Raw genomic sequence first — 57,483 nt, forward strand, 5'->3', positions numbered from 1 at the left:
TGCCTATGTAAACGTCACCACATGTTCAAAACCGAAGGCTACTGGCACTACACCCAACCCGAACCCGGGACCATCATCGCGATCTCCCCCGCCGGGGAAACCTACCTCACCCAACCAGACCCACCACCCACACCACCGACACCACCGGAAACCCCACCACCCTTCTAAGGTGAAGTCGGTTCTGAACAGTGCCGTTCTGAACAGTGCCGTCCGAGCTCACACCAGCATGGTCGGGCGTGAGGTGGGATCCATCCACCTCACGGCCGGACTTTATTTACCGAGGACCTCCGCCGCGGTGAGCCACTGGAGCTCTAGGTCTTGTTGTTCTGCCTGGACTGTCTGCAGTTTCTTGTTCAAGGTCGCCATTTTCTCAAAGTCAACCTCCCCCGCAGCACCGTCATTCATTTGGTGCTGAATCCGCTCGACCTGCGCTGAAGCCTTACCGAGCTGCCGTTCAATACGGGTGAGATCCTTCTTCGCCTGGCGGGTTTCCTCAGAGCTGTACCCCGGTGACGACCCTGCACTGCCCTGCCCATCATCGGAATTCAGTGGGGAGGCACCAGCCCCGGTCCCCGCGGCATGGCGCAATTCAAGATACTGGTCGACGCCACGGGGAAGGTCACGTAATTTCCCGTCACCCAGGAGCGCCATTTGTGAGTCAGTCACACGCTCCAGCAGGTACCTGTCATGCGAGACAACCACCAGCGTGCCCGGCCAGCCGTCCAAAACGTCCTCAATCGCTGCAAGGGTATCGGTGTCAAGGTCGTTGGTCGGTTCGTCGAGCATCAACACATTCGGCTCACCCACCAGCAGTCGCAGCAGTTGCAACCGGCGCCTCTCCCCACCAGACAGATCCTTCACCATGGTCCACTGCCGCTGGTTGGTGAAACCGAGTTGCTCCACCAATTGACTTGCGGAAACCTCACGTCCTCCAACACTGAAGACACGCTTCTCCTGCTCGATCACTTCGGTGACCCGGAGGTGTTCCAGCTCATTAAGCTCCTTGACCTCCTGGGAAAGCACTGCCGTCTGAACCGTCTTACCCTTCTTCAATCGGCCAGCATCAGGGGTAACATCGCCGTTCAACATCCGCAACAGCGTGGTCTTGCCCGACCCGTTGACACCAACCAGCCCTAGCCGCTGACCAGGAGCGAGCCGCAGGGTAATTCCGTCGAAGAGGTTCTTGTCTCCCAATGACAAGGACACGTCCTCAAGATCCAGAACATCCTTGCCCTGGCGTGCCATCGCCATCTTGCTCAGGGCAAGGGAATCGCGCGGTTCGGGGACATCGGCGATCAGTGCGTTCGCCGCCTCAATGCGGAATTTCGGTTTTGCCGTCCGCGCTGGGGCGCCCCGGCGGAGCCACGCCAGTTCCTTCTTGACTAGTTGCTGCCGCTTTCCCTCAACAACCGAATCCATCCGGTCGCGCTCGGCACGGGCTAGCACGTAGGCGGCATAACCGCCGTCGAACCCGTCGACGACACCGTCATGCACTTCCCAGGTGCGCGTGCAGATTTCATCGAGGAACCAGCGATCGTGAGTGACCACCAGCAGGCCGCCGTCGGTGGGACGCCACCGCTCCGCGAGGTGGCGGGCAAGCCAGGCAACACCCTCGACATCAAGGTGGTTGGTGGGCTCATCGAGCATGATGACGTCGTCGTCGCCAATCAGGAGCTTGGCCAGCGCAACCCGGCGTTTCTGTCCACCCGAGAGCGATGACACCTTCGCGTGCCAATCGACCTCGGCGACGAGGCCACCCATCACATCGCGAATTTTTGGGTTGGAGGCCCACTCGTGATCTGCCTGATCGCCGACGATCGCCTCACCCACGCCGAGATCTCCGTCGAGAACGTCGGTTTGATCCAGGTATCCGACGTGCACGTCCCGACGCCGGGTGACCCGTCCCTCGTCGGGAGTAGCTCGTTGAGCGAGGAGTCGCATCAGGGTTGACTTGCCGTCGCCGTTGCGCCCCACCATACCGATGCGGTCGCCGTCCTCGATGCCGAGGGAAACGCCGTCGAGAACGGTGCGGGTGGCAAACGTGACGCTGACGCTTTCAGCGCCCAGAAGATGTGCCAAAGGTGTACTGCTTCCTGATTGGTAAGGTAGAAATGGCTTGAACTGGCCCAGCTTCGGTGGCAGGTCAGGCGATGTGGTCGGTAACAATTCTCGCACCGTGGACCGGACCATGCACGGCGGCGGCGGCCAGACCATCAGAGGTGAGCTGCGCCGCTAGTTCAGCGGCATGGTCTTCGTTCGCCGCGAGGAACGCGACAGTTGGTCCTGATCCTGACACCAGGCCAGCCAACGCCCCGGCTTCCACGCCGGCCTTCAGGATGTCGAGAAGCTCCGGTGCCAGCTCTAGTGCGGCGGCCTGCAGGTCGTTATGCAAGAGTTCAGCCAGTGCCCGGGCATCCCCGGAACGCATCGCAGTGAGTATTCGAGCGTCAATCTCGGGCGGCACAGCAGGTTCGGTACCATCGCGCAGCCGGAGCTCGTCCAGCGTCCGATAGACCTCGGGTGTCGAGAGTCCATAGGCCGATGTTACAAGCACCCAGTAGAGCGGTGTCTTGGAGATAGCCGGGGTCAGCTGCTCCCCTACCCCTACTCCGACCGCTGTACCACCTACCAACGCAAACGGTACATCCGCTCCGAGCTCCGCCGCGATCTTCGCCAACTCGTCACGGGAGAATCCGCTGTTCCATAGTGCATCACACGCCAGCAGGGTGGCTGCGGCATCCGCGGAGCCTCCGCCCATTCCGCCGGCCACCGGTACGCGCTTGGTAATGTCCAGCAGCACGCCTGTCGGGTCCTCACTCAGCTCAGCAAGCACCGCCGCGGCGCGAGCGGCAAGATTAGTGGCATCCAGAGGAATACTCTCAACCGGCAGGTTGAGGGAGCCCTGACCGTTGACTGTGACCACCGTGCCGGGCTCGCGACTATGCGTCGCGGTCACCTCTTCATAGAGGGAGACTGCCAGGTAGACGCTCGCCACACTGTGATAGCCGTCTTCCCGCAACGGGCCGACACGAAGCGAGACGTTGATCTTTCCTGGCGCGCGGACGCGAACGCTGGCCGGTGCGCCACCGAACAATCCTGCCGTTTTACCTGCCTCCATAGTCTCCAACCTAGGCTAAAGGGCGCTGAACCGGGAAACCCTGGCCCGCCTGACTAAGGAAAGGAAGCGTGCACCTTCAGCATTGCGAAATAGTAGTAAGCGTGCTTATCTTGTACTACGTAAGCAGGATTACTATCCGAAGGAAATACTATGACTACCCAGAATTGGTCAGAGGATCCATTGACGGTAACGCCGTCAGGAGAGCGTGTTCAGTCCGCCTCGTCGATCTCCACTGTATCCACCGAAGACCGCAGTGGTGCTGCCGGGGTGAAAGACAAGGCAAAGGACCAGGCGAAAGAGGTGGGCCAGGAAGGTTTGGGGGCCGCTCAGGGCGTCGCCAAGACAGCTGGCACCGAGGCGAAGAATGTCGCCAAGGAAGCTAGCACTCAGGCGAAGAACCTGCTGGGCGAGTTGGGATCCGACATTAAGGATCAGGCGGGTAATAGCCAGCAGAAGGCAGCCGAGGGGCTGCGCTCCATCAGTGATGAACTCGCCTCGATGGCCGATAACGGGGATCAGTCCGGACCCGCGAATAGCCTGGTCCGCCAGGCTGCTCAGCGCTCGGGCGACGTCGCAGGCTGGCTCGAAGGCCGGGATCCGGGGTCACTTATTGAAGAAGTCAAGGGCTTCGCTCGCCGTCGTCCGGGAGCGTTCCTCATGGTTGCCGCCGGTGCCGGCCTCCTTGCCGGGCGTTTGACCCGTGGCCTGACCGGGGCAGGATCGGACGCTCAGAGCGCGTCGCCTGCCAACCCCGCCCCGGAATACCCACCAACCGTGCCAGCACAGCCCAGTGCGGGCATTGTCGCCGGTACCGACTATTCGACGCCGGGTTATGTGTCCGATCCGTTGGCTTCAGAGCCAATTATCGAACCGGGCCGACGCACCCAGGACAGCCCATTCAATGGGGATCTGCGCTGATGAGTGGAGCACACATCGGAGGGTCCCAGGCCTACGAACCGCCACGCACCGAAGCCGAGGATCGGTCGGCTAACGAATCGTTAGGCTCGCTTTTGACCGATGTGAGCCGCGACCTGTCCACCCTGATGCGCCAGGAGCTTGAACTGGCGAAGGCCGAATTACGCGAAAGCGGAACCAAGGCCGGTAAGGGTGCGGGGATGCTCGCGGGCGCCGGCGTCGCCGGACACTTCGTCTTACTGTTCCTCTCCCTCGCTCTGATGTGGGCGTTGGCAGAACTGGTTCACCTCGGTTGGGCTGCGCTGATCGTCGCAGTCATCTGGGGCATCATTGCCGCCGTGCTCGCGCTGACCGGCAAAAAGGAACTGAAAAGCGTACGCGGCTTGCCCGACACTGCCGCAACCATCAAAGAAATTCCCCCCACTCTGAAACCAGGTGAGCACACCCCATGAACCAGACACCAGAACAGATCCGCGCCGACATCGAACGGACCCGTCTAGAGCTTGGAACCGGCGTCGATGCAATTGCGGACAAAGTCAGCCCGTCTAACATCGCCCAACGCCAGACCGATAAGGTACGGAACGCTGTGGGCGGCCTGAAGGATTCCGTGGTGGGGTCAGTCATGGGATCGGCTGACAGCGCATCGCGCGGTACCAAGGATGCGCTCCACGACGCCAGCGGCGCGGTGCAGGACGCTCCTCACCAGCTGAGTACTAAAACCCGGGGCAACCCCCTGGCGGCGGGACTCATCGCCTTCGGGGCTGGGCTACTGATCTCTTCGCTCATCCCGGCGAGCGAGAAGGAGAAAGAGGCTGCCACGGCGCTGAAGGAAAAGGCTGAGCCCCTCACCACCGGCATCACCGACGCCGCTAAGCAGGTGGCCGAGGACATTAAGGAACCGGCCCAGCAGGCAATGGACTCGGTGAAAGAAACAGCAACCGAGTCAGCCAAAACCGTCAAGGACGAGGGCACATCAGCTGCCGCCGACGTCAAGGACAAGGCTAAAGACGCCCAGGACACCGTTCAAAACGAGGCTAGCCGGTCCTAGCGGGACCTAGCTGAACGAACCACGACAGTCAGGCGGTGGCATGCGGAAGTCTCCCGTAGGCCACCGCCTGACTGCGTCGGGTTATCAGAAATAACCGGAACTCGTCGCAAAATCGGTCATAGGTGTTGTCTTGATTGTTGGGGTGGTCGGCTCGACGGCCGTTAGCTGGTGATCGATGCTGACCGGTCGGGTTTGGCCTCGGCGATGCGGGCAAACGCAGCGATATCCAGCATCTCCCCGCGAAGGCTCGAGTCGACCCCGGCTGTGGCCAGCGCCTCCCCCGCCAGCACCGGGCTACCCGCCCATCCAGCGAGGGCTGCACGCAATGTCTTCCGCCGCTGAGCGAAAGCGGCATCGATGACGGCGAAGACTTCACGCCGGCTGGCCGAGGTTTCCGGCGGATCATGCCGGACGAACCCCACCAATCCCGAAGCGATCTTGGGCGCCGGCCAGAACACGTTCATCCCGATCACACCTGACTTACGCATCGTTGCATACCAAGCGGCCTTGACCGAAGGCACCCCATAGGTCTTCGAGCCGGGACCAGCGGCCATCCGGTCAGCCACCTCATCCTGCACCATAACCAGGCCGTGACGCAGGGAGGGAAAGTTTTCCAGCAGATTCAGGACCACCGGTACCGCCACGTTGTAGGGCAGGTTCGCTACCAAGGCGGTCGGCGGATGCGGTAGAGCGGTGACCCGCATCGCGTCCTCGAGAACTACATCAAGGTTCGCAGCGGTGTCCGGCCGCCAGCGAGCAACGGTGTGAGGCAACCGGTCGGCCAGCAGCGGGTCGATCTCCACCGCCACCACCCGTCGCGCTGCGTCAAGCAGGCCCAGCGTCAGCGAGCCGAGACCTGGACCGACCTCAAGGACCGTCTCCTCGGGACCGAGCTGGGCGGCAGCAACAATCCGCCGAATGGTGTTGCCATCGATTACGAAGTTCTGGCCGAGGGTTTTAGTGGGCCGCAGGTCCAGCTCGGCTGCCAACCGGCGGACATCGCTGGCGCCGAGTAGTGGCCGGATCGGCTGGGGGTTAGGAGGCTGAGTCACCTAAGCCATGGTAGTCGTGCACCAGGGCTATCCCAGCCCAAGCTTCGCGGAGCACGATGGCCAGTGACCCCAGCCACCGCCCTGTTTGAGGACCTCGGCGGTGGCGATCTGCTCCGCTGGAGACGCCAGATGAGGCAGCGGAGCGTACTTGCCGCCGCCGGCTCCTAGCCAGCTCGGCGCGCTGAACTGCAGGCCGCCGTAGTAGCCGTTGCCCGTATTGATGGACCAGTTGCCCCCGGATTCGCATTGCGCGAGTGCCTGCCACGCGCCGTCAGCCGGCGCGGGGCCGTTCGATCCTGCGGGTCTGGGTGTGAACGATTCCACCGGTTCGGGCTGGGGTTCCGGCTTGGGCTGGGGTTCCGGCCTGACTTCCCGTGTGCCAATAGCCACCAGTTCGGTGACCGGCTCCTGCGTCACTTTGTCGCTGACAAGGGTGCGGTTCTCCTCGCGACCGTCAACCAGCACAGAGGTGTAGACCCTTGTTCGTTCGCCGTCGACGCCGGCCTGGAGGACGCGCTGCTCGCCTACAGCGAGGGTGTCGTCGTCGACTTCGTCGGTGGTGAAGCTGATGGTGTCGGTGATGGTTTCCCGGTGGTCGCTATCCACCCGGGTGACCTTCACCCCGAGACCATCGACCAGTGTGGCCGTGAGCGGGACGCTCACCCGATCCTCGTCGCCGAGGGTGATCTTCGCTTCGTCGAGGAGGTCCTGGACCGACTTCTCGGTGGTGGTATGGGTATCTTCCGACCCATCCGCCATCACCGTGATGTTTTTGGGTGTCGAGATCTCGAGCCCGGAGCTGAGGGTGGTCAGACGCGTTTCCAGTTCGGCCGAGATTGCCGAGGATTTCTCGATACCGAGTTCGTCCACCACATCCCCCACCGTGGAGCCGGTGGTGTGAACTATCGTGTCCGCGCCGTCGTGATCTGGATGGCTGAGCCATCTTCTATTGCCGCAGAAAGGTCTGGGCTGACCTGATCGTTTGCGGTGACCACCACGTTGGAGTTGGCGAGGACCTCCCCCACCGTGCCGCCGAAGGTCTGGACGGTACTCGTCCGGCCATCGATCAGCAGGTCGATTGACTTGTTGTTGCCCACAAACGCGACGAGCCCCAGCACCAGGCACATCATTACTATGCCCTGGCCAATCGTCCTGATCCACCGGAATCTGCTCGCCACAAAGTCCCTTACGGTCGGCTTCATCCGGGCACGGGGGAACGCGACAGTCAACCGGCACACGGGTATTCCCGGTGCGGCACCGCCGCGAAGGCAGGAACTAGTCAGGCATGCTTGGTCGCCAGAACGGCGGCGCTAAAACACCGAGGTGCAAAGTGCTGTATTAGACGGAAAGCCTTCCCCGACCCCGGCTAATAAATGCTCACCTTAACCGAAATGTGATACGCCGACAAGTCGGTTGACGACAACGCCGCCCGGGTTAGTCCCACTCCCCGTATACCCTGCGCGTGTTCTCGGCGATCGCCTGGCACAGGGTGGCAAGGTCGGCGCCGAGTACCTCAGCCATGCTCCTGACCGTATACGGAACCAGATAGGGAGCGTTGGGGCGCCCTCGGAACGGGTGCGGAGTCAGGAATGGAGCATCGGTTTCGGTCAGCACCAACGCCGGATCCGCAAGGCGCAAGGCTTCCCTAAGATTGTCGGCATTCTTGAACGTCACTGTTCCGGCAAACGACATATACCACCCCGCGTCATTGCAGATCCGTGCCAGTGCAGCGTCGCCGGAGAAACAGTGAAACACCACCCGCTCCGGCGCACCTTCGCTGCGGAGGGTCGAGACGACGTCGTCGTGGGCGTCCCGGTCATGGATCTGCAGGGCAAGCTCCAGCCGTTTGGCGATATCGAGGTGCCGCCGGAAGGAATAGTGCTGGCTGTCGATCCCCTCGGCCGGAGTCCGATAGTAGTCCAGCCCGGTTTCGCCGATGGCCCGCACCCGCGGATGAGCCGCCAGCCGTTCAATTTCCGCGAGCGCGGCCTCAAGGACCCCCTGTTCGGCCAGCCGTGGGGCATCATTGGGGTGGATCGCCACCGCCCCGAGCAGGCGGGGCTCCTGGGTGACAGCCTGAACGGTGAACCGCGACGACTCAAGGTCACACCCCACCTGGACCGCGCCGCAGACGCCCACCGCCTCGGCCGCGTCGAGGGCTGCGGCCACGCTCACCGGGGGCAAGCCGCTCCGGAAGTCGAGGTGGGTGTGGTTATCCATCACCGGAACGGGCAGCGGCTCGGGGGCAGGAGGGTAGTGCCGCTTATCCTGGCGTTCTCCGGCGGGCTGGGTGTCGCCGTCGGGAACGGTATTGGACGGGGCAGGACGGTACGCCGCGGGGGTAGCTGTTTCAGGCATGACTCAACCCTAACCACCTGCACATCCGCTACGGAACTTATCCCCGCGACAGCAAGTTGTCCTAGTAATCTGTAGGAAAGCAGTTGCTGCGTGCCCCACGGACAAGATAGCCGTGGACGTATCCGACCAGGGCTGACCGACTAACTGCACACCGGCGTGCAGTGTTCGCGGAAGGTTCGCATGGACTCCACCAACCAGTACGCCTCGCCCAACGGCAGGACCGAACCCGAGCACTCCCCCGCTACGGGTGGAATGTCAGCGCTGTCCGGTGAGCGTTTTGATGAGACCGCCCGACGAATCCTGGGATCAATCAACACCGTCATCGACGGCAAACCTGAAGCCGCCCGTCTGGCCCTGACTGTGCTCCTGGCCCAGGGCCACCTGCTGCTGGAGGATGTGCCGGGGGTGGGGAAGACCCTGCTTGCGAAGACCCTCGCCCGCACCATCGACTGCACGGTGAATCGCATCCAGTTCACCCCCGATCTACTACCCTCCGACGTGTCGGGGGTGTCGATCTACAACCAGGACACCCACCGGTTCGAGTTCCGGCGCGGTCCCGTCTTCGCCAACATCGTGATTGGTGATGAAATTAACCGCGCCTCTGCGAAGACCCAATCCGCGCTCCTGGAATGCATGGAGGAGCACCAGGTCACTGTCGACGGCGGTACCTACCGGCTGGCCGAACCGTTCATGGTAGTGGCTACCCAGAACCCCATTGAGATGGAGGGAACCTACCCGCTGCCCGAGGCGCAACGAGACCGGTTCATGGCCCGGATCTCCATGGGATATCCGGACCGCAACGCCGAACTGGACATGCTGCAAACCCACCAGTCAGTGTCGCCGCTGGACGCGGTCCGCCCGGTGGCGACCGTCGCTGACGTCGCCGTGATGATGGACCAGGTGAGGCGGGTCTATGTGTCGCCGGCGGTGCGCGAATACACGGTGGCCATCGGCCACGCCACCCGCGGGCACCACCAGCTGCGGCTCGGGGCCAGCCCCCGCGCGTTACTGCAACTGCTGCGGGCGGCAAAGGCCGGGGCCGCGTTGGAGAGCAGGGATTTCGTCCTGCCCGACGACGTCGCTTCCGTTGCCGAAGCGGTCCTGTCGCACCGGCTGATCCTGGACCGCAAAGCCCAAAGTTCAGGGGAAACACCCCAGTCGGTGGTGGCGGCAATCCTGTCGAAGGTTCCAGTGGAACGCGCCGCAGCTAACTCCTCCCGGCGCACCTAGGCCCACCCGATGCGACTGCTGGCCAGGTTGCCGTCCCGGATTCTCACCCCACGCGGGTGGGGACTGGTGATCACCGGCGTCGTGGCACTGTTGTTTGCCCAGTTCCTCGGCCGCCGCGATCTGCTCTACGTCGGAGTGCTCCTGGTGTGCCTGCCGCTGCTGTCGGTGCTGATGCTGCGACTGATCAAGCCGCGCTTCACCGTGGGGCGAGAATTTGCGCCCCACACCATGGAGACCGGCTTCACTTCCACTGTCACCCTGTCGGTCGCCTCCAGCGGACCTGTAAGCGGGAGCGTGGTGATGCACGAACTGCTTCCCTCCCGGTTCGGGGATTCGCCCGAGTTTCACTTCCCGTCCAGGCATCCCACCCGCGGCGCCAGCTACTACGAGTACCGGCTGCGGTCCTCAAGCCGTGGTGTGTACGACGTCGGCCCAGTCACCGCGGCCTTCACCGACCCCTTCGGGCTGGGCACCTCCCGGCACACCCTCGGTGGCACCAACCGGCTGGTGGTCACCCCCGCCTCCCTTGACCTGCCGCATTCGCTTCTGACCGGTGCCCGTGGCGCGGACGGATTCGCGGTCACCCGACGCAATGCCAACCCGAGCGACGACGATGTGATGACCCGCGAGTACCGGGCGGGTGATCCGATGCGGAGGGTGCACTGGGCTGCCACAGCCCGGCATAACGAGCTGATGGTCCGCCAGGAAGAGTCAGTGACCACCCCCGAGGCGACCCTGATCCTCGACCGACGGCAGACCAGGTACAACTCAGGATTTTCCGGAGCTTTTGGGGCAGACCGGGGCGAGGAAGGAACGTCGCTGCTGTCCGCCCCCGGGTTTGAGTGGGCGGTGATCGCCGCCATGTCCATTACGGCTCACTTGCTGGAGCGGAACTATGCCCTGCGGTTTGTGGATGAGACCGGCGCGCCAGCGCTCAGGTCCTCCGTATCCGCCCCGTGGCCGGAGGAGGAGGAACATGCGGGGATGACCGGGATCCACAATGTTGCCGAAGGGTTAGCCGCCCTGGAACTTCTTCCGGATCCCTCGAAACGGACGACGCCCAGGCGTCAGCCGCGCCCAGGGAAGACTGCTGAGGCCGCGGCCACACGCAACGCCCCCTTCGGGGATCCGATGATAGACAAACTCGCCACCTACAAATTCCGTGGCCCACTCGTCGCTGTTCTGGGAGCCATCACCGCGGGTGAGGCCAGGGACCTTGCCGGTGCCGCCGAGTACGGGTCCGCCTCGTTTGCGATCCTCATCGCCGACCGGCCGCGGGACCTTCAACCGGTAATGGACATCCTGCGCGGCGTCGGCTGGCATGCGGTGGCGGTCTCCCCCACCGCTGACCTGAGGGCAGCGTGGACCTACTTCGATTCCCGCAGCGGCGCCAGCACGTCGACGGTCAAAACCACTGTCACGTCGCCGACGGCCGCCCCTGGAGGACGGTTGTGACCTCCACCCTGCCCCGTCCCAGTGCGCCGCCGACGCAACGGCTTGAGCCGCCACCTCGCAAACGGCTGCGCTCAGATCAGCGGCACTGGGTGCCGACGGCGGCGGTGTTCGCGGCGGTGATGTTGACATCGTTGAACCTGAACTCGGTGGTGCTGGGCTGGACCTGGCTAAACCCGGTGGCGTTCACGGTTGGCTGCGTGTTGTTGGTGATGGGTGCCGCGCGCAGTGTTCGTCTTCCCGGCCTGCTGGTTCCGGCGGCCGGGTTGGTCGCTTTGGTGGGGTCGCTGGTGTGGCAGTTCTTCCCGGCTCACAGCGTATTCGGGGTATTCCCCGGCGAGGGATCGGCTGGGCGGCTGACCATCCTGTTGGACCACGCTGAGAACACCGTGGTGTCACAGGTGGCCCCGGTGCTGCCGGGGACCGGTATCTTCATGGCGGTCTGCGCCGGAATGGGCTTGATCGCCATCCTTGCCGATACCCTTGCCACTACCCTTCGGATGCCCGCGACCAGCGGTCTGGCGCTGTTTGCCCTGCTGGTAATTCCCGCCGTCGTGCTCCCGCAAAGTGTTGGTGTTCCCGGTTTTGTCGCGGCGGTGATGGGATACCTCCTGATCCTCGGGTGCTCCCAGTGGCGGGACAGCCAGGCGGCCGGCGGGGCTCGGGACGCCTCGGGTGGCAGGCTGGTCCGCGGCTTATCGATCGGCGCTGCGGCACTGGTGGTGACCGTGGTGGTTCCCCTGGCCGTGCCCGGATTCAATGTCGGCGCCTTCCCGCAAGGGGCCAGGGTGAACCTGTGGGGCACCGCCACCGGATTGAACCCGGTGGTGACCCTGGGAAATGATCTCCGGAACCCCAACGGTTTCGGACGGATCACCTATGCCACAGACTCTCCCGAGCCGCTGTATCTGCGGGCGGTGACCCTCGAGGACTTCGGCGGGCAGCGGTGGGAACCGGACCAGCGGTACAGTCTCAGGGAGCCTGGAGTGGAGGAAATGGGGACCGGGGAAGTGCGCGCCTCGATCGATTCCGGCGTGGTCACGACCACCAGGGTCACTACCGACTCGTTCACCAGCCCCTGGCTGCTGGCACCCTATGCCCCGGTCGGTTTCTCCAACCTATCGGGTCGCTGGGCCTGGGATCCGCTGAATCACAGCATCATTGCCACTGATAACGGGTCAACCGCCCAACAACAGTACGATGTGCTCAGCGCTGGCCCGGAACTCACCCGTGAGCGCCTTCAGGCTATTGGGCCGGTTCCCGACGGCGCCGTCGACGCCCAGTTCCTGGCCCTCCCGGACACCACCCCCGGAATTATCAGGGAGACTGCCGAGTCGCTGACGGCCAATATTTCCAATCCCTACGAGCAGGCCCTGGCGATCCAGAATTTTCTTCGGGGACAGGACTTCATCTACTCGGTGGATGCCCCGGTAGAGGGCGGGTATGACGGCAGCAGCCTCGACGTCATCGCCCGCTTCCTTGAATCACGGTCCGGGTACTGCGTCCACTACGCCGGCGCCATGGCCGTGATGGCACGCCTGGCAAATATCCCCAGCAGGGTGGCGGTTGGCTACGCGCCCGGCGATCCGACAGGTGAATCGGAAGAAGGCCCCGATGGTCAGGAACTCACCGAGTTTTCGGTCACGTCCCGGGACGCCCATGCCTGGCCCGAACTTTATTTTGACGGCGTTGGCTGGGTGAAGTTCGAACCCACCCCCTCTCGCGGCGTGGTACCCGACTATGCTCAAACCGAGTTTGTCCCGGGTGCGCAGGAACCGAATCCTGACGACCTGACGCCCGGTGGCAACCCAGTTGCCGAACCTGGCGCACCGATTCCCGGAACCGGTGACGGGGAAACGCCGGGCGGGGCTGGGCCTGATCAGGCCCGGGAAACCTCGGCCCTGATCACTGCGGTGCTGGTCGGAGCCGTGCTTCTGCTCTTCGTGCCGCTACTGCTGCGCACGCTGCGACGCCGGAATCGCCGTCGCAGGTTCGCTGCGTCACAGGGGAGCCCGGGTGCTGCCACCATCGCCTGGTCGGAAGCCACTGATCTTGCCGCCGACTACGACCAGCCGGCCCTACCCACAGATACGCCACGGACCTTCGTCTCCCGTCTTGCTGCGGCGATTGAGCTCGATACGGCGATTGAGCTCGATGCGGCACCGGCCGCGGCCCTGGGCCGGCTCCGCACCGCCTATGAGGCGGAAAAGTACTCGGACCCCGAACTGTTCGTGCCGGCCGGTGCGGGCGGGCGGGCTGCAGGCCACTGGGACGACGTCGAACTGATTGCGCGTGCGCTCCGTGACACCAGTAGCCGGTCAACCAGAACCCGGGCCCGATTACTGCCCCGGTCGCTTGCACGCGGTACCCGGTCACGATTCCGGCCGGTTCCCCGGCGGCAGCAGCGTTAGGAAGCAGTAGGGTCAGCGATCCCGACGTACTGGGTGTAAAGGTACTCCTCGATTCCCTCCGAGCCACCTTCACGGCCGAGCCCCGACTGCTTGACCCCGCCGAACGGGGCAGCGGCATTCGACACCACGCCAGCGTTGAGACCCAACATGCCAACGTCAAGGCGTTCACCAATGCGCAGGCCCCGGTTGAGGTCGCGGGTGAAGACGTAGGCGACCAGCCCGTACTCGGTGTCGTTGGCCAGCCGGACTGCCTCATCCTCGGTATCGAAGGTGATGATCGGCGCTACCGGGCCGAAGATCTCCTCCTGCAGGATCCGTGATCCGGGGGTCACATCGGTGAGCACTGTCGCCTGGTAGAAGTAGCCGGGGCCGGACACCGGTTCCCCGCCCACCACAACTGTTGCGCCGTCGTCGACCGCTGACGTGACCAACTCATGGACCTTGGTGCGGCTCTTTTCGTCGATCAGCGGGCCAAGCGTGGACCCGTCCTCAGTGCCGCGGGTCGTTTCGAGCGTCTTCATTTTCGCAGCGAACTTGTCGGCGAACTCCGCAGCGACCGATTCATGAATGATGAACCGGTTGGCTGCTGTGCAGGCTTCACCCATGTTTCGAAGCTTCGCGAGCATGGCTCCGGCCACTGCGGCGTCGACGTCGGCGTCGGCGAAAACGACGAACGGCGCGTTGCCGCCCAATTCCATTGATGTCCGCAGCACGTTCTTGGCTGCCGCAGCCAGGAGGTTCCGGCCTACCGGCGTCGACCCGGTGAAGGACAGTTTGCGCAGGCGTGGGTCCTCGATCAGGGGCCCGGTGACGCCCTGGGCGTCGGAGGTGTGGACGACGTTCAGCACGCCGGCGGGCAGGCCAGCCTCTGCCAGGACAGCGGCGAACAACGACGACGTCAGCGGCGTCAGGTTCGCTGGCTTGAGGACCATCGTGCAGCCGGCGGCGATGGCTGGAGCGATCTTGCGGGTCGCCATGGCCAGCGGGAAGTTCCACGGCGTGATCAACAGGCAGGGCCCGACAGGCTTTTTGTTGACCAGGATGCGGGTCTTGCCATCGGGCGCGGTGGAGTAACGGCCCGTGGCACGCACCGCTTCCTCGGAGAACCAGCGCAGGAATTCGGCACCGTAGGTCACTTCACCGCGAGCCTCGGCGAGCGGTTTGCCCATTTCCATGGTCATCAGCAGCGCGAAGTCCTCGGTCCGGGCGGTCACCAGGTCGAAGGCACGCCGGAGGATTTCGCCCCGTTCGCGGGGGGAGGTGCGTGCCCAACTGGCCTGGGCGGCTGCAGCGGCGTCGAGCGCGGCCATCCCGTCGGCCGGGCTGGCATCGGCGATCGTGAGCAGGGTATTTCCGGTTGCCGGATCCTCGATGTCGAAGGTCTTCCCCGTGGAGGCGTCCCGCCAGCTTCCGCCGATCAGCAGCCCGGTGGGAACCTGGGCCAAAAGTTCCTGCTCACGCTGGGTAGTAACTGCCATAGTCGATTTCCTCCAAGAGGTTCTGCGGGATGGGAATTCGTCGTTGCGGCGCTCGCCGCCCTGCACCACGCTAGACCCGCCATTGCAGGCCTGTCCATGCCAGCCTGCACGGCACCACCCACCAAGCGCTGTCCGGGTGCACAATGATGACCACGGTTGGGGCTGTGGTCAGCGGGCGGCGATGACCGCTGCGTACAGTTCCCGCTTGCTGACCCGCGACTCTTCAGCAACAGCCGCCACCGCGTCCTTCAACCGAATGCCTTGGTCCGTGAGGGCTGCAACGGCCGCCACCCGGTCCTCCGGTTTGGCTGGTGCAGCGGGCGGCGCGCCGCCGACGACGACGGCAATCTCGCCCCTGACCTCAGTGGTTTCAGCCCAGCCCAGGAGCTCAGCCAGCGGACCCCTGAGCACCTGCTCGTACCGTTTGGTCAGCTCCCGGGCCACCGCCGCCGGTCGGTCCGGTCCGAAGACCTGGTGTAGCGAACGCAGCATCACCTCAAGCCGGTGTGGTGCCTCGAAAAACACCATGGTGCGCCGTTCAGCCGCCAACTCACTCAGGCGTGAGTTCCGCTCACCCGTTTTGCGGGGCAGGAAACCTTCAAAACAGAACCTGTCGGTCGGAAGCCCTGACAGGGCCAGCGCGGTCAGCACCGCCGATGGTCCAGGAGCCATGGTCACGTCCACGCCGCCAGCGATCGCCGCCTCGACCAGCCGGTAGCCCGGGTCGGAAACGGACGGCATCCCGGCATCGGTGACCATCAGCAGGGTTTTGCCGCCCTTCACCTGTTCCAGCAGTTCGGCAGTCCTGGTGCCCTCATTGTGTTCGTGGTAGCTGATAATCCGCCCCTGCACCCTGATTTCCAGCGCTCTCAGGAGCCGTTGCAAACGACGGGTATCTTCGGCCGCCACCAGGTCAGCGGTTTGCAGCAGCGACACCAAGCGGGCCGACGCGTCTGTTGCATTGCCGATCGGGGTTGCGGCGAGGACAATCCGGCCGCCGTCGGGACTCCCCTGCGCGGCGCCGTCGGCGGCTGTCTCGAACTCCAGGCCAGAGTCGCCGTCGAACTCCGGAGCAGAGTCGCCGTCGTTGCTGTCGCCGTTGAAGTCCGCGTCATTCCCAGTCGTATTCACCTTCCCAGCGTAGCCCCGCCCTACTCCGGCGCGGTCCTGCACTGGCGGTACCATAAGCAGGGTGAGCCATACCGCCGTTTCCCCGCCGCCGGCCGGCGGGGCCCCGCTGGCGCATGGCTGGGTCTACACCCCGCGCACCGCCTACGACGCCCTGGTGCTGCGGCGCCGCCTGCTCGGTGAACGCCTCCCCCGGGGGATCCTCGACTGGCTGCTGCCAGTCGCCGTGATGGTGATCGGCGGGATATTGCGGTTTGTCCGGCTGGGCGAACCGGACACTCTCGTCTTCGACGAGACCTACTATGTGAAGGACGCGTACTCGTACCTGTTGTCCGGGTACGAGCGGGAGTGGCCCGAGGAACCCGACGCCGACTTCAATAGCGGCGACACCAGCGTCATCCTGGGCACCCCCGACTACGTGGTACACCCGCCGGTGGGCAAGTGGATGATTGCCTTCGGGATGCTCCTCTTCGGACCTGACAGCTCGTTCGGCTGGCGGTTCACGGCGGCGTTGGTGGGGACCCTGTCAATCCTGTTGATCGCCTTGATCGGGCACCGGCTATTTGGTTCGCCGATTCTTGGCGCAACGGCTGGCCTGCTCACCGCCGTCGACGGTCATCATCTGGTGCAGTCGCGCACCTCGTTGCTTGACGTGTTCCTGATGTTCTGGCTCGTGGTGGCGTTCGGCGCGCTGCTGCTGGATCGGGACCGGGCCCGACAGACCCTAGCGGCGAAGCTGGCGGCACTGGCGGCGCTCGCTCCCGGCGGAACCAGACCGTCGGCGGCCGACCTGGTCTACGGGCCGTGGCTCGGGTTCCGCCCCTGGCGGATCGTCGCGGGGATCAGCCTCGGTTTGGCGTTGGGCACCAAGTGGTCGGCCATCCCCTATATCGCCCTGTTCGGCCTGATGACTGTGCTCTGGGACATGAACGCCCGGCGGGTGGTCGGGGTGCGACGCTGGATCACCGGAGCTGTCCTGCGGGACGGACTGCAGGCCTTCATTACGATGGTTCCGCTAGCGGCGGTCACTTACCTGACGACGTGGACCGGCTGGTTCCTGTCCGCCGACGCCTACAACCGGCAGTGGGCTGCCGACCATCCTGCGCCAGCGTGGGAGTGGCTACCGGCGTCGGTCAGGTCGCTGGCGGATTATCACCGCGCCGCCTACACGTTCCACGAAGGCCTCGGCTCAGAACATCCTTACGAATCCACGCCCTGGTCGTGGCTGGTGATGGGCCGCCCGGTGTCCTTCTATTACAAGGGCGACCTGGGGGCTGACCAGGGCTGCGCCGTGGACGCCTGTTCCCGAGCCATCACCTCGGTTGGCAACCCCTTGATCTGGTGGTCGGCCGCGATTGCCCTCATTGTGTTGATGTTCTTCTGGGTGGGGCGCCGGGACTGGCGTGCCGGGGCCATCCTCGGCGGTGTCGCTGCAGGCTATCTGCCCTGGTTCCTGTACCCCGAGCGCACCACCTTTTTCTTCTACGCCATCGCTTTCCAGCCGTTCCTGATCCTGGCCCTGGTCTACTGTCTGGGCCTCGTGCTGGGCCGTTCCTGGGACCCGCCGCGACGGCGACGCCTGGGGTTGATCCTGGTGGGAGCCTTTGTTGCTGCGGCGGTGCTGGTTTCCGCCTACTTCCTTCCGGTCTGGACGGCCGAGCTGATCCCCTATGACCAGTGGCGGCTCCGCATGTGGATGCCCAGCTGGATCTGACCCGCGTCACGTGACGCGCCTGACCGAAAAGTGAGAACCTGTCTCTATGCGCGAATCAACCACCGAACTGCTTGTCAGCCTGCCGCCGGACACCAATGTCACTGACCTGTTGGTAGCGCAGCACCAGAGATCTCCCGACGGAGCCCTCTATGCGGTGAAGCAGGCGGGCGAGTGGCAGGACATTACCGCGGGCGAGTTCCTTGAGCAGGTGCAGGCCCTGGCCAAAGGATTGATCGCGCGCGGCGTGAGGCCCGGTGACGCCGTCGCCGTCATGTCCAAGACCCGGTATGAGTGGACCCTGGCCGACCTGGCGATCTGGTTTGCCGGTGGTGTGACGGTGCCGATCTACGAGACCTCGTCCGCTACTCAGGTGGGCTGGATTCTCCAGGACTCGGGGGCGGGCCTCATCTTTGTCGAGGACGCCGGCAAAGCCGAGGTGGTTGAGCGGGCGCTGGGCGGCGGCCCCGACACCGACAATCGGTTGTACCTCATGAATTACGACGACGGCGGCGACACCTTCGCGGCTCTCGTGTCCGAGGGTTCAGCGGTCGAAGATCATGAACTCGAGGGAGCGCGTGCCAGCAGGTCACTGGATGACGTCGCGTCGCTGGTCTACACCTCGGGCACCACCGGCCCGCCCAAGGGATGCGAGATTACGCATGGGAATTTCGCCCTCTTCGCCGTCAACACCCTCGAGTTCCTGCCAGAGCTGCTCCGCGAGAAGGACGCCCGGACCCTAATGTTCCTCCCTCTCGCGCACGTCCTGGCCCGTGCAGTCCAGGTGGTGTGCCTAGCCGGCGGGGTAAAACTGGGGCACACGTCCAACGCCGCCGACCTGCTGGCAGATCTGACCACCTACCGGCCCACCTTCCTCCTGGTGGTGCCACGTATCTTCGAAAAGATTTATGCGACCGCGGAGCAGAAGGCCAGGGACGCTGGCAAAGGACGGATCTTCGAGCTCGGTTCAGCCACGGCGGTCGCCTACTCCCAGTCATTGGACGCGGCCGCGCGCGGACGCCACGGCCCCGGACCACTGCTAAAGGCACGTCATGCTCTGTTCAACAAGCTGCTCTACCCGAAACTGCGGGCCGTATTCGGCGGCGGTGTGACCTACACGGTGTCCGGCGCAAGTCCCCTCAGTGAGCATCTTGCGCATTTCTTCCGCGGGGCAGGGATCCAGGTCCAGGAAGGCTACGGTCTCACCGAGAGCACAGCACCGTGCACAGCCAACACGGTGGCCTTGACCCGAGTCGGTAGCGTGGGCATCCCGATGCCTGGAACCAGTATCAGGGTGGATGTGGACGGCGAAGTGCAGATCAAGGGTGTCGGCGTGTTCAAGGGATACCACAACGACGAGCAGGCGAACAGTGAGGCCTTCACCGCCGATGGGTACTTCCGCACGGGCGACCTTGGGTCACTGGATGAGGACGGTTTCCTGACCATCACCGGCCGCAAGAAGGATCTGCTAGTGACCGCGGCGGGGAAAAACGTTGCACCGGCGCCTCTCGAAGAGAAAATCCGCGAGCATCGGCTGGTGGCCCATGCGGTGGTGGTCGGCGACGGTAAACCATTTATTGGGGCTTTCCTGACCCTGGATCCCGAAGCCGTTGCCTCATGGGGAACCGAAACCGGTTTGGGTGGGCTGACCGTCACCGAGGCCGCAGGTCATGCTGGCGTGCGCGCGGAGCTCCAGGTCGCCGTGGACGAGGCGAACTCGCAGGTGTCCGCTGCGGAACAGATCCGTAAATTCGCTGTGCTTGACCAGGACTTCGGCCCCGAATCCGGGTACCTCACGCCAACCTTGAAACTCAGGCGTTCAGCGGTGCTGGCCGACCTGCGTCAAGAACTCGAGGACCTCTACGCCTCCCCGAAAAGGTAGGTTGGGCGCGCACGCGATCCAGACGCTCCCGGCCTGACCGGCCACGGCCGGCAGGGTGCCGCCGTGCGACCGCTGGGCCCCAAAACCTCGCACCCGCGAGAACATTAGTGCACTTGTGGCGAGTGGTCGATGCCGGAGGCGCCGCCGTCGGGAAATTATGTGCAGCAGTGGCGGGTCAGACGCTCCGCCACCCGCCACTGCTGCGCATTACTTTGAGCTCACCCACCACAGCTGCACTAATCCCAAGGGTGGAACAAGGCATGGACGTGATGCAGGCTAAAGCGCCAGCGAATCCAGACGACGCCGCCGAGCCGCTTCATCGGCGAGCCGGGACTTCTCGCGACGGTGTTTCGTCGGCCAGGTCAGCACCAGAGTCAGCAGGGTGACGATTACGGCGAGCGCGGCAACCGTGATCGCGGCATCGGTCCAGAACTGCTCGGGGAAGAGACGGATCAGGGTGTCGTCGGCGCGGAAGGTCCAGGTGCCGTCGGCGAAGAAGATCGCGTGCACCTGGGTGAAGAAGGTCTGCCACCCGAGGATTGCCGTCACGGTCAGGGCAACCATCAGCACCAATGTCGTGAGGGCCCCGGCGAACAGTGCCCTCCGGACCCCACCAGGATAGGTGCGGGCGAGGTGCCAGCAGGCGGCGAGGGTGAAGACCAGCATCGCAAGCGCGACGGCGAAGCTGATCACCAGGACCAGCTTGACGTCGAGCATGTGCCCCACCTCGCTGTCCAGGAAAAGCTGGTCGCCGTCGGTGTTGACGAGGTCGCCAAGATAGCGCGGCGATGCCCAGTTGAGGATGTAGTCGACCGTGTAGGACCCGTAGGTCATCCGGTCATCGGTGTTGAACCCGAAGCTATCGGCAGGGAACCCTGGGCGATGATACTCAACCCAGAGGAAGAGCGGCGAGGTGACCGCCCGGATTGCCGCCGCGAGCAACATGATCGGGAAGAACACAGCAATGAGGACCTGGAAGACCCGCGCCATGACGGGCTTCCCGGTGAATGCTTCATCCCGTTCGGCGGCCCGGCGGTTCACCTCGGCCTCGGTGGGTCGAGCTGACAGTGCAGCGGTATCAGGGGCGGGATCGTTCGGAGATGAGGGTCCCTGTGGTTTGCCAACTACCCGACGACCCGAGCCCGCGGCAGCAGCGGCACTGATCGCCGGAGCTCCGACAGTGGTAGCCGCGTCAGGAGCAGATGCGACGGAAGTCGACGCCGCCGAATCTAACCCTCCCGCGTCATCAGCCGACTCCTCGTCAACTGACACGCTCCCGGTGGCTCCAGCGGGGACCGGCACGTTGGCAGGATCAGTGCGCCGGGTCGCGTCGAAGCGGCTGAGGTCCGGCATGGTGCTGGCCCTACGCATCGGCAGGGAACTCCGCTGCGCGACAGCGGGCTCTGCAATCGGTTCCGCACTCGTCTTCACAGTCGTCTCTGCAGGAGGATCTGCAGCGGGTTCGGCAGCGGGTTCGGCAATCGATTTGGCAGCGGGTTCGGTCGGCATGCGAGTAGTACCGGAGGTCGTCTCCCCGGCTGGTGCAGCTCCCGCGCGCTGTTCGGTCTCGTCGTTTTCAGCCACTGGGTGTTCTCCTAGAAAATTGCTCAAGTACTTACCCTTGAGCGTACCGCCGCACTCCCGGTAACCAACGCAGGCCGGTCCGACGTCGGACCAGCCTGCTCAAGCGCTTCACCGTACCGCGGGACGAATCAAGCAGTGCGTGCTGTTTCACCCCGGTCGATACCTGAGAGGTCTCCGGTGTATCCGGCGTCGACCGCCCGGCGCCCCAGCAGCAGCGTGTAGGCCCAATACGCGGCGAACACCAGAAAACCGATGCCGATCCGCAGCCAGGTCGGCAGCGGGCTTGGCGTCACGAACCCTTCCACCAATCCGGAGATGAACAGCACGAGCACCAGCCCCAGCGCGACGGTGATCAGCGACCGTCCCTCCTCGGCCAGCGCGTTCGGGCGGGTCCGCGCGCCAGGAGAGACCCAGGCCCAAAAGAGTCTCAACCCCGCTGCCGTAGCAATGAAAATGGCAGTAAGTTCCATGAATCCGTGCGGCAGGATGTAGCTGAAGAAGGTGTCGAGTTCACCATAGGCAGCCATCGTCCCACCCGCCATGCCGATGCCTTGCGCATTCTGATACAGGATCCACGGCGCCCAGATACCGGTGACGCCAAATGCGACCGCCTGTAGCGCAATCCAGGCGTTGTTCGTCCACACCAGGCCCGCGAAGGATGCCGCAGGATTCTCGAAGTAGTAGTCGACGAAGTCCTCCTCGACATACTGCTCAGCAAACCCATCGCCGCCCATCGCCGCAATGACACCGGGGGTTCCCGCCACCCAGACCCCATAAAGCCAGGCGACGCCACTGAACAGGACGCCGACGACGACGGTCAGCCACCGCACCCGGTAGAAAGCCGCAGGGAGGGAGACGACGAAGAACGACGCCACATCCTCCATGAAGTTGGAGCGTGCACCGGTAAACCGGGTCCGGGCCCGGGACAACCGCATCGATAGGGCTCCGGACAGGGCACTTTCCGGAGCAATCGACCGGATCATCGATAGGTGGGTGGACGTGCGCTGGTAAAGGACCAGCAGTTCGTCGGCTTCGGCACCCGAGAGCTTCCGCCGCCGCACCAGCTCATCAAGCCGCTCCCAGTCCGGGCGGTTCACCTCAACGAATGCATCGACGTCCACCCTTTCAGCTTAGCCGGGCGGTGGCCGATAAGCTTCGGGGTGAAGGCTCCACCGGTCTGTTGGATACCGGGTGGTTGATCAAGGAGATGCGCGATGAGTTCGGTTGTGACAGGTGAGGCGGTAGTCCTCGAACTACGGCCCGCATCGTTCGGCGCCCGCAGCATCAGCCTGCTCATCGATATTGTCGCGCAGGTAATCCTGGTTCTGGCGATCATCCTGGCGGTCAGTGGCACCCTCGGCGGCTCCCTCGACCCGGCCCTGACCCAGACGCTGGTTCTGGTCCTTCTTATTCTGGTGGTGCTGGTGGTCCCGGTGACCGTGGAGACCGTTACCCGCGGCAAATCGCTGGGGCGGTTGGTGATGGGATTGAGGATTGTGCGCGACGACGGCGGTGCCATCCGCTTCCGGCATGCCTTCATTCGCGGGATGCTGGGGGTCCTCGAAATCTACCTGTTGGTGGGGTCGCTTGCCTTTCTGGTGGCCGTGTTCAATGAACGGTCCAAACGGTTGGGCGACCTCCTGGCGGGAACCTATTCGCTGCATGAGCGGGTGGTGGAGAAGCCTCGCACCCTGGCCGTCGCTCCCCCGCAGCTCGCAACCTGGCTGGAGACGGCCGACCTGCTGCAGCTCCCCGATCCCCTTGCCCGGCGGGTAGCAGCGTTCATCGGTCAGGCGCCCCGCCTGACCCTGGTGGCCCGCGAAACACTGGCTACCGAGCTGGCAACCGAGGTCTCGGCCTTCGTTGCTCCAGCCCCACCACCGGGGACCCATCCCGAAGACTTCCTGAATGCTGTGCTGGCCCGGCGTCGTGAACGGGACCTGCACCGGCTCACACGCCAGCGGGAGCGCATCGCCAGGAGCGCAGAACGACTGCACCGGCTCCCGTTCGGTCAGTAGCCCGGCGCCATAGCTGGGTCGGGGCCGACGGCTACTGGCTGCTGTATTCGTTCCAGGGCGTGTTCCAGTCGCCGAAGCCATCCCAGATGAACATGGGACCGTACCCGGTGTTCCGGATCTCGACGACGTCGCCGGGGCCAAAGGTGTCGTAGAAGTACTTGGCCCCCTCGGGGGACATTCCGACACAGCCGTGGGAAACATTGAAGTTACCTAGCGCCACCTGGGCGTCCGGCAACGCCTCGTGGACAAACGCGCCGCCCTTGGAGATGCGGCTTGCGTGCTTCACCACGGTGGGCTCGTAGTAGGCGTCGTCGCCGGGCTGAAGCCCAATCGACTCGGCGGTGAACCTGGTGGATTCGTATTGTTCCATCACGACGTGATAGCCGATGGTCGAGGGCCATTCCTCGGTCCCCAGCGTGATGGGGAAGCTTCGGGCAAGGGCCCCATCGATGTAGACGTCCATCATCTTGGTGCCATTGTCGACGACGGCCAGCCGGGTGTTGTGGGTATTGATCACCATTTCGTCGTCGAAGTTCCCGATCATCTGGTTGCCGTAGTCCACCCCAAACAACTGCAGGTCGACGGTGACGGTGCTGTTCGGCGCCCAGAACTCTTCCGCACGGTACCGCACCTTCGTGTCGCTGAGCCAGTGGAAGGCACCGACCTGTCCGCTGGAGCTGGTGATGGTGATAGCCGATTCCACCTCATCCCGGTTGATGACCGGTTCGCTGAAGTTGATCTCGATGGGCTGGCCGGTCCCCACCGTCGACCCGTCCAACGGATACATGGCTGCATCGGCCTCGTTGGCCGGCATCACCGTGGTGAAGCTCCGCGAATCGGTAGCGGTGGTCCCGTCCGCGGCGGCGAGGACGAACTCAAAGTTGTAGGCGGTGGCGAACTTGAGCCGTTCGGTGGCTGTCCAGACGGAATCGTCTTCGCTCAGCGCCCCCTCGACTGGTTCCCCGCCGTCCGCAGCGCGCAGCGTAACCCTCTCAATCACGGCGCCCTGGGCCCGGACCTCAGGCACCGTCACGGGATTCACCATCTCGGCGTGGTCGGCTGGACTAGCTCCGAAATCGAAGGTGGGCGCCTCCGTGGGCGCGGGCGTTGCTGACGGGGTCGCAGGCTCCGTTGACCCGGCGCCGGAGGGTGCAGAGGGTGCCGCGGGCGCGATGCCGGTGCCGGCCCAATTCGGCGCGACGGCGATTGCCGCCCCGACCGCTATCAGAACAACGGTCACCGCTACCCCACCAACAACCCAGCCTTTTCGACTCTTGCTCATGCCCTGCCGACTTTCCATCAGCCCTCCCCACATCCTGTCAGGAAAAAATCGCCGCCCCACAACCGATATTACGTCGTGGGGCGGCCATTGTGGTGCACTTCGACGTGGTAGCCACGTCGCAAAAGGGTGTCTAGTATCGGTAGTGATCGGACTTGTAGGGGCCTGATGCCTCGATGTCCAGGTACTCTGCCTGGCTCTTCGTGAGCTCGGTGAGCTCCACCCCGATCGCGTCCAGGTGCAACCGGGCCACCTTCTCGTCAAGGATTTTCGGCAGAACGTACACCTGGTTGGCGTACTCACGATTTCCGTCGAGGTCATTCTGCATCCACTTGGTGAACAGTTCGATCTGCGCGATGGTCTGGTTGGCGAACGAATTGCTCATGACGAAGGACGGGTGTCCGGTGGCGTTGCCGAGGTTCAACAGCCGGCCCTCGGACAGCATGATGATCGAGTGCTCGGCCCCGCCGGTTGCTTCATCCGCTGCGAAGACCCATTCGTGGACCTGCGGTTTGATCTCCACCTTGCGGATTCCTGGCGTCTTCGCCAGGCCGGCTATGTCGATCTCGTTATCGAAGTGGCCGATGTTGCCGACGATGGCCTGGTGCTTCATCCCGGCCATGTGATGCGCCATGATGACGTCCTTGTTGCCAGTGGTGGTGATAAAAATATCGCCCTGCGCGAGGACCGTTTCGAGCCGTGCGACCTGGTATCCGTCCATGGCCGCCTGCAGCGCACAGATCGGGTCGATCTCGGTGACGATGACGCGGCCGCCCTGGCCGCGAAGCGCCTCGGCGGCGCCCTTTCCGACGTCGCCGTAGCCGCACACCACAACCACCTTGCCGCCGATGAGGACGTCGGTTGCCCGGTTGAGACCGTCAGGCAGGGAGTGGCGGATGCCGTACTTATTATCGAACTTGGACTTGGTCACCGAGTCGTTGACGTTGATGGCCGGAAACAGGAGCTTGCCCTGCTGCGCCAGCTGGTAGAGCCGCATGACGCCGGTGGTCGTCTCTTCGGTGACGCCCTTGATATCTTTGGCGATCCGGGTCCACTTCTGGGAATCCTCGGCGAGGGTGCCACGCAGGACGTCGAGGACCACTGAGAATTCGTGGGAGTAGTCGATGTCGTCTTCGGCTGGTCCGGCCGGCACGTCGCCGGCGGCCTCGAATTCCACTCCTTTATGCACCAGAAGGGTGGCGTCGCCGCCGTCGTCAAGGATCATGTTCGGTCCCTGCTCACCGGGCCAGCTCAGGATCTGGGTGGTGGTCCACCAGTATTCCTCGAGAGTCTCGTTCTTCCACGCGAAGACGGGAACACCGGCGGGCTTCTCGGCTGTGCCGGATCCGACGACGATGGCGGCCGCCGCTTCGTCCTGGGTGGAGAAGATGTTGCAGGATGCCCACCGCACCTCGGCACCGAGTGCGGTGAGTGTTTCGATCAGCACGGCGGTCTGGACCGTCATGTGCAGTGACCCGGCGATGCGTGCGCCCTTGAGGGGCTGGCTCGCACCGAATTCCTGACGCAGCTTCATCAGGCCGGGCATTTCATGTTCGGCCAGGCGAATCTGGTGGCGTCCCGCTTCGGCGAGGGAGAGGTCGGCAACTTTGAAGTCAAAGGTCATGATGTGGCGCATTCCTGTTCGTTGGTGCTGCACGTGGACTAGTTAGCGGCTGGCCCGTCGTGCTCGTCGGAGCCGGCCTCAGTGGCCGCTACCAGTAATTCGGGGCGGAGAAGCACGGGGATGCCTTCATCAATGCTGTATCGCACCGTACTTCCCGTGCTGTCGGTCACTGAGGAGACCAGAAGTTCTCCCTCCTGGACCAGCGCTGAGCCGGTCACGGGGCACCGGAGCACAGCGAGCAGATCGGGTGATAAAGGGCTCATGATCCAAGACTATCGCGGGCGCGGGTACTGACAGAACTGCAGTGTGCTCCGGCTAAGGGGCGGCATGCCTACTGTTCGCGGAGAATTCGCAGGTGCCCCCGGCGCACACCACCCGCGTTGGCGGGAGGTTCGAGTGATTCTTTGCTGCCCCGCACCGCGGGACCGGTATCCTGGCTGCGGTCCGTGGCAGCTTCGCGGACCGCGTTGACCAAGGCGACGAGGTCATCGGGATGTGGCGCTTGCGGCGTCGACGGCAAAGCCAGCCTCACCACTTCCCACCCTCTCGGCACGGTCAGCCGCTCGGCGTGGGTGGTACACAGATCGTAACAATGGGGTTCCGCATAGGTGGCCAGCGGGCCGAGCACCGCCGTGGAATCGGAGTACACGAAGGTGAGCGTCGCGACGGCGGCGCGCTGACAGGCTGAGCGCGAACAACTTCGAAGGGATCCCACGACTGATCACCCTACCGGCCGGGGGCGGGAGAACGGGGATCATGAGCCGGGCCCGCGCGCCGCCGGACGATGCGGGCCTTGCATTGGGTGCCAATGGGTTTAGAGTCAATACATGCGGGACAGTTCAACATTTTCGGTGCGGCTGACCGACCCGGCTGCTGGCGTGAGGAACGCCCCCCTCGCCCCGCGCTACAACCGCCGCCGGAGAAACAGGCACGGCCGGGGCCTCCGCGGACCAGTGATCCCCTCCCATCTTCCCGGCTCGCGCAGCAGGGCCGAGAGGTTCGACGATTGGGTGATGGAATCGGCTCAGCGCCTGGAACGCCTGTGGGGTGAGCGCATCCTCGATCTCCAAATGGTAGTGCAGGAAATTCCCGGCAACCTTGAGGCCATGACCGTCGAGTCGCTGCGCGGCGTCCTTGGCACCTCAATACCGGCCACGCCGAACCGACCGCCCACCATCATCATCTACCGGCATCCGGTGGAGCTCGCCGCCGGCGGCTACATTTCCCCCAACGAACTGGTCCACGATGTGGTGGTGGAACAGACCGCCGAACTGTTGGGGATGGCTCCCGAGGCTGTCGATCCTGCCTACGGTCGGTCCCGGGCCTGACGGGCTTAGGGACAACCTAGGGGGCGATGATCAGTACCCCAGGTTGACCGCGACGCTCGATTGTCCGGCGCTGCCGGGCGGCAGAGACGTTACCGAGATGCCAGGGTTACTGTCGACCTGGTGCACTTGCGCCCCGTACACCGGATCCCCTGAGGCACCAATCAAAACCGCCACCACGTCATCGCCGAGGTCCGCGGCGGCCACCGTGACCGTGGTGCCGCCTGCCACGCTGACTGCCCGCTCGGCCTGCAGCGTTCCGTCCTCGGCCAGCGGGGTCAGCTGAACCTCCGACCGGCCGGAGGGCGCACCGAAGGTGAGAGCGCCTCGTGACCCGCCAGGGAACACCGCCACCTGGGTATTGCCCAAGCGGACACCGGAGGGCGCGAAACCGAAGTCGACCGGTTCCCCGGCCTCGGTGCCACGGTTGACCCGCGCCGACGCCGAGATGAGGACATCCGAGGCGACTTCCACCGTGTAGTCACCGGCAGGAAGGGCCCCGACGGGTACGCCCGTCACCGTGCCGGCAGCAGCGGTCAGCACTCCCCCGTTGGGCAGCTCCACCTCACCCGCCGAACCGTAGACCCTGACATTCAGCACCGCGTCAGTGCTGCCTGGCACAACTACCTGGACGCCTGGCGCAACTGCCTCATAGCCGTCCTGAGCGCTGATCTGGTCGGCTATGTCCGCATCCTGGACCCGCACGCCGGGAATGACCTGGGTGCTCGCCGCGGGTGCGGCGGGTTGGAGGAGCTCCACACCACCGGGGGTGAGTTCGCGCAGGACGCTCTGCTGAATACTGCCGGTGACCCGACCGCCATCGCTCAACACCCGGATAGCCAACTGGTCCTGATCGGTGGCAAGACCTGCCAATACAATCGAGTCCGTGGCTCCAGGAGCAATCAATAAACCCCTCGTCCCTCCGGCTTCAATCGGCCCATCCGTTCCGTACAGCTCAAGGTCAACGGTGGCCGGTGTTCCTGACGGGTTGGATAGGTTGAGGACGGCTGTGGCCCCCACGGTGGTGGATGCCCCGAGAATCCAGAAGTCGCTGCCCGGCGTCGTACAGTGGGCGACAGCAAGGCCGCCCAGATCGCCGTCAGTGGCGCTAAAGCTGAGGACTGCACCGGAGGTGGCTGGCAGTCCACCCACCGGCTGGGCCGAAAAGACGCTTGCCCCGTCGACTGACTGGTCAGCGAGCACTCCGGCGGACCGGGTGGTTAGGCCATCCTCGTTGGTCACCGATTCGGAAGCCGGGTCGTCTCCGGCTTCGTTCGTGGCGATAGTCGCCAGCGGCTCGCCGCCGTCGAGTGGGGTAAGCGCGCTGCCAGGCAACGTTCCACCAAGGCTACTCAACACCATGGCGCTCACCGTGGTGCTCGCGGTCTCCGATTCGGGGCTGAATTGCGGGTCGGCGAGGGCCGCGTCGCTCTCCAGCAGGCGTGGCGCAGCCGGGCACACGGCTGTGTAGTCTCCCGCTGGCACCTCTGCCACGGGAACAGGAAACTGCGCTGGCGCTCCCGTCGGCTCGAGGACGACGGCGCCCGCCACGACGGCCCCGCTGGCGCCAATCAGAAGCACCCCGGCTCCGATGCCTGCGGCCCGGCGAAGCGCTGAGGCCCGCCGCTGCTTGGTGCTGGGGCGCGTGGCTGCCGATACCTCAGCCTCTCGTTCTGTCATGACCTGCCCCTTCCGCTGAGGATCGATTCTTCGGTCGGGGTGGGGGCGGTCGGGGTGGGGGCGGTCGGGGTGGGGGCGGTCGGGGTGGGGGCGGTCGGGGTGGGGGCGGTCGGGGTGGGGGCGGTCGGCACTGCTTGCCGTCCACGGCGACCCGGATCGGCCCTCACGAAACGGGCCCGCGACGGCATGGGGATGGCCAGCAGGATAGTGAATCCGATGACCACGGCCGAACCGATGGCCGCCCAGGGCTCCCAGTCCGTCACGTAGCGGATCTCCAGGCTGCCGCCCTCGGCTGGAACTGCGAAGGCCTGGGACCAACCGGCCGATGTAGGCTCCAGCGCGTTCTCATCGAGCGTGGCCTGCCATCCGGCGTCGACACGTTCGGCGAGGACAAGCCTACGATCGGTGGGCCCGGCTGGAATGTCTGCGGCGAGGTTGATCGGCCCGGATTCAAGGACCGCGGCAGTGGATCCATCAGCATCGACGATCCGGGCGCGTGCACCCGCAGCAGTACCCTCGGTACCGGTGCCGTTGACGGTAGCGGCATCCTCGGCTGCGGTGGTCGGGACTACCCGCCACAGCCAGCCTGAGGGGGTGTTGCCTATCGCAACAAGACCAGGCACCGCGTCGATCTGTGCAGCGAGGACCTCGGCGGCCGAATCTGATTGCTGCAGCACCACGAAACCGATGCCCAGCTGATCCAATTCCTCCCGCGGGTCGAAGCCCGTACCAGCAACGATCACCGCGACGGTGCTGCGGATGGCCGCGGTAGCCTCATCATCCTCGCGCACCTCGGCCGACCCGAGTGGACCGTAAAGTCCCCGGGCTGAGTAGATCTGCGACAGCTGGTCGAGCGTGGTGCCACCGCTGCGCATCAGAGCGGCGCTGACGTTGTTGTTGCCATCAACGTTCATCACCAGCGACTTTGTGCGCTCTGGGCTGTTTCCGCGGTCAGCGGCGGTTGCGGGGAGGGTGCGCTCGGCGCTCGGCGCGAGCAGGACATCGGTGCCAAACCGGGTGCCAGGGACCTGTATCGCGGCCGGATCCGCTCCGGCGGCAGTGCCTGAGACGGCGGCGACGGCTGGTGCAGCTGTGGTCTCGACTGGGGACGGTACTGCCCACAAGCCAAAGCTAGCGACAGGACCCATCCCAAGGACGACGGCGGCTGCCGCCAGTGCGGGCCCGGTGCGGCGTCGCGGAGCGGAGGTATCCGTTAGCCCTCGGGAAGCGGTGCGGGCGTGGTGGGCGGTGAGCGTCTTGTCGCCACCAATGACTGCTGCGCTGGCCATCGCCAGCATCAGCACTGACACCAGGGGGCCGGTAAACGGGGTGATCAGCGCCGAAGCTCCCACCGCCACTGCGACGAAAGACAACACTGTGGTGAGCAGCAGCGCGGCCAGGCCGAGTAGCCAAAGTCCTCGAGCCATCGCGGTGCCGCGGCCAGGGATGAAGAGCGCAGCAGCGGCCAACAGAATGGCGGGCCCACCGACCAGCACCGCGGTCACCAGGGCCCACGGACCGTCGGGAAGAAAGGGGAGGGCGGCAAGTGGCGCCATCGGGTCAAAAGCAACCGGATAGCCCAGCATCTGCTGCCACAGCGCGGCACCCGCGAAGGGTACCGGGACGCCAGGGTCAGCAAGGACAGCGCGTAGTTGGTCGGCGGTCGAGCCAATAAACGGAACGAACAGGGCCAACGGCGGAAGGAGCGACCACCACAGGGTTTTCGCCCGACGGCGGAGAAAAAGCATGGCACCAAGCACTGCCACCACGAGCAAGGGAAGCAGGGATGGCGCCCCCGCTGTGATCACCGCGAGCAGCAAACCCGCAGTCGCCGCGGCAGTCCAGCTGGGTACCCCGTTGATACCTGGTTTGAGCAGTATTTCGACGGGTCGACGGCGCTGGTACGCGTCGTCGTGCTGGGGGGACGGTTTAGACACATCGGCGGGGAACGCGGTGGCGCCAGCCTGACGCTGGGATGCCAGCTGTGGAGCTCGCGCCGCACCGACCGCACGCAGCAGGGCCAGCCCGGCCAACGGCAGGAGTACGTGGGCAAGGAGGGCCCCGAGCCGGCCGCTGCCCAGCGCTACCTGAAGGGTCGGCACGGCGGCCCAGAAGAACGCAACCCAGAACCGTAGTCCCCGGCTCCGGGTCAGCGCCCCGGCCGCGAACCACGCGGACAGCCCGGCCAGGGGCAGCGCGAGCAAGGTCAGGGTGACCATTACCGCGTTGCCGTTGCCCACCCCGAGGGCAGCCAGCAACCACAGCACATACCCGAACGGATCACCGTGGCCGGGCATCCCGGACCCGAGAGTAATCCACCAGGTTGACGCGTTGTTCCAGATGTCCACCATGCTGGTAGACACCGGCAGCAGAGACCCTCCAGCCAGGGCCGGCGCTCCAACAAAGCGGTGGAGCCCGATCAACGAGACCGCGGTGAGGATCAGGCCTGCCGCCACCGCGCCGAGTCCCACCCAGGTGCGCGATGGTGCGGCGAGGGAACTGAAGTCTTCAGTGGCGTCACCGGAGGGAATATAGGCGCTCTGCTCGTCGGCGATCGCTGCGTCGCTGAGGTGGCACTCTGCGGAGAACGCGTCAAGCACCGACCGTCGGTGGGACCAGACCTCGCGGCGCGACGTCCGGAGCGCGCGGACCACGCTTCGAGGGCGTTTCTTGGTGGCTGCGGCTCGACGCCGGGACTTGAACAGGTCCACCGGGCGGAGCACTGCGGCGATGCTGGCAAAGAGTTGACTGAACCCATAGCCGGGGTCCTTGGCAAGCAACCCCATCAGGAGCCGGCCGAAACCGCCGATCACTGCGCCCACTGCAAGGAAGGGGACCTTCCACAGCGTCGCGTGTTTCAGCCGGAGGTAAACCTCGGCCTTCCGGGCCGCGCGCTGGGCGGCGGTGGCATGTGTGCGTGGGGCGGCGTGGCGCACCACGGCACTCGGCACCACCACCACGCGATGCCCAGCGAGCCGGTTGCGCCAACAGAAGTCCACGTCGTCGCCGGTGCCAGGAAGCGCCGGGTCGAATCCCCCAAGGGTGTCCCAGACATCGCGGCGGACCAGCATGCCCGCCGAATTGACGGCAAAGACGTCACTGCGGGAGTCATACTGGCCCTGGTCGAGTTCGTCGACGTCGATCAGCGTCAACCGTTCGGCCCATCGGCTGATGGACAGGCCGACGTCAACCACCTTCCGGCGATTGTCCCACTCAACCTGTTTCGACCCAGCGACGGTGACCGAGGGAGCACGTTCGACGGCGAGGAGTAGCTCGTCGAGGGCGTTTGGTTCGGGCGCCGAGTCGTCGTGGAGCAGCCAGAGCCACTCGTGGGCGGTTTCCTCCCCGGCGGGCCGGGGACGCGCGGGAATTTCGGCAAGACCCACGCGAACCGCCGAGCCAAACCCTGCGCGTGAGGCAGAGCCAACCACTGGGCTACCAACGGGTAGTTCCAGCTGCAGGATCGACGCTGAGTCGTCAGTGGAACCGGCGTCGACGCCGATCACAAAGCTGGGCTGGTGCCGCTGCGCCCGGAGCGCGGCCAGAGTTGCTGATAGAAAAGCAGAGCCGTTGTGGGCGACCACAACGGCTGTGACACGGGGGTGCTGCAGAATTAGACTGCTCGCTTTCGTAGCCGGCGTCGCTCGCGCTCGGACAGGCCGCCCCAGATGCCGAAACGCTCATCGTTGGCGAGTGCATACTCGAGGCACTGCGAGCGCACGTTGCAGGCGCCGCAGACCTTCTTGGCGTCGCGGGTTGAGCCGCCCTTCTCGGGGAAGAACGCCTCGGGGTCCGTCTGGGCGCAGAGCGAATCAGCCTGCCAGCCGAGTTCACCCTCGTCGTCGAAGTCCTGGCCGATACCGGGCAGACCAATCCACACCGGCTGATCGCTGCGCCCCGGCACTTGCCTCGACGGCGACGAGATGCGCTCGGGCGTCATGAGCGCGGAGGGGGTTGACTCCACTACGTCGGCAGGGAGTTCAGCCAGGGCCTCATGGGCAGTGAGGAAGGCAGTGGCCTGGTCCTCGAGTGAGCTTTCAATCCTCTGTCGGTGCCGCTCCGCGGCGTCCGGGTCTGCCGGATCGACAAACCAGTCGCTTGGAACGCCACGTGATCCGTAGCGGGCAGACGCCTGTGCCTCGATGGTTGTGCGGTCGTGGACCTTCTCTACCTGTCCCATGTCAGCCCTCCCGGTGTTGCCGCTCCAGCAGCTACTGTGGTGGATTCAGGCACGACTGCTGAGCAAAAGATGTTTTGCGAGAGGCAATGCGGCCCAAGTATCCGGTGTGCTGGAACTTTCCGATACCTAATTACACGCGTGTAATACGTGTTCAGTCAAGCGCCAGGGGGAATCTTATAGAGTTATTTCCTGGGAACCCGTTCACGCCACGCTGAGAGTTTCTCACTACGGCGGCGGCGTGTCCCCTGTGACACTGGCGAATCCGCTGCCCCGGGATTCTCCGTCAAAATCGGCAGCAAAATAAATGTCATCAGGAAGGTACCAACCGGTCATGGATCCATCAACCGCAGTCCCCCAGCTCATGAATCAGCTCCGCACCTTGAGCCCCTCGGAGCCTCGCCTGATCTGGTACGGGCCAGGCAGCGAGCGGATTGAGCTTTCCGGCCGGGTGCTCGACAACTGGGTTGCCAAAACCTCCAATCTGCTGGTTGAGGAACTGGACGCCGAACCCGGCATCCGGGTTGCGTTGGAGCTGCCGGGTCATTGGAAGACCCTGGTCTGGGCCTTGGCTTGCTGGCAGGTTGGGGCGGTCCCGGTCGATGGGGCGTCGAGACCCGACCGGCCAGTGGACATTGTGGTCAGCTCAGCGGCTACTGCGCCCGATGGCGACCCATCCCCACTACTGGTGTTGGTCGCTTTGGGCGCACTCGACCTCAAATGGCCGGGCCTCCTCCCCGCGGGCGCTGTTGATTACGCTGCGGAGGTGCGTGGCTATGGCGATGAGTTTTTCGATCTGCCTCCAGCCAATGCTTCCCAGACAGCAGTGGAGCAGGACAGTGGGGATCTCAGCATGCCGGTGCTCTTCGACCGCGCCGCCGCCTGCGGCTGGACTCCGGGCGGAGTGCTCCTGCTTCCTGCCGATCTGGCGCTTGAGACGATCCTTGCGGCGGCAGTGCACGCATGGAGCACCGGGGGGACCCTGATCGTCGCCCACCCGAGTGTTGCCTTGTCAGAGCAATTGGTGGCCAGCGAACGGGTTACTGATCTCGTGGGCGTATAGGTTCGGCCGGAGTGGAATCGGTCGGGTCGACCAGCCGGGGCCCTGCCGGGACCACTGTCGACGCCGTGGCCGGACCTTCGGCGATTCGGGGGTCCGGATGGCCGAACAGTTCCCGGTCCTGGCTGAACGCCGGATCCTCGTCCAGTTCAACGTTGAACACCCAGAACCGGTACGCGACGAAACGCAGGACCGTGGCGAGCACCGTGCCGACAATGCCGGCGAAGAACAGCGTCGGCCGGTCAGTGATGTCCATCGGATACTTGGCGATCCACACGCACCCCGCTGCAATCCCCATTCCGATGAGGTTGATGAACACAAACATGCTCAGTTCACGGACCGGGTTCGGCTGCCGACGGTGTCTGAAGGTCCAGTAGCGGTTGGCAATCCAGGCAAAGACGGTCGCCACCGACGCTGAAACGAATCTGGCCTTCACCTCGCTGTCGGACATGGGGCCGTGGATCAGGTACCAGAACAATCCGTTGTCGATGACGAAGGCGACACCGCCAACGGCACCGAACTTGGCAACCTCACGCCAAAACAGAGAGGCTAGGCCCCTGATGCGATCTGCCACTGTGGAAAACATGACCCTCCGTGGTCCGGTTGCATGTCTGGTTCACCATGATCGCGGACGTGCAACCGTGGAGGTAGTACCCCCATGCTGCATGCATAACGGCCAGTGAGCCATTTTAGCTGCCCAGCATGGAGTTTCCTAGAAACCTGCCCGGCGCAGGCGCAGCATGCCAGCGCACCGCCGGGCAGTGGGTACCCTGAGTACGTGACTTTTCCTGTAATCGGTGTGGTTGGCGGCGGCCAGCTGGCCCGCATGATGGCCCCTCCCGCTGTCCAGCTCGGCTTCACCCTCCGCGTTCTCGCCGAAGGGCCTGATGTGTCGGCGGTGGCGGCGGTGGCTTCCTCAACGGTGGGCGACTTCCGCAACCTTGGCGACCTGCGGGAGTTCGCCCGGGGCGTCGATGTGCTGACCTTCGACCACGAACATGTACCTGGCGATCTGCTTAGGGCGCTGCAGGCCGACGGTGTCAATGTGCAGCCGCCCCCTGAGGCTCTGGCGCACGCGCAGGACAAGATCGTGATGCGCCGGGCCATCGACCGGTTGGGCCTGCCGAACCCGGAGTGGGCTGAGGTCTCAACGATCGAGGAACTGCGCGCTTTCGGGGACGGGATCGGCTGGCCGATCGTGTTGAAGACTCCCCGTGGCGGATACGACGGCAAGGGAGTGATGGTGCTCGACACGCCAGCCGATATTGCACGTGCCGCCTCCTGGTTCCGGGGCAGCCCCCTGCTCGCCGAAGCCAAAGTGAATTTCAGCCGCGAACTCTCAGCCCTGGTGGCTCGCACCCCGTCGGGTGCCTCCCGCGCCTGGCCGGTGGTGCACTCCATCCAGGTGGACGGGGTGTGCGACGAGGTGATCGCGCCGGCCGCCGACCTCTCCGCGGAGCTTGCGACGTCGATTGGCGACGCCGCACTCAGGATCGCCGACCAACTCGGGGTTACCGGTGTGATGGCCGTTGAACTGTTCCAGACTCCGGACACGGAGTCTGGTTTCATGGTCAACGAGTTGGCCATGCGGCCCCACAATTCAGGCCACTGGACCATGGACGGCTCGGTGACTGGGCAATTTGAGCAGCATCTGCGGGCAATCCTTGACCTGCCGTTGGGCAGCACTGCAACGCTGGGGACCGTGACGGTGATGAAGAACTATCTCGGTGGCGCCAACGTTGACCTCTTTAGCGCCTATCCGACGGCGCTGGCCGCCGAGCCCGAAGCGAAGATCCACGCCTACGGCAAGGATGTGCGGCCAGGCCGCAAAATTGGGCATGTCACGGCTGTAGCCTTGCCTGGCGAAACCCTTGACACCGTCCGTGACCGGGCGGAACGAACTGCCGCCATTCTTCGTGATGGGCACAACGGCACAGAGCTCCGAAAGGACAACGCGTGATTAACCCGCTGGTAGGACTAGTGATGGGGTCCGATTCGGACTGGCCCGTCATGGAGGCAGCAGCTCAGGCGCTGACGGAATTCGGGGTGCCCTTTGAGGCCGACGTCGTCTCAGCCCACCGGATGCCCGCCGAAATGATCGCGTATGGCCAGCAGGCTCAGGAGCGGGGGCTTCGCGTCATTATTGCTGGTGCCGGCGGCGCCGCTCACCTCCCAGGGATGTTGGCCTCCGTTACTCCCCTGCCGGTCATCGGCGTGCCGGTACCTCTGAAGTACCTGGACGGCATGGACTCTTTGCTGTCTATCGTTCAAATGCCCGCAGGCGTTCCCGTAGCGGCGGTGTCCATCGGTGGCGCCCGCAACGCGGGGCTCCTCGCCGTGCGGATGCTCGCTGCCGGCGAGGGTACGCTCGCCGGGCGCCTCCGGAGGGACCTCGTCGAGTTCGCCGCTGGTTTGCGGGAGACAGCCATTCACAAGGGCGAGTCTCTTCGTGCCCGAGCGGCCGACCCCTCGGAGAGCAGCGTATGAGTCAGGCACCTCACCCTGAGGGGCAGTGGTTGTTGACTGACCCGGTTCGCTACCCACAGTCGGCTACCCCAAAAATCCGCACCAAACGCGCCTTCGTCCTCCTGCTCCTGACCCTGGTGTTGCCTGGCTCGGCGCAGATTGTTGCCGGTGACCGACAACTGGGCCGGCGGGCCCTCCTCGTAACGTTCGCCGCCTGGCTGGCGATCGCGGTCACCGCCGTCGTCGCCGTCACCAACCGCAGCCTGCTGGTCAGTCTGGTGACGCACCAGTGGTGGTCACTGGTGCTCATCATCGTGCTGCTGGTGCTCGCAGTGTCCTGGGCCATCCTGTTTCTCAACACCCTGCGCATCATCAGGCCTCCCTTGCTGGACCGGTCGATGCGCCCGGTGGTCGCCGGGGCCCTGGTAGCGCTCATGGTCGTCACCAGTGGGTCCCTCGCCTACGGCGCATACCTGCTCAATGTCAGCCGTGGCACCTTCGGCTCTATCTTCCAGACCGGACCCGCGTTCGATCCCGTCGACGGGCGCTACAACTTCCTGCTCATGGGCGGCGATGCCGGGGAGGACCGCACTGGTCGCCGGCCTGACAGCATCTCGGTGATCAGCGTCGACGCGGCAACTGGCGCGGCGGTGACGTTCAGCATTCCACGGAACTTTCAGAACGCACCCTTCACCGAAAATTCGCCCCTATGGGAGATTTACCCGGAAGGGTACAGCTGTGGCGACGAATGCATCGTGAACAGCCTCTACCCGGTGGTCGCCCAGGATCACGCCGACCTGTACCCCGACTCAGACGACCCGGGGGCGGAGGCCATGATGGATGCCGCGGGTGGCATCCTGGGTATTGAAATTCAGGCCTACATCCTCGTGGACATGGAGGGTTTTTCCCAGGTGATCGATGCCATGGGCGGGATTTCTATCGACGCCGGTGGGTGGGTTCCCATCACCGCCGCGGAGATTCCGGGTACCAACCCCATCCGGCATTATCCACCGTCCGGGTGGATCGCCCCGGGGGTTCAGACGCTCGACGGCTACCAGGCGCTCTGGTACGCACGATCCCGCGAATTTGTCACCGACTACCATCGGATCTCCCGGCAGCAGTGCGTGCAGCAGGCAATGATCGCTCAACTGGACCCCGCCACCGTGCTGACCCGATTCCAGGACTTGGCAAGCGCCGGCGCCGCCATCGTCGAAACTGACATTCCGCTGGATCAGCTGGGAAGCTTCGTTGATCTGGCGCTGAAGGCCAAGGACCACGAAACCCGTCGCCTGACCATCGGGCCACCCGACTTCGGCACGCCCGCCGACAACTTCGTCACCTACCCTGTGTTCGAGGAGATCCACGCCAGGGTCCAGGAGACGCTCGCCGACACCACCGGCGCCGAACCCGCCGCTGACGCTCCGGGTGCTCCGCTCGATGAGCCGGCCATGGTGCGGGTCTTCCAACCGATGCCACTGACCGGCACCGTCCCGGCGCAGGTGACCGAGCCGGAGATCACCGAGGAATACCTCCAGCAGTTGGCTACCATCGGAGACGATGCAACGCTGAGCACCCTTCTGGACAACAACGGAGAATGCAGTCCCGCCTAAGGAAACGAGTCCCATGTATCTGCTGGAGAACACCCTGCGGCACTACGCCTGGGGATCCGAGACAGCCATCGCCGAGCTCCTCGGCCGGGTGCCCTCCGGCGGTCCCGAAGCAGAACTGTGGGTGGGAGCCCACCCGGACTCCCCGTCACGGGCGTTGCTCGACGACGGCACTCGCGAGGACCTCGACCGGCTGATTGCCTCCGATCCGCTGCGGGCACTTGGTGACGCCTCCGTGCAGCGCTTCGGTGCACGGTTGCCGTTCCTGGTTAAGGTCCTCGCCGCGGCAGCGCCGCTGTCTCTCCAGGTGCATCCGAGCAGCTCCCAGGCGACGGCGGGGTTCGACGCCGAGAACGCTGCCGGGCTTCCCCCTGATGCGCCCCACCGTAACTACCACGACGGTTACCACAAGCCGGAAATGATCTTCGCGCTCACCGCATTCGAAGCGTTGTGCGGGTTCCGTCAGGCACCCGAGGCTACGGCAGTATTTGAGCAATTGGTGGCGGCTGTCGAGGCCTCCGGCGCTGGCGTTCCCCAGTTGCTGACCGACGTCGTCGCTGATCTCAGCGGTTCCGACCAGCACTCAGGTTTGCGTAGCGCCTTCACCCGCCTGCTGACCAGTGGGAAGGCTTCGGCACAGGCGGCGGAGACGGTTGCTGCCGCACTCGCGACCGCTGACAGTCCGGAGGCAGCCACGGTCCGTGAGCTGAGCGAGCACTACCCCGCCGATCCCGGAGTGTTGGTATCCCTGTTGCTGAACCGGGTGTCGCTGAGTCCCGGCCAGGCCATTTACCTGCCCGCCGGGAACATCCACGCCTACCTGAGCGGCCTGGGAATTGAGGTGATGGCGTCGTCGGATAATGTGTTGCGCGGTGGGCTCACCCCCAAGCACATCGACGTGCCGGAGCTGCTGAAGACAGTGACTTTCGCGGCGATGACCGTGCCGGCGGTCGAGGCTCGCCACACCGAGCTCGGCCAGGAACTGTACTGCCCGCCGTTCGAAGAGTTCGCCCTGCAGCGCCTCGAACTGCGTGCCGGATCGGGGTCGATGGCGTCGTCCGACGTGCCGCTGGCCCAGAACGGGCCGGTCCTGGTCCTCGCGGTTTCCGGGAGCATCGTCCTCGACTCCCCCCGCGGCGACCTCCTGGTGCCGCGCGGAGGCAGCGCGTTCGTTCCAGCCACCGAAGCCCCCGTCATGGTGAAGCTCGCCGCCGGTACCGGACCCGAGTCCGACCAGGACGACGACGGCGCCCTGGCGTTCGCCGTAACTCTCGGCGGCTGAGTCCCTCCAGCTGGCCGAGTCGCACCCAACCCGATCCACCGCCCCCCCGCCCGACACCTCCGTCCGACGCCCCCGCCCGACGCCCCCGCCCGACGCCAAAAAAGTGGCTGACCCGCATCGAAGTGGTTGCCCCACCACGTATTTGCGGCGCAGCCACTCGTTTGCGGAACTACTGCGGCGCAGCCACTCGTTTGCGGCGCACGACGCCGGAGACCACCAGTGGTCCGTGCCTTCACCGGGTTTCCCTAAGATAGACGGGTGACTGCTTCCCTCGTGGCGAAGGACCTCTCCGGAGGTCACGCCCATCGCACGCTCTTCTCCGGCCTGAACCTGACCGTCGCGCCGGGCGACGTCGTCGGCGTCGTTGGCGCCAACGGTGCTGGCAAGTCGACGCTGCTCAGGCTGCTCGCGGGCGTCGATCAACCGTTGGGCGGCACCGTGACCACCACCCCCACCGACGCGTTCGTCGGGTGGCTGCCGCAGGAAGAGGATCGGCTTCCCGGCGAAACCATCGAGGGGTATCTCGGCCGGCGCACGGGGACGACGGAAGCCACCGCGCAGATGGAGGCCGCTGCCGAAGCGCTGGCCTCCGGCACCAACGCCGCCAACGATGCCTATGGGACGGCGCTCGATCATTGGATGGCGTGCGGGGCAGCCGATCTTGCCGACCGCATCCCACTCGTCCTGGCCGAGCTCGGGTTGTCTCTCGGCCTGGACACCCCGATGACCGGGCTGTCGGGCGGTCAGGCCGCCCGGGTCGCCCTGGCCGCATTGTTGCTGAGCCGGTTCGATATCGTGTTGCTGGATGAGCCCACCAACGACCTCGATCTGGCGGGTCTGGATCGTCTTGAGGAGTTTGTGCGGAGCCTGCGCGGGGGCGTCGTCCTGGTATCGCACGACCGCGAGTTCCTGGCCCGCTGCATCACCACGGTGGTCGAGCTGGATCTGGCGCAGCGCAGCGTCGCCGTGTACGACGGCGGGTATGACGCGTTCCTGGCGGAGCGTGCTGTCGCGAAGCGGCATGCCCGGGAGGCATACGAAGAGTTTGCCGACAAGAAGGCGGACCTCGTTTCCCGCTCCCGGACCCAGCGGGAGTGGAGCTCCCAGGGTGTCAGGAACGCGATGAAGAAGGCTCCGGACAATGACAAGATCCGGCGGCGGGCCAGCATGGAATCTTCTGAGAAGCAGGCGCAGAAGGTCAGGCAGATGGAGTCGCGGATTTCACGCCTCGATGAGGTTGCGGAACCGCGCAAGGAGTGGCAGCTTCAGTTCAGCATCGGCGCCGCCCCACGCTCCAGCTCGGTGGTCGCGACCCTGAACGGAGCGACGGTCAGACGCGGCGCGTTCACGCTCGGCCCGGTGTCCCTGCAGGTCAACGCCGGTGACCGCATCGGGATCACCGGACCCAACGGCGCAGGGAAGTCCACTCTGCTCGCCCTGCTGCTCGGCCAGCTGGTGCCCGACGACGGCGGCGCCGCGCTCGGCGCAAGTGTCGCCGTCGGGGAAATCGACCAGGCCCGCGGCGTGTTTGCGGAGACCGAGCCGCTGGGCGACGCATTCGAGGCTCTGGTGCCCAGCCTGAACCGGGCTGAGGTACGCACGTTGCTCGCCAAGTTTGGGCTCAAAGCCGACCAGGTCAGTGGACCAGTGGACAGCCTATCCCCGGGCGAGCGCACCCGCGCCGCGCTGGCACTACTGCAGGCCCGCGGAGTGAACCTGCTGGTGCTCGACGAGCCGACGAACCACCTCGACCTGCCGGCGATTGAACAGCTGGAGGAGGCACTTGAGCATTACGACGGCGCGCTCCTCCTGGTCTCCCATGACCGCCGGCTGCTCGAAAATGTACAACTCGACACCCGGTGGAGCGTTGAGGGTGGACGGGTCAGCACCAGCTGATCTAGGACCGTCCGGGGACCTTCGCCTTCAGCTTCGCCCCTGCGCTTTGAGCGAACCGCAGCCCGTCACGAGCCAGTGGCATGGCGCGGGAGTACAGCGGATATAGCGGCGAGAGGGGTTTGTCCCAGGTCCCCGCCAGCTGGTTTTCATGTTTCGCCCAGCCCATCTTGAACTTCGAGACGCCGTCGTTCAATAGCCCGTTGAAGTCGTAGCGCACTGCGCCCCGTTCCTTCATGGCCTGGATGGCCAGCCACTTCAAGGCGTAGTTGGCGCGCAGTTGCTCGCCCTCGGCGGTCATCCCGCCGTAGAGCTCGAAGACCGTGTGATCGCTGCATGACAGCCAGAGGAATGCCACGACGTCATCACCCTTGAAAGCGGCGAACACCGGCGAGGCGGCGCCGAGGTTGTCGAAGATGTCCAGGTAGTAGCGGTCTTCGTGGATGCCGAAGCCGGCCCGCTCGGCCGTCTGCCGGTACACCGCAAGGCATTCGGTCAGCTCGTCGCGGGTCACCTCACGGTAATCGAGATCCTCCCGGCCGGATTTCCTGATGTATTGCCTGTGCTTCTTACTCATCTCGGCAAGCAGCTCATCCTCGGACTGGGTGAGGTCGAGAATGAGGGTACGGCCAATCAGGATGGTGTTCCCGGTGCTGCGCCATCCTGCGGCGGCCAGCGCCGCCGCAGGGGCGGTGGTTGATTCCCAATCCGGTTCGATGCTCAACGCCACCGCGCGGTGTGCCTGACGGACGTAGACCTCGAGCGCCCGCAGGACCTCGGCGTCGCGGCCGGGGGTGGTCTGCGGACCGCGCGGGCAGTACGCGAGAGCCCTGAACGGCAGGGGAAGTTTGCGGAGGAGGACCTGGGCGCAGCCCACCAGCACGCCGTCGTCCTGCACCAGGACCCGGTCGACACTCCAGCCATGGGAGGCCTTGGTCTTGCCCCAGCCCCACAGCTGCTGGGGGTGCCCACGCAAGGCGTTGACGGCGGCGTCCCACCGGGACTCGTCGGTGCACTGCACAACAGTAAGGGTCATGCCCTCAACCCTAGCGTTGATCGCCGTGCACCCTCGGCGACCCCTGTACAGTGCTACCCCAAAAGCGCTACCTCAGACGGTCTACTTCAGACGGGCGTAGCTCTCCCATTTGTGGGCCTGGTGCTCGCCGTCGACCACCCGGATGGTCCCGGACTTGGACCTCATCACGATGGACTGGGTGAGAACTTTCCCCTTGTTGTAACGCACCCCGCGCACCAGGTCACCGTCGGTGATACCGGTTGCGGCGAAGTAGCAGTTGTCACTGGTCACCAGGTCGGAGGTGGACATCACGCGGTCGAGGTCGTGGCCCGCGTCGATCGCCTTCTGCTTTTCCTCGTCGCTGGTGGGCCACAGCCGACCCTGGATGACACCGCCCAGGGACTTGATCGCGCAGGCCGCGACGATCCCCTCGGGGGTGCCGCCGATACCCATCAGGGCGTCGACGTCGGTCCCCTCGCGGGCGGCAGCGATGGCCCCAGCCACGTCGCCGTCCATGATGAACTTGGTGCGCGCCCCGGCGGCACGGATCTCATCGACCAGGGGGCGGTGGCGGTCGCGGTCGAGGATCATCACGGTGACCTGGTTGACCGACTTTCCCTTCGCCTTGGCGATCAGGTGCAGGTTCTGCTTGACCGGTAGGCGCAGGTCAACCATGTCGGCGGCCTCGGGGCCGGTGACCAGTTTCTCCATGTAGAACACTGCCGACGGATCGAACATGGTGCCGCGCTCGGCGACGGCGAGGACTGCGATCGCGTTGTTGATCCCGAGGGCGGTCAGGCGGGTGCCGTCGATCGGGTCAACTGCTACATCGCACTCTGGACCGCTACCGTCCCCGACCCGCTCGCCGTTGAACAGCATTGGGGCCTCGTCCTTCTCGCCTTCACCGATGACCACCACACCGTTGAAGTGGACTGTTGAAAGCAGCGAGCGCATGGCGTCCACTGCGGCGCCGTCGGCCTTGAGCTTGTCGCCGTAGCCCACCCAATGGCCGCCAGCAATGGCCGCTGCCTCCGTGACGCGCACCAGCTCCAGCGCCAGGTTGCGGTCCGGCTCGTCGTCGCCGACTGCCAGTGAGCGGGAAAGCGTTGAATACTGGGCTGATTTGGCGGTATCGGACACGTCAATCCTCATCGTCGAAGCGGTGCTGTGCCATTGCTGGCGAAAGCTGCGGGACTTATCCCCTGCGCCCAATCATAGTGGCCCTTCGCAGATGGGGACCATGCGGGAGGGCGGAGTCGTTTAGGCGGGCACCCCCGGTATGGTGGAAAATGGACCGGTGAGCAACCTCCAGCCCGGATCATCAGAAAGCCCCGTCGACGGCGACCCGCGTGTGACGACTGACCTGCGCCGTGACACCGAACCGCAGGTTACACCGGTCCTGACCCCGAAGCAGGCGAAGCGGGCCAATTCGACGGTCGTCGGCATGCTCATCGCGATTGCCGCCACCTTTGGGCTCGTTCTTCCGGTCCTGTTGTTGAACCCCACCCACACCGCAGAAACCTACACTCGGGACATCGACGTGCAGAATGTCTCGGCCGAGGCTACCGATAGCGCCGGGTACGCTCCGCTGGCGCCCGAGCTTCCCGAGGGCTGGACCGCCAACTTTGCCCGCTGGAACGCTGGGGGCAGCGACGGCGTCCCGTTCTGGGAGGTGGGCTATCTCACCCCTGAGCAGCAATTTATCCAGCTCACGCAGACCGATAGTGCCAACCCCACCTGGACGGCCCAGCGGCTCGATGAAGCTCAGATCTCTGGGCAACGCACCATCGAAACCCTGGACTGGGAGTTGCTGGATAGTTCATCGGGCGACTCGTTCCTCACCACCGAGACCGGTGACTTCACTTTGATCCTCAACGGGACCGCCGATCTGGCGGAGTTTGACGTGCTTGGTACCGCCATCGTCGGGGACCTTGACTCCCCGTAGTCTGCAATCCGTGCCCTAAATCGGCGTAAGGTGGGGGCGTGGACAACCAATCGACTCCCGCTCTGGCCTGGCAGCGACTCCGCGAAGGAAACGTGCGATTCGTTTCCGGGCAGTCATCGCACCCTAACCAGGATGCCCTGCACCGCGCCTCGCTGGTAGACACCCAGCATCCTTTCGCTGTCATCTTCGGCTGCTCGGATTCCCGGCTGGCGGCCGAGATTATTTTCGATCTCGGCCTCGGTGACGTGTTCGTGGTGCGCACGGCAGGTCAGGTGATCGACGACGCCGTCCTGGGATCCCTCGAGTTCAGTGTCAGCGTGTTGAACGTCCCCCTGATCGTGGTACTCGGACATGACCGCTGCGGAGCTGTGTCGGCGACCATTGACGCCCTCGACTCTGGTGTGATGCCGGTGGGCTTCCTGCGCGAACTGGTGGAGCGGATCACTCCTTCGGTCCTCACATCCCGACGCAACGGCGTCACCGACATCAACGCCACTGTCGTGGAACACATCAAGCAGACCTCCCAGCGCATGGTCGATTCCTCGCGGGTCATCGCCAACGCCGTCGAGCAGGGTTCAACAGCGGTGATCGGTGTTACCTACCGGCTGGAGGACGGCATCGCCGAAATCGTTTCCGGATTTGGTACCTCGTAGTCCCACCGGCAAGAATTGGCGCATGACTCAAACGCCTGGATCCGACGCCGAATTCCGTATCGAACACGACACGATGGGGGAGGTCCGGGTTCCGGTCAATGCCCTGTACCGCGCACAGACCCAGCGTGCAGTGGAAAACTTCCCGATCTCGGGCACCCGCCTCGAGCGAGCGCACATCGAGGCACTGGCCCGGATCAAGAAGGCCGCTGCCACTGCCAACGCGGAACTGGGAGTGCTCGATGACGAGCGGGCCCGGGCCATCGAGGCTGCTGCCGAAGAGGTGGCACAGGGACTCTACGACGGCGACTTCCCGGTCGACATCTACCAGACGGGCTCCGGCACCTCGTCGAACATGAACATCAACGAGGTCATCGCCACGCTGGCCAGCCGGGCATTGACCGCCGCCGGCAGCGAAACCTCGGTCCACCCGAACGATCACGTCAACGCCTCTCAGTCCTCGAACGACGTCTTCCCCACCTCGGTCCACGTCGCGGCGGCGTCCGCGCTCACCAAGGACCTGATTCCGGCCCTCGAACACCTAGCAGCATCCCTTGAGCGCAAGGCTAAGGAGTTCAAGGCTGTGGTTAAATCCGGCCGCACCCACCTGATGGATGCCACACCGGTCACCCTGGGCCAGGAGTTCGGTGGGTACGCCGCCCAGGTGCGGTACGGCGTGGAGCGCATTAAGGCGTCCCTCCCCCGGGTCGCCGAGGTGCCGTTGGGCGGCACGGCCGTCGGCACGGGCATCAACACACCGGCCGGCTTCCCGGCGCGGGTGATCGAACTGCTGGCCAACGACACCGGCCTGCCCCTGACCGAGGCCCGCGACCACTTTGAGGCTCAGGCGAACCGTGACGGCCTGGTCGAGGTGTCGGGGATGCTGCGCACCATCGCCGTGTCACTGACCAAGATCAACAATGACCTGCGCTGGCTCGGCTCCGGCCCCAACACGGGCCTCGGGGAGATCGCCCTGCCCGATCTGCAGCCGGGATCCTCCATCATGCCGGGCAAGGTCAACCCCGTGATCTGCGAGGCGGTCATCATGGTGTGCGCCCAGGTGATGGGCAACGACGCAACGGTGGCCATCTCGGGAACCAATGGCGCGTTCGAACTGAACGTCGGCATCCCGGTCATCGCCCGCAACCTGCTGGAATCGGTGCGGCTGCTGAGCACGTCCACCCGGGTGATGGCCGACAAGATGATCGACGGCATTACCGCCAACGAGGAGCGCGCCCGGTTCCTGGCCGAGGCGTCCCCCTCGATCGTCACACCGCTGAACAAGTACATTGGCTACGAAAATGCGGCGAAAATCGCGAAGAAAGCTGTAGCCGAGGGGCTCACGGTCCGCGAAGCCGTCGTCGCCCTCGGATTTGTCGAGCGCGGGGAGCTCACCGAGCAGCAGCTCGATGATTCCCTCGACGTGCTGTCCATGACCCGCCCGCCGCAGTAGATTCCGGGCGCCGGCTAACGGACGAAGTGCGGGACCCCGTCGGCAGCGAGCGCTGACTCGATCAGTTGCCGGTGCCTGTCGTTTAGCTCCGGCAACTGATCGAGGGCGAACCAGCCGACGTCGGTGGATTCGTCGTCGTTCACGCCTGCCACCCCCGCCACGTACCGGCAGCTGAAGTCAGTGTTGAGGAAGGTGCACACGTCCCCATTGGGGAAGGTTACCGGACCCACCACCTCGACCCGGAGCAAATGCTCGACCCGTGCCGTCACCCCGGTCTCCTCGAAGATTTCGCGCACAATCCCGGGGGCGGGTTCCTCACCCGGCTCCAGGATGCCCGTGATGATTGTCCACTGCCCGTTGTCGGTGCGCTTCCCCAGCAGCACCCGGCCGTGGTCGTCGAGCACCACACCACCGACGCCGGGAAGCCAGAGTGGCCCGTGCCCGATTTTCTCGCGCAGGGACAGAATGAAGTCAGGGATAGGCATGGGTTCAGCCTAGCGAGGGCATGGTCATTGCCAGCGCAGCCCCGGCAATCATGAACGGGCCAAACGCGATTACCGATTTCAGGGTGCCACGGCGGAGAACCATCAGTACCAGCCCCCAGAGCGCGCCAAACCCAAACGCGGCAATCGTCGCCCACAGGAGCTGGCTCCAGCCGACGAACCCCAGATAGAGCCCCAGCAGCCCGGCGAGCTTGACGTCCCCAAACCCCATGCCCGCCGGGTACACCAGGCGCAGCAGAAAGTACGCCAGCCAAAGCACTACCGATCCCCCGGCCATGGTGATCACCCTGGCCCCCTCCCCGGCCAGTAGGGCAGCCACTCCCAACAGCAACCCGGCAATCGGGTAGGCCGGGAGGATGATCCGGTTCGGCAGCAGGTGGCTGCGGGCGTCGATGACGCTCAGCCACACGCCGACCACCCCGAAGACCACCAGTGCCAGCGCGAGGAGTGCCGCGGCCGCCGGACTGTCCGCAAGGTTCCTGACGAAAATGTCGGTCATGGAAACCACGGTAGTTGACCCCCGCTGAGGCTCCTATAGCGGCGGTTACACTGTGGATATGTCGGCAACACACAGCGGATCTCCCGCAGCCACCTTCCGGTCGCTCTGCAGATCCTCCCCCTGGAAATGGGAGACCCTGCGGTTCGCTGTGGCCTGGCGCCGGCCCGAGGGAGACACCCGGCCGCTCAAGGCCTGGCTGCGTCGGCCAGCGGCGCTCCGGGTCGAGGACGACGACGGCGTACTCCTGCACAGCAGCACCGGCACGTCAGGCTCTCGGGATGCCCTCTATGTAAGCGCCACCCGGAAATCCTGGCTGCTCGCGCCCCGGCTCATTACCCCGGTATACAACGACGTCGGTTTTGTGCTCCGGCGACCGGATGCTGCCTATGGTGAACCAGCGTTCGGCGACCCCCGCTGGGCGGCGATGCTGGACCCGGTCGAGTTTGCAGGGAATGCACCGGTCGCTTTCGAATCACCCTTCGCCAACCGGGTGGAACTGGAAAATATTGTCGAGGAAGTCTTTGAGGGGCGGCCCGTCCTCAGTGCGACGGCCACCCCCAACCTCTCCTACCAACCGTTTACCCCGGGCTACCCCCTGATCGGACGCGGCCACACCGAGGTCAAGGTGGATGTGGGGACGGGCATCTGCGTGTCTACCCTTGCCCTTGACGGGCCGTTCGCCGGGGGCGGGCACCGGCTGCGTATCCTGGGTGTCGACGAGTACCTGGTCGATGACCACTTCGTGGACTCCGTGATGAGCCCGACTGACGTCACCGCGCACATCCCGTGGGATGTGTCCTGACCCTCAGCCCTCAGCGCACCGCCCCTGATCGTAACCCAGCTAGATTTCGGCGCCCTCCAGAAGTTCAGTGACGAGCGCGGCAATGGGGGACCGCTCGGATCTGGTCAGCGTGATGTGGCCGAACAGCGGGTGACCTTTCAGGGTCTCGACTACTGCGGCGATCCCATCATGGCGCCCCACCCGCAGGTTGTCGCGCTGAGCCACATCGTGGGTGAGCACGATCCGAGAGTTCTGACCGATCCGGCTCATCACCGTGAGCAGCACGTTCTTCTCCAGCGACTGCGCTTCGTCGACGATGACGAACGAATCATGCAGGCTACGGCCCCTGATATGGGTCAGCGGCAACACTTCGAGCATGCCGCGGTCCATCACTTCCTCCACCACTTCCTGTGACACCAGCGCTCCCAGGGTGTCGAAGACAGCCTGGGCCCTCGGATTCATCTTCTCGCTCTCGCTGCCGGGAAGGTATCCCAACTCCTGGCCGCCGACCGCGTACAGCGGCCTGAAGACGACCACCTTCCGGTGTTCCCGGCGTTCCAGGACGGCCTCCAGCCCGGCGCACAGCGCCAGCGCCGACTTTCCGGTGCCCGCGCGGCCGCCCATTGACACGATCCCCACCTCGGGATCCATCAGCAGGTCAATCGCCAGGCGCTGCTCGGCGGACCGGCCGTGGAGTCCGAAAACGTCCCGGTCCCCCCGCACCAGCCGCACCTGCTTGTCCGCTCCCACCCGACCAAGCGCCGACCCACGGAGGGAATGCATCACCAGCCCAGTGTTGGCTGGCATTTCGGCAGCTTCGGGCAGGAATACTGGTTGGTGGTCGTACAGCGCGTTGACGTCGTCTTCCGCGACATCAAGTTCGGCGACGCCGGTCCACCCCGAGTCCTTGACCAGTTCGTTGCGGTACTCATCAGCCTTCAGGCCCATCGCCGACGCCTTGACCCGCATCGGCAGGTCCTTCGACACCACTGTGACGTTCCGGCCCTCGTCCGAAAGATTCTTGGCCACGGCAAGAATCCGGGAGTCGTTGTCGCCGGCCCTGAATCCGGCCGGCAGCACTGCCGGCGAAATGTGGTTCAGCTCTACCCGCAGCGTTCCGCCCTCTTCCCCGAGAGGGACCGCCCGGTTGAGCCCGTGGTGCTGCACCCGCAGGTCATCGAGGAACCGCAACGCCTTGCGGGCGAAATACCCCAACTCGGGGTCGTCGCGTTTGGCCTCCAACTCGCTGATGACGACGATCGGCAGGATCACCTCGTGTTCGGCAAACCGCGTGATAGCCAGCGGATCCGAGAGCAGCACCGACGTGTCTACGACGTAACTCCGGCTACCCAGGCTTTCGACCGACGAAAGGCCCGCCTCGGCAAGGATTATGTCGTCATCCGTGCTGGTGCGGGCCTCGTTGGTGGCTGCCGGAGGGAGGGTGTGGCCTGAGTCAAATGAACGCTGTGGTGTGTCAGATATGGCCATGTGGACTCCATTGGCGGGGCGTGCAATCCCCGACTTGTTATGGGGTGGGCAAGACAGTGAGGCCGTGAGGCCTGGCACGGCCTCCCCTGACGTTGGCGCTGTGCTGATCCGCGCTGTGCTGATCTGCGCTGTTCGCTGCATCGGTAGCCTCCCGACCAGTCGGCAATGGGTGCCTCCTGATGGAGTCGAGAATACGCCCGGCAATGGCGTCGAGGGGACCTGATGCGGCGTGTCGAAGAAGAATTTGCCGTTAACTTCTAGCCGCCGAAACGCCGCTGCCGCCGTCCGTAATCACGCAGCGCGCGCAAGAAGTCCACCCTACGGAAATCGGGCCAGAGCGCCTCGCAGAAGTAGAACTCGCTGTAGGCGCTCTGCCACATAAGGAACCCGGACAGACGTTGTTCTCCCGAGGTACGAATGACCAGATCCGGGTCAGGCTGCCCGCGGGTGTAGAGAAAGGACGAGATCTGCTGATCGGTCAGCCCTTCGGCGACATCCTCCAACGACCCGCCTTTCGACGCCGCGGCACGCATCAGTTCCTTGACTGCATCGACAATTTCCCGACGCCCGCCGTAGCCGACGGCCACATTCACATGCAGGCCGTCGATCTCCCTGGTCTGGGTGGCGAGGGAACACAGCTTGGCAGCGAGGTTGTCGGGCAACAGTTCGAGGGCTCCCACCGGCTGCACCCGAACCCGGTTGCTTTCCCCCAGCCGGTCGAGGGTGTTGGCGATGATATCGAGGAGCTGCTCAATCTCCTCCGGGGAACGGCTCATGTTGTCGGTGGAAAGCATATACAGCGTCACCACTTCGACGCCGAGCTCCTCGCACCAGCCCAAAAACTCGTGAATCTTGTCGGCGCCAGCCTGATGTCCATCCCGGGTGGGCGCTCCGGCCAACTTGGCCCACCGCCGATTGCCGTCGACCATCACGCCAATGTGGTGCGGGATCCGGTCAGAATTCAGGGACCGCTGTAGCCGGCGTTCATAGAAGTTGTAGGCGAATCCTGGGAACTTCACTGGGCGGTTCACCTGTCCCTCTTCCTTTCGTCTTCCGGCTGCACCAACTGGAGGTCGGGTAGGTTCACTCCTACGGTACCGCCAAGGACCCGCTGCACCGCCGACGGCGCCCGGCTGGTGCTCCCACATCCTCACCATGTCGGCGCTACCGGTCGGTAACTTAGGCCCATTGCCGGTTAGAATTGACGCATGACCTCGACTACTCCAGGCGCCCTGAAGCCGAAGCTGCGGGGCTGGCTTCATGCAGGAGCGACACCGCTGGCGCTGGCCGCCGGGATCGTCCTGATCGCGGTAGCCCCCACCGCGGCCGGCAAGATCACCTCGGCCATCTACGCACTCACCGGGGTCCTGCTCTTTGGCGTGAGCGCCGTGTATCACACGGGCACCTGGACCGACCGCACCAGGGTGGTCCTGAAACGTCTTGACCACACCAACATCATGTTGGTAATCGCCGGCAGTTACACCCCGCTTGCGTGGGCACTCCTGGCACCCGAGAAGGCGACAGTGCTGCTTTGGGTGATCTGGTCCGGCGCTATCGCCGGAGTGCTCTTCAGGGTGCTCTGGGTAAATGCTCCCCGCTGGCTATATGTGCCCGTCTATGTGGCTCTGGGGCTCGCTGCCCTGTTCTACCTCCCCGACTTTTTCGCCGCCAGCCCCGCTGCATCCGTTTTGATCTGCATCGGCGGCGCCCTCTACATCGCCGGAGCGGTGTGCTACGCGCTCAAGCGGCCCAACTTCAGCGTGAACTGGTTCGGTTTCCATGAGCTCTTTCACACCCTCACCATCGCGGCGTTCACCGTTCACTTCATTGCGATCATGATTGCCGTTCTCAACCCGCTCTGAAGACCTGGTCCCGACGGCGCCACCTAAACCCTTCGCCGCCTGTTTCACACGGTCAGGGGGAACGGGTTCGCCATCCAAACCTTTGACTGCTGCGGCTACCCTGGTATCCGCAGCGGATCAGCGGTTCGCCGGCGGGTATCCCGGAGCGGTATCGGAACTCCTGGGTCCGCGGTCGCTGGGTCCGCGGTCGGTGCGGACCCGGTCGGCGCCGGTGCGGGTGCGGGAATCGCCGTCGTCGTCCTGCTCGCCCGCAGTGGCGTCCGCTGCGGCCGCCTCGTCCAGCATCCCCTGGTAGCGCACCCGCCGGATCCTCTTGGACATGTCGCGAATCAGAAAGATCACGGCTATCACCATCATCAGCGTGAAGATGAACCCCCACAGACCAGGGGTCACCTGGCTGGGGTCCAGTCCCGGCCTGAGCCCGTCCTCTTGATTGGGGGCGGGGCTCACGGCGGACACCAGATTGAGCAGGTAAGACACAATGCACCACTTTCAGAGGAACGGCGGGCAGCGTGACCCACCCTACCTATTCTATGCCAGTGAAGAAGTCAGACTCGGGCAGTGTGGCCTCAACCCGGGAGTGAATCAGTGAATAGTCCTCCCACGGCCAGACTTTCCGCTGCAACTCCGACGACACGGCAAAGAAGAACCCCTCCGGGTCCACCTGGGTGCGGTGGGACAGCAGGGCCTGGTCACGGTGGTCGAAGAACCCGCCACACTCGATTTGGGTGGTGGTTTCATGGGTTGGTGCGGGCGCCTGGTGGCCTTCCGAGTCGGCTTCCAGCCACGTAGCAATCCGGGCGGCATAGGGCGACTGCAGCCCGGCTTCCTCCAGGGCGTTGTGTAGGGCGTGGAATCGTTCGGGATTGAAAGCGCGATCGTAGTACAGCTTGGACGGGGCCCAGGGCGCCCCTGTGCCGGGGTACCGCTCGGCGTCGCCCGCTGCGTGGTAGGCCTCGACCGCCACCCTGTGCGCCATGATGTGGTCGGGGTGGGGGTAGCCGCCGTTCTCGTCGTAACTCAGGATCACGTGCGGACGGAACTCGCGAATCAGTTTGACCAGCGGGGCGGCCGCGCGCTCCAGCGGTTGCAGGGCGAAGCACCCGAAGGGCAGCGGCGGGAGGGGGTCTCCCTCCGGCAGGCCGGAGTCGGCGAAGCCCAGCCACCGCTGGCGGATGCCAAGCGCCGTGGCAGCGCTCGCCATCTCGATTCGTCGGAGCCCGGCCAGGTCCCGCAGTGCGTGCGGTTCGCCGGCGATCTTCTCGTTGAGGATGTCGCCGCGTTCACCGCCGGTGCAGGTGGCAACGAGGACGTCGACGCTGTCGGCCGCGTAGCGTGCCATGGTGGCGGCGCCCTTACTCGACTCATCGTCCGGGTGGGCGTGGACCGCCAGCAACCGGAATCCCCGGCCGAGGGCTGGCGCACTGGAGGATGAGGTGTTTTCCGGGCTGGGCAATTACTGCTCCTGTGATTTCGGCTATCGCTTTAGGCAATAAAATCCGGCGGGGATAAAATGGGGTGCGATGGATACCAACCAACCGCCAGTATCAAGAGTAGCCAATCGCTACGGCACCCCCAAGCCGGGAATTCCCGGGCGGACCAGGAAGCGGATCATTTGGGCCACTCTGGCGGTCGCTGTGGTCGCCACGGCCCTGTTTAGCCTCCAGACATCTATCCCCGAGGTGGCGAGCAAGGACGTTGGCTTCAGCATTCAGGACCCCGGTAATGCCACGGTGGATTTCGATGTGACCAAGGCACCCGACGCCAGTGTGCAGTGCGCCGTCCAGGTGCTGAGCGAGACCTATGCAGTGGTCGGGTGGGATGTGGTGGAGATTGGTCCCAACGATACCGATGAGGGGACCGACGGCGGACGGACTACCGCGCACCGGGCGAAGCTCCGTACCGAATCCGAAGGCGTCTCCGGCGGGGTCAACGCCTGCTGGGTGCTGGAAGAGCCCTCCTCGTCCTAGGCCCTCCTCCAAGGCTGTAACGTCTCAGTTTCGCTACGTTTCAGGCCGCACCCCCCTGCGCTCCCTTGGGATATGTCGGGCATCACGACTACACTGGGGGTAAGACGTTCGGCTCCCCCAACCGGTGATCAGCGGTGTATGTGGTCATCCCAGGGTGGGGCCTTTATTTGTTGCTGAGCCTGCTTACAGCACCTTGTGCAGGCTGCCACCATGCCGGAACCACTGAGCTGACGGGTTTCGGACCTAGCTAAGGAGATGCCCGTGTCCACCAACAGTGCACCTGTCGCATGGCTTACCCAGGAGTCCTACGACCGCCTCAAGGCCGAACTGGAACAGTTGTCCGGTCCCGGCCGGACCGAGGTTGTCGCCCGCATTGAGCAGGCCCGGTCCGAGGGCGATTTGAAGGAAAACGGCGGCTACCACGCAGCCAAGGAGGAACAGGGCAAGTCTGAGGCGCGCATCCGCCAGCTGACGGCCCTGCTTGAGAGCGCCCACGTGGGCGAAGCCCCGGAGGACAACGGAATCGTTGAGCCCGGCATGCTGGTGCACGCCAAAATTGCCGGCGACGACGCCACGTTCCTGCTCGGCAGCCGCGAGGTCGCTGGCGACACCGACATCGACGTCTACAGCGAGAAGTCTCCCCTGGGAGCAGCTATCCAGGGCAAGAAATCGGGTGACAAGGTCACCTACACGGCCCCGAACGGCAAGTCGATCGACGTCGAGGTACTGTCGGCCACACCGTACGTAGGCTAGAACTGCAGTGGCGCGGCTACCGCGCCGGTGACTGCCGACGGCGGTCCGTCCCACCCGGGACGGGCCGCCGTCTCAGTATCAGGGCGGCAAGGACTCCCCCGAGCGCCCCGAAGAGGTGCGCCTGCCAGGACACGTTGGAGCCAACGCTGGGCAGAATCCCCCACAGGATTGAGCCGTACATCAGAAACAGCACGCCGGCCAGCAGGATCTGCCGGAGGCTGCGGTTGTAGAAGCCTCTGACGATCAGGTAGGCGAACAAGCCAAAGACCACGCCCGAAGCGCCGATGGTGAGTCCTCCACCAAAAATCCACACCCCCAGCCCCGAGGCTAGCCAGCTAGCGGCGACCGCAACGACGAAGCGCCTGGTCCCCTCCAGAAACGTCAGGAACCCGAGTACCAGCAGCGGCAGCGTATTGCTCAGGAGGTGACCGAATCCCGCGTGCAGCAACGGCGCAAACACCACGCCGTCCAGCCCCGCCAGCTCCCGTGGATCGATCCCCAGCCAGCCGATCAGTCGGGCACCGGTCAGTACATTGATCAGATGGACGACCCAGAGCAGCACGGTAAACGCGCCGACCAGCAGCAATCCTTTGCGGGCCCGCGCCGCGAGCAAGCTCAACCCTCGATAACCATGGGCTGAAAGCCTTCGGCCCGCAGGTTGTGCAGGATGAGATGGCAGTGTTCCTCACCTTTGGTTTCCATGTTGATGGTGATGGCGACGTCCCCCATACTGATCGACCCGCCCACCCGCGTGTGATCGACGCCGGTCACGTTGGCATCGGATTCAGCGATGATGCGGGAAATGGTGGCCAGGGAGCCCGGCCGGTCATCCAGGAGCATCCGCACCACCAGGTATCTGCCCGCCGCGGCGAGACCGCGCTGGATGACCTTCAGCATCAGCATGGGGTCGATATTGCCGCCCGAGAGGATGACAGCGGTATTGCCGGGCGACGCACCGTTCTCGGTTAGCTTGCCATCCAGCAGCGCTGCAACGCCCACAGCACCAGCGGGTTCAACCACCATCTTGGAGCGTTCGAGCAGAAAAATCAGGGCGCGCGCCAGCGAATCTTCGGTGACGGTGACAACGTCGTCAACGAGTTCCCTGATGATGGAAAAGGGGAGCTGGCCCGGCCGCCCGACGGCAATACCATCGGCGATGGTGGACACCTTGGTCAACGGCACCAACGCATCGGCCGCCAATGACGGTGGGTAGGCGGCAGCGTTCTCCGCCTGCACGCCGATGATCCTGATTTCCCGCCCCAGTTCGCGCGCCCGGGCCTTGACGGCGACAGCGACGCCGGCCAGGAGACCACCGCCGCCCACCCCCATCAGGATGGTGTCGACGTCGGGCACCTGTTCGAGAATTTCCAGGCCGATAGTCCCCTGTCCGGCTACCACGTCAACGTTGTCGAAGGGGTGCACAAACACGGTGCCGGTCTCCTCGGCGTACCGCTTGGCTTCGGCGAGCGCTTCATCCACGTTGTGCCCGTGCAGCACCACCTCCGCGCCGTGGCCACGGGTCGCCGCCAGCTTGGGCAGGGCGACACCGAGCGGCATGTAAATGCGTGCCTTGATACCGAGACGCGCCGCAGCGACGGCCACCCCCTGCGCGTGGTTACCGGCGGATGCGGCAACCACACCCCGGACACGCTCGGCGTCGGAGAGCCTCGCCATCCGGACATAGGCACCGCGGATCTTGAACGATCCTGCCCGCTGCAGGTTCTCGCACTTCAACGACACGTTGGCGCCGATCAGCCGCCCCAGAGCCCTCGATTCCTCGATGGGCGTGCGGGCAATGACGCCATCCAGCAGTTTCTGCGCGGCCTGGACATCGTCGAGCGTCACCGCGAGATCAAGAAGATCAGTCACTGGGGGGCCTTTCGTGGTGCTTCACTGTCAGTGGTTCTTCACTGTCATACGGATCGATGTGGGGTTGGTGCCCGGGCGGTGCGGGGAGGTCGGCGGGTGGGGGCGGCACGCCACCCACCGCGGGATCGGTTTCCCAGGAGCGGGCAGCAATGTACCGCACCACGGTATTCACCACGGCAAGGAGCGGCACCGAGAAGAGTGCCCCGGGGATGCCGGCGATCAGTGTTCCGCCGGCGACCGCGAGGACCACGGCCAGGGGATGCAGCGACACCGCGGGGCCCATGATCAACGGTTGCAGGACATGCCCCTCCAGTTGCTGCACCAGCAGCACAATGGCGAGCATGATCAGCGCATTCACCCAGCCGTTGGCCACCAGGGCCAACAGCACCGCGACCAGCCCAGTGAACAGGGCTCCCACGATGGGGATGAAGGACCCGAGGAACACCAGGACGCTGAGCGGCAGAGCCAGGGGGACGCCGATCAGGGCGGCACCGGCGCCAATGCCCACCGCGTCGACGAAGGCGACGAGCATCTGCACCCGCACGTAGTTGGCCATGGACGACCAGCCGCGGCGGCCGGCGCCGTCGACGGCAGTTCGGGCGTCGCGGGGCATCAGGCCAACGATAAAACGCCAGATCCGCTCGCCCTCCAACAGGAAAAAAATCAGGGCGAAGACGGTCAGCAACGCTCCAGCGCCGAAGCTGCCTGCGCTGCTCCCCAGGGAAATTACCCCGGTCACGATGGTGCCGCTGTTGTTTTGGACGGCGTTGGCGCCCTCGTCAATGAACTGGTCTATCTGGATGGTCGTCAGACCCAGCGGCCCATCATGCAGCCAGCCCTGGACCTGCTGAATCCCCTCGACTGCCTCATCCCAGAGGTCGGCGAACCCAAGCGCGAGCTGTCGTCCGGCGAGCGCC

At 64.8% G+C, this 57,483-nt stretch carries 52 protein-coding genes (1 of these 52 only partly in view); 23 read left to right on the top strand and 29 right to left on the bottom strand.

Annotation, left to right across the window (positions count from 1 at the left end; genetic code table 11):
• Positions 1-270 precede the first annotated feature (270 nt).
• Both ACX80A_RS12550 and ACX80A_RS12555 read right to left on the bottom strand, forming a co-directional pair.
• Positions 271-2,079 (bottom strand): ABC-F family ATP-binding cassette domain-containing protein, encoded by a 1,809-nt coding sequence (locus tag ACX80A_RS12550; RefSeq protein ID WP_459260076.1) that lies wholly within the window; start codon positions 2,077-2,079, stop codon positions 271-273.
• Positions 2,080-2,143: 64 nt separating this feature from the next.
• Positions 2,144-3,118, bottom strand: a complete 975-nt coding sequence (locus ACX80A_RS12555; RefSeq protein WP_459260077.1) for a 4-(cytidine 5'-diphospho)-2-C-methyl-D-erythritol kinase — start codon at positions 3,116-3,118, stop codon at positions 2,144-2,146.
• 150 nt (positions 3,119-3,268) lie between these two features.
• Here ACX80A_RS12555 and ACX80A_RS12560 point away from each other — a divergent pair, with 150 nt between their 5' ends.
• Genes ACX80A_RS12560 through ACX80A_RS12570 form a run of 3 tightly spaced genes read left to right on the top strand, consistent with a single transcriptional unit; the run spans position 3,269 to position 5,081 of the window.
• Positions 3,269-4,036, top strand: a complete 768-nt coding sequence (locus ACX80A_RS12560; protein ID WP_459260078.1) for a hypothetical protein — start codon at positions 3,269-3,271, stop codon at positions 4,034-4,036.
• Positions 4,036-4,485 carry a phage holin family protein gene (locus ACX80A_RS12565; protein ID WP_459260079.1) on the top strand — a complete coding sequence of 150 codons (450 nt, stop codon included), beginning with the start codon at positions 4,036-4,038 and terminating at the stop codon, positions 4,483-4,485. The genes ACX80A_RS12560 and ACX80A_RS12565 overlap by 1 nt, the downstream gene beginning before the upstream one ends.
• Positions 4,482-5,081: a DUF3618 domain-containing protein gene (locus ACX80A_RS12570; protein ID WP_459260080.1), complete on the top strand. Its 600-nt coding sequence runs from the start codon at positions 4,482-4,484 to the stop codon at positions 5,079-5,081. The genes ACX80A_RS12565 and ACX80A_RS12570 overlap by 4 nt, the downstream gene beginning before the upstream one ends.
• 161 nt (positions 5,082-5,242) lie before the next feature.
• Here ACX80A_RS12570 and rsmA read toward each other — a convergent pair whose 3' ends face one another.
• From rsmA to ACX80A_RS12590, 4 genes are all read right to left on the bottom strand, one after another.
• Positions 5,243-6,133 carry a 16S rRNA (adenine(1518)-N(6)/adenine(1519)-N(6))-dimethyltransferase RsmA gene (gene rsmA, locus ACX80A_RS12575; RefSeq protein ID WP_459260081.1) on the bottom strand — a complete coding sequence of 297 codons (891 nt, stop codon included), beginning with the start codon at positions 6,131-6,133 and terminating at the stop codon, positions 5,243-5,245.
• A gap of 27 nt (positions 6,134-6,160) precedes the next feature.
• Positions 6,161-7,003, bottom strand: a complete 843-nt coding sequence (locus tag ACX80A_RS12580; protein ID WP_459260135.1) for a transglycosylase family protein — start codon at positions 7,001-7,003, stop codon at positions 6,161-6,163.
• Between the two features lie 32 nt (positions 7,004-7,035).
• The gene (locus tag ACX80A_RS12585) at positions 7,036-7,311 is read right to left on the bottom strand and encodes a ubiquitin-like domain-containing protein (protein WP_459260136.1); all 276 of its coding nucleotides are present in this window, start codon (positions 7,309-7,311) and stop codon (positions 7,036-7,038) included.
• A gap of 256 nt (positions 7,312-7,567) precedes the next feature.
• Complete coding sequence (locus ACX80A_RS12590) at positions 7,568-8,491, bottom strand: TatD family hydrolase (protein WP_459260082.1); 924 nt, start codon at positions 8,489-8,491, stop codon at positions 7,568-7,570.
• 180 nt (positions 8,492-8,671) lie between these two features.
• On the opposite strand from ACX80A_RS12590, the gene ACX80A_RS12595 reads away from it, so the two are divergent.
• Genes ACX80A_RS12595 through ACX80A_RS12605 form a run of 3 tightly spaced genes read left to right on the top strand, consistent with a single transcriptional unit; the run spans position 8,672 to position 13,584 of the window.
• Positions 8,672-9,721 carry an AAA family ATPase gene (locus ACX80A_RS12595; RefSeq protein ID WP_459260083.1) on the top strand — a complete coding sequence of 350 codons (1,050 nt, stop codon included), beginning with the start codon at positions 8,672-8,674 and terminating at the stop codon, positions 9,719-9,721.
• A gap of 9 nt (positions 9,722-9,730) precedes the next feature.
• Entirely contained in the window at positions 9,731-11,176 is a 1,446-nt protein-coding gene (locus tag ACX80A_RS12600) for a DUF58 domain-containing protein (protein WP_459260084.1), read from the top strand.
• Complete coding sequence (locus ACX80A_RS12605) at positions 11,173-13,584, top strand: transglutaminase family protein (RefSeq protein WP_459260085.1); 2,412 nt, start codon at positions 11,173-11,175, stop codon at positions 13,582-13,584. Before ACX80A_RS12600 ends, ACX80A_RS12605 begins: the two co-directional genes overlap by 4 nt.
• On the opposite strand, the gene ACX80A_RS12610 is transcribed toward ACX80A_RS12605, so the two are convergent.
• Together ACX80A_RS12610 and rsmI are read right to left on the bottom strand one after the other, a co-directional pair.
• Positions 13,581-15,062 (bottom strand): NAD-dependent succinate-semialdehyde dehydrogenase, encoded by a 1,482-nt coding sequence (locus ACX80A_RS12610; protein WP_459260086.1) that lies wholly within the window; start codon positions 15,060-15,062, stop codon positions 13,581-13,583. The two genes, ACX80A_RS12605 and ACX80A_RS12610, sit on opposite strands and share 4 nt — an antisense overlap.
• A 168-nt stretch (positions 15,063-15,230) precedes the next feature.
• Complete coding sequence (gene rsmI, locus ACX80A_RS12615) at positions 15,231-16,109, bottom strand: 16S rRNA (cytidine(1402)-2'-O)-methyltransferase (RefSeq protein WP_459260137.1); 879 nt, start codon at positions 16,107-16,109, stop codon at positions 15,231-15,233.
• Between the two features lie 310 nt (positions 16,110-16,419).
• Between rsmI and ACX80A_RS12620 the strand changes: the two genes are divergently transcribed.
• On the top strand, positions 16,420-17,904 hold the full coding sequence (locus ACX80A_RS12620) for a dolichyl-phosphate-mannose--protein mannosyltransferase (protein ID WP_459260138.1): 1,485 nt from the start codon (positions 16,420-16,422) through the stop codon (positions 17,902-17,904).
• Between the two features lie 46 nt (positions 17,905-17,950).
• Complete coding sequence (locus tag ACX80A_RS12625) at positions 17,951-19,783, top strand: AMP-dependent synthetase/ligase (protein ID WP_459260087.1); 1,833 nt, start codon at positions 17,951-17,953, stop codon at positions 19,781-19,783.
• Between the two features lie 276 nt (positions 19,784-20,059).
• Here the strand turns inward: ACX80A_RS12625 and ACX80A_RS12630 are convergent, their stop codons facing one another.
• Positions 20,060-21,367: a TIGR01906 family membrane protein gene (locus ACX80A_RS12630; RefSeq protein WP_459260088.1), complete on the bottom strand. Its 1,308-nt coding sequence runs from the start codon at positions 21,365-21,367 to the stop codon at positions 20,060-20,062.
• Between the two features lie 128 nt (positions 21,368-21,495).
• Positions 21,496-22,488, bottom strand: a complete 993-nt coding sequence (locus ACX80A_RS12635; protein ID WP_459260089.1) for a stage II sporulation protein M — start codon at positions 22,486-22,488, stop codon at positions 21,496-21,498.
• A 93-nt stretch (positions 22,489-22,581) separates the two neighbouring features.
• On the opposite strand from ACX80A_RS12635, the gene ACX80A_RS12640 reads away from it, so the two are divergent.
• Positions 22,582-23,385 carry an RDD family protein gene (locus ACX80A_RS12640; RefSeq protein ID WP_459260090.1) on the top strand — a complete coding sequence of 268 codons (804 nt, stop codon included), beginning with the start codon at positions 22,582-22,584 and terminating at the stop codon, positions 23,383-23,385.
• A 31-nt stretch (positions 23,386-23,416) separates the two neighbouring features.
• On the opposite strand, the gene ACX80A_RS12645 is transcribed toward ACX80A_RS12640, so the two are convergent.
• The 4 genes from ACX80A_RS12645 to ACX80A_RS12660 form a co-directional block, all read right to left on the bottom strand.
• Entirely contained in the window at positions 23,417-24,667 is a 1,251-nt protein-coding gene (locus tag ACX80A_RS12645; protein ID WP_459260092.1) for a L,D-transpeptidase, read from the bottom strand.
• Between the two features lie 130 nt (positions 24,668-24,797).
• Positions 24,798-26,288: an adenosylhomocysteinase gene (ahcY, locus tag ACX80A_RS12650; RefSeq protein ID WP_459260093.1), complete on the bottom strand. Its 1,491-nt coding sequence runs from the start codon at positions 26,286-26,288 to the stop codon at positions 24,798-24,800.
• Positions 26,289-26,326: 38 nt separating this feature from the next.
• The gene (locus ACX80A_RS12655; protein WP_459260094.1) at positions 26,327-26,551 is read right to left on the bottom strand and encodes a Trm112 family protein; all 225 of its coding nucleotides are present in this window, start codon (positions 26,549-26,551) and stop codon (positions 26,327-26,329) included.
• A 68-nt stretch (positions 26,552-26,619) separates the two neighbouring features.
• A complete protein-coding gene (locus ACX80A_RS12660) occupies positions 26,620-27,003 on the bottom strand; it encodes a DUF3499 domain-containing protein (RefSeq protein ID WP_459260095.1) in 384 nt (127 codons plus the stop codon).
• A 112-nt stretch (positions 27,004-27,115) separates the two neighbouring features.
• Between ACX80A_RS12660 and ACX80A_RS12665 the strand changes: the two genes are divergently transcribed.
• Positions 27,116-27,616, top strand: coding sequence for a metallopeptidase family protein (locus ACX80A_RS12665; RefSeq protein WP_459260096.1), 501 nt, complete (start codon positions 27,116-27,118; stop codon positions 27,614-27,616).
• Between the two features lie 30 nt (positions 27,617-27,646).
• On the opposite strand, the gene ACX80A_RS12670 is transcribed toward ACX80A_RS12665, so the two are convergent.
• The 3 genes from ACX80A_RS12670 to ACX80A_RS12680 are packed head-to-tail and all read right to left on the bottom strand — an operon-like array spanning position 27,647 to position 33,473.
• On the bottom strand, positions 27,647-29,293 hold the full coding sequence (locus ACX80A_RS12670) for a DUF5719 family protein (protein ID WP_459260097.1): 1,647 nt from the start codon (positions 29,291-29,293) through the stop codon (positions 27,647-27,649).
• Complete coding sequence (locus ACX80A_RS12675) at positions 29,290-32,877, bottom strand: glycosyltransferase (protein WP_459260099.1); 3,588 nt, start codon at positions 32,875-32,877, stop codon at positions 29,290-29,292. The genes ACX80A_RS12670 and ACX80A_RS12675 overlap by 4 nt, the downstream gene beginning before the upstream one ends.
• 29 nt (positions 32,878-32,906) lie before the next feature.
• On the bottom strand, positions 32,907-33,473 hold the full coding sequence (locus ACX80A_RS12680; protein ID WP_459260100.1) for a WhiB family transcriptional regulator: 567 nt from the start codon (positions 33,471-33,473) through the stop codon (positions 32,907-32,909).
• 331 nt (positions 33,474-33,804) lie between these two features.
• Here ACX80A_RS12680 and ACX80A_RS12685 point away from each other — a divergent pair, with 331 nt between their 5' ends.
• The gene (locus tag ACX80A_RS12685; RefSeq protein WP_459260101.1) at positions 33,805-34,533 is read left to right on the top strand and encodes a TIGR03089 family protein; all 729 of its coding nucleotides are present in this window, start codon (positions 33,805-33,807) and stop codon (positions 34,531-34,533) included.
• Here ACX80A_RS12685 and ACX80A_RS12690 read toward each other — a convergent pair.
• Positions 34,511-35,116 carry a GtrA family protein gene (locus ACX80A_RS12690; RefSeq protein WP_459260102.1) on the bottom strand — a complete coding sequence of 202 codons (606 nt, stop codon included), beginning with the start codon at positions 35,114-35,116 and terminating at the stop codon, positions 34,511-34,513. The genes ACX80A_RS12685 and ACX80A_RS12690 overlap by 23 nt on opposite strands.
• Before the next feature lie 192 nt (positions 35,117-35,308).
• On the opposite strand from ACX80A_RS12690, the gene ACX80A_RS12695 reads away from it, so the two are divergent.
• The 5 genes from ACX80A_RS12695 to ACX80A_RS12715 all read left to right on the top strand — a co-directional run bounded on the left by ACX80A_RS12695 (position 35,309) and on the right by ACX80A_RS12715 (position 41,781).
• Entirely contained in the window at positions 35,309-36,490 is a 1,182-nt protein-coding gene (locus tag ACX80A_RS12695; protein WP_459260103.1) for a 5-(carboxyamino)imidazole ribonucleotide synthase, read from the top strand.
• Between the two features lie 23 nt (positions 36,491-36,513).
• A complete protein-coding gene (gene purE / locus ACX80A_RS12700) occupies positions 36,514-37,017 on the top strand; it encodes a 5-(carboxyamino)imidazole ribonucleotide mutase (RefSeq protein WP_459260139.1) in 504 nt (167 codons plus the stop codon).
• The gene (locus ACX80A_RS12705; RefSeq protein ID WP_459260104.1) at positions 37,014-38,606 is read left to right on the top strand and encodes an LCP family protein; all 1,593 of its coding nucleotides are present in this window, start codon (positions 37,014-37,016) and stop codon (positions 38,604-38,606) included. The genes purE and ACX80A_RS12705 overlap by 4 nt, the downstream gene beginning before the upstream one ends.
• Before the next feature lie 13 nt (positions 38,607-38,619).
• Positions 38,620-39,885 (top strand): mannose-6-phosphate isomerase, class I, encoded by a 1,266-nt coding sequence (gene manA / locus ACX80A_RS12710; protein ID WP_459260105.1) that lies wholly within the window; start codon positions 38,620-38,622, stop codon positions 39,883-39,885.
• A 258-nt stretch (positions 39,886-40,143) separates the two neighbouring features.
• Positions 40,144-41,781 carry an ABC-F family ATP-binding cassette domain-containing protein gene (locus tag ACX80A_RS12715; protein WP_459260106.1) on the top strand — a complete coding sequence of 546 codons (1,638 nt, stop codon included), beginning with the start codon at positions 40,144-40,146 and terminating at the stop codon, positions 41,779-41,781.
• 1 nt (position 41,782) lies between these two features.
• Here the strand turns inward: ACX80A_RS12715 and ACX80A_RS12720 are convergent, their stop codons facing one another.
• Both ACX80A_RS12720 and glpX read right to left on the bottom strand, forming a co-directional pair.
• The gene (locus tag ACX80A_RS12720) at positions 41,783-42,814 is read right to left on the bottom strand and encodes a lipid II:glycine glycyltransferase FemX (RefSeq protein WP_459260107.1); all 1,032 of its coding nucleotides are present in this window, start codon (positions 42,812-42,814) and stop codon (positions 41,783-41,785) included.
• Between the two features lie 81 nt (positions 42,815-42,895).
• Positions 42,896-43,945, bottom strand: a complete 1,050-nt coding sequence (gene glpX / locus ACX80A_RS12725; RefSeq protein WP_459260108.1) for a class II fructose-bisphosphatase — start codon at positions 43,943-43,945, stop codon at positions 42,896-42,898.
• Between the two features lie 145 nt (positions 43,946-44,090).
• On the opposite strand from glpX, the gene ACX80A_RS12730 reads away from it, so the two are divergent.
• The 3 genes from ACX80A_RS12730 to ACX80A_RS12740 are packed head-to-tail and all read left to right on the top strand — an operon-like array spanning position 44,091 to position 46,841.
• Positions 44,091-44,738 carry a DUF4245 domain-containing protein gene (locus ACX80A_RS12730; protein ID WP_459260109.1) on the top strand — a complete coding sequence of 216 codons (648 nt, stop codon included), beginning with the start codon at positions 44,091-44,093 and terminating at the stop codon, positions 44,736-44,738.
• Between the two features lie 38 nt (positions 44,739-44,776).
• A complete protein-coding gene (locus ACX80A_RS12735) occupies positions 44,777-45,391 on the top strand; it encodes a carbonic anhydrase (RefSeq protein ID WP_459260110.1) in 615 nt (204 codons plus the stop codon).
• A 22-nt stretch (positions 45,392-45,413) separates the two neighbouring features.
• Positions 45,414-46,841 (top strand): class II fumarate hydratase, encoded by a 1,428-nt coding sequence (locus tag ACX80A_RS12740; RefSeq protein WP_459260111.1) that lies wholly within the window; start codon positions 45,414-45,416, stop codon positions 46,839-46,841.
• Positions 46,842-46,855: 14 nt separating this feature from the next.
• Here ACX80A_RS12740 and ACX80A_RS12745 read toward each other — a convergent pair whose 3' ends face one another.
• Together ACX80A_RS12745 and ACX80A_RS12750 are read right to left on the bottom strand one after the other, a co-directional pair.
• Positions 46,856-47,326, bottom strand: a complete 471-nt coding sequence (locus ACX80A_RS12745) for an NUDIX hydrolase (protein ID WP_459260112.1) — start codon at positions 47,324-47,326, stop codon at positions 46,856-46,858.
• Positions 47,327-47,330: 4 nt separating this feature from the next.
• Positions 47,331-47,843, bottom strand: a complete 513-nt coding sequence (locus tag ACX80A_RS12750; RefSeq protein ID WP_459260113.1) for a prepilin peptidase — start codon at positions 47,841-47,843, stop codon at positions 47,331-47,333.
• A gap of 58 nt (positions 47,844-47,901) precedes the next feature.
• On the opposite strand from ACX80A_RS12750, the gene ACX80A_RS12755 reads away from it, so the two are divergent.
• Positions 47,902-48,645 carry a hypothetical protein gene (locus tag ACX80A_RS12755; protein ID WP_459260114.1) on the top strand — a complete coding sequence of 248 codons (744 nt, stop codon included), beginning with the start codon at positions 47,902-47,904 and terminating at the stop codon, positions 48,643-48,645.
• 39 nt (positions 48,646-48,684) lie between these two features.
• On the opposite strand, the gene ACX80A_RS12760 is transcribed toward ACX80A_RS12755, so the two are convergent.
• Both ACX80A_RS12760 and ACX80A_RS12765 read right to left on the bottom strand, forming a co-directional pair.
• Positions 48,685-50,112: a PhoH family protein gene (locus ACX80A_RS12760; RefSeq protein ID WP_459260115.1), complete on the bottom strand. Its 1,428-nt coding sequence runs from the start codon at positions 50,110-50,112 to the stop codon at positions 48,685-48,687.
• Positions 50,113-50,369: 257 nt separating this feature from the next.
• Positions 50,370-51,131, bottom strand: coding sequence for an isoprenyl transferase (locus ACX80A_RS12765; RefSeq protein ID WP_459260140.1), 762 nt, complete (start codon positions 51,129-51,131; stop codon positions 50,370-50,372).
• A 189-nt stretch (positions 51,132-51,320) separates the two neighbouring features.
• Here ACX80A_RS12765 and trhA point away from each other — a divergent pair, with 189 nt between their 5' ends.
• A complete protein-coding gene (trhA, locus tag ACX80A_RS12770; RefSeq protein WP_459260116.1) occupies positions 51,321-51,974 on the top strand; it encodes a PAQR family membrane homeostasis protein TrhA in 654 nt (217 codons plus the stop codon).
• Positions 51,975-52,091: 117 nt separating this feature from the next.
• Here the strand turns inward: trhA and ACX80A_RS12775 are convergent, their stop codons facing one another.
• The gene (locus tag ACX80A_RS12775; RefSeq protein ID WP_459260117.1) at positions 52,092-52,454 is read right to left on the bottom strand and encodes a hypothetical protein; all 363 of its coding nucleotides are present in this window, start codon (positions 52,452-52,454) and stop codon (positions 52,092-52,094) included.
• A gap of 46 nt (positions 52,455-52,500) precedes the next feature.
• Positions 52,501-53,430: a mycothiol conjugate amidase Mca gene (gene mca, locus ACX80A_RS12780; RefSeq protein WP_459260118.1), complete on the bottom strand. Its 930-nt coding sequence runs from the start codon at positions 53,428-53,430 to the stop codon at positions 52,501-52,503.
• Between the two features lie 67 nt (positions 53,431-53,497).
• Here mca and ACX80A_RS12785 point away from each other — a divergent pair, with 67 nt between their 5' ends.
• Positions 53,498-53,944, top strand: coding sequence for a DUF4307 domain-containing protein (locus tag ACX80A_RS12785; protein ID WP_459260119.1), 447 nt, complete (start codon positions 53,498-53,500; stop codon positions 53,942-53,944).
• A gap of 255 nt (positions 53,945-54,199) precedes the next feature.
• Positions 54,200-54,697, top strand: a complete 498-nt coding sequence (gene greA / locus ACX80A_RS12790; RefSeq protein ID WP_459260120.1) for a transcription elongation factor GreA — start codon at positions 54,200-54,202, stop codon at positions 54,695-54,697.
• Between the two features lie 16 nt (positions 54,698-54,713).
• On the opposite strand, the gene ACX80A_RS12795 is transcribed toward greA, so the two are convergent.
• The 3 genes in view from ACX80A_RS12795 to ACX80A_RS12805 are tightly spaced (each overlapping or abutting the next) and all read right to left on the bottom strand, a layout consistent with a single transcriptional unit that may run on beyond the window.
• Complete coding sequence (locus tag ACX80A_RS12795; RefSeq protein ID WP_459260121.1) at positions 54,714-55,316, bottom strand: rhomboid family intramembrane serine protease; 603 nt, start codon at positions 55,314-55,316, stop codon at positions 54,714-54,716.
• A complete protein-coding gene (gene ilvA / locus ACX80A_RS12800) occupies positions 55,313-56,566 on the bottom strand; it encodes a threonine ammonia-lyase (RefSeq protein ID WP_459260122.1) in 1,254 nt (417 codons plus the stop codon). The genes ACX80A_RS12795 and ilvA overlap by 4 nt, the downstream gene beginning before the upstream one ends.
• Positions 56,559-57,483: the 3' portion of an AI-2E family transporter gene (locus ACX80A_RS12805; protein WP_459260123.1), read on the bottom strand. It continues 329 nt past the right edge of the window; 925 of the gene's 1,254 nt are visible here — the last part of the coding sequence; its start codon lies beyond the right edge, outside the window; its stop codon occupies positions 56,559-56,561. Before ACX80A_RS12805 ends, ilvA begins: the two co-directional genes overlap by 8 nt.

Source organism: Arthrobacter sp. TMN-50 (assembly GCF_054511125.1).

Bases quoted from the DNA above. Each gene is read 5' to 3' on its own strand.
- ACX80A_RS12680 (WP_459260100.1), bottom strand. From the start codon at position 33,473: ATGGGACAGGTAGAGAAGGTCCACGACCGCACAACCATCGAGGCACAG.
- ACX80A_RS12745 (WP_459260112.1), bottom strand. From the start codon at position 47,326: ATGCCTATCCCTGACTTCATTCTGTCCCTGCGCGAGAAAATCGGGCAC.
- ACX80A_RS12600 (WP_459260084.1), top strand. From the start codon at position 9,731: ATGCGACTGCTGGCCAGGTTGCCGTCCCGGATTCTCACCCCACGCGGG.
- ACX80A_RS12570 (WP_459260080.1), top strand. From the start codon at position 4,482: ATGAACCAGACACCAGAACAGATCCGCGCCGACATCGAACGGACCCGT.
- ACX80A_RS12565 (WP_459260079.1), top strand. From the start codon at position 4,036: ATGAGTGGAGCACACATCGGAGGGTCCCAGGCCTACGAACCGCCACGC.
- ACX80A_RS12740 (WP_459260111.1), top strand. From the start codon at position 45,414: ATGACTCAAACGCCTGGATCCGACGCCGAATTCCGTATCGAACACGAC.
- ACX80A_RS12755 (WP_459260114.1), top strand. From the start codon at position 47,902: ATGTCGGCAACACACAGCGGATCTCCCGCAGCCACCTTCCGGTCGCTC.
- ACX80A_RS12645 (WP_459260092.1), bottom strand. From the start codon at position 24,667: ATGAGCAAGAGTCGAAAAGGCTGGGTTGTTGGTGGGGTAGCGGTGACC.
- ACX80A_RS12690 (WP_459260102.1), bottom strand. From the start codon at position 35,116: ATGTTTTCCACAGTGGCAGATCGCATCAGGGGCCTAGCCTCTCTGTTT.
- ACX80A_RS12720 (WP_459260107.1), bottom strand. From the start codon at position 42,814: ATGACCCTTACTGTTGTGCAGTGCACCGACGAGTCCCGGTGGGACGCC.
- ACX80A_RS12640 (WP_459260090.1), top strand. From the start codon at position 22,582: ATGAGTTCGGTTGTGACAGGTGAGGCGGTAGTCCTCGAACTACGGCCC.
- greA (WP_459260120.1), top strand. From the start codon at position 54,200: ATGCCCGTGTCCACCAACAGTGCACCTGTCGCATGGCTTACCCAGGAG.
- ACX80A_RS12625 (WP_459260087.1), top strand. From the start codon at position 17,951: ATGCGCGAATCAACCACCGAACTGCTTGTCAGCCTGCCGCCGGACACC.
- glpX (WP_459260108.1), bottom strand. From the start codon at position 43,945: ATGAGGATTGACGTGTCCGATACCGCCAAATCAGCCCAGTATTCAACG.
- ACX80A_RS12655 (WP_459260094.1), bottom strand. From the start codon at position 26,551: ATGAGCCCTTTATCACCCGATCTGCTCGCTGTGCTCCGGTGCCCCGTG.
- ACX80A_RS12785 (WP_459260119.1), top strand. From the start codon at position 53,498: ATGGATACCAACCAACCGCCAGTATCAAGAGTAGCCAATCGCTACGGC.
- ACX80A_RS12595 (WP_459260083.1), top strand. From the start codon at position 8,672: ATGGACTCCACCAACCAGTACGCCTCGCCCAACGGCAGGACCGAACCC.
- trhA (WP_459260116.1), top strand. From the start codon at position 51,321: ATGACCTCGACTACTCCAGGCGCCCTGAAGCCGAAGCTGCGGGGCTGG.
- ACX80A_RS12705 (WP_459260104.1), top strand. From the start codon at position 37,014: ATGAGTCAGGCACCTCACCCTGAGGGGCAGTGGTTGTTGACTGACCCG.
- ACX80A_RS12555 (WP_459260077.1), bottom strand. From the start codon at position 3,118: ATGGAGGCAGGTAAAACGGCAGGATTGTTCGGTGGCGCACCGGCCAGC.
- ACX80A_RS12750 (WP_459260113.1), bottom strand. From the start codon at position 47,843: ATGACCGACATTTTCGTCAGGAACCTTGCGGACAGTCCGGCGGCCGCG.
- manA (WP_459260105.1), top strand. From the start codon at position 38,620: ATGTATCTGCTGGAGAACACCCTGCGGCACTACGCCTGGGGATCCGAG.
- ACX80A_RS12590 (WP_459260082.1), bottom strand. From the start codon at position 8,491: ATGCCTGAAACAGCTACCCCCGCGGCGTACCGTCCTGCCCCGTCCAAT.
- ACX80A_RS12670 (WP_459260097.1), bottom strand. From the start codon at position 29,293: ATGACAGAACGAGAGGCTGAGGTATCGGCAGCCACGCGCCCCAGCACC.
- ACX80A_RS12665 (WP_459260096.1), top strand. From the start codon at position 27,116: ATGCGGGACAGTTCAACATTTTCGGTGCGGCTGACCGACCCGGCTGCT.
- purE (WP_459260139.1), top strand. From the start codon at position 36,514: ATGGGGTCCGATTCGGACTGGCCCGTCATGGAGGCAGCAGCTCAGGCG.
- ahcY (WP_459260093.1), bottom strand. From the start codon at position 26,288: ATGACCTTTGACTTCAAAGTTGCCGACCTCTCCCTCGCCGAAGCGGGA.
- ACX80A_RS12760 (WP_459260115.1), bottom strand. From the start codon at position 50,112: ATGGCCATATCTGACACACCACAGCGTTCATTTGACTCAGGCCACACC.
- ACX80A_RS12620 (WP_459260138.1), top strand. From the start codon at position 16,420: ATGGTGATCGGCGGGATATTGCGGTTTGTCCGGCTGGGCGAACCGGAC.
- ACX80A_RS12610 (WP_459260086.1), bottom strand. From the start codon at position 15,062: ATGGCAGTTACTACCCAGCGTGAGCAGGAACTTTTGGCCCAGGTTCCC.
- ACX80A_RS12685 (WP_459260101.1), top strand. From the start codon at position 33,805: ATGGATCCATCAACCGCAGTCCCCCAGCTCATGAATCAGCTCCGCACC.
- ACX80A_RS12560 (WP_459260078.1), top strand. From the start codon at position 3,269: ATGACTACCCAGAATTGGTCAGAGGATCCATTGACGGTAACGCCGTCA.